This window comes from bacterium (assembly GCA_040753085.1).
In the GTDB taxonomy this organism is placed as follows: domain Bacteria; phylum UBA9089; class JASEGY01; order JASEGY01; family JASEGY01; genus JASEGY01.
The window spans coordinates 1-57,671 of sequence record JBFMHI010000004.1; the positions used below are offsets into that span (position 1 = coordinate 1).

Here is a 57,671-nt window from a genome sequence, read left to right on the forward strand (position 1 = left end):
CTTCGCGCTATCAACCTCAGCGATGATATGGACAAGTATTGGGATTTCCATATCAGAGAGGAACAGAAACGTCTTTACGGGACTTACGAATGGAAAATGGCTGCATGAAAAGTAGCCACACCCTAATTAATCAAGGCTGTTTTGCAGATTCTGGAATTATCAGTCAGTTCTATATCAGTTCTATATCAGTTTATATCAGTCTATATCAGTTGATAGTCGGTAGGAGGGCAAAATGACCACACTTGTTGATAAAGTAGTTGACCAACTAAAGACCTTACCATACGAGATGCAGTGGCGGGTCTTTGAATTCACGCGCGCACTCGTCGTGTCCGTTCCGCACGGCGTTCCTGGTTCACAACTATTGCGGTTTGCAGGCGCGATCCCACTAGATGATTTACAACTGATGCGCCAAGCGATTGAAGAAGGTTGCGAGCGGGTGGACACCAATGAATGGTAAATACCTTCTTGATACCAATATCGTTATTGCCCTGTTCGCAAATGATACCGCGGTTAAAGACAACCTCGCCAAAGCGGATGAAATTTTCGTCCGTGGTTGTTGCGTGTATACCGCTGCAACGGTAGGTTAAAGACAACCTCGCCAAAGCGGATGAAATTTTCGTTCCCAGCGTCGCGATAGGTGAGTTGTGTTTCGGCGCGCGAAAATCAGCGCGGGTAGATGAAAACCTGAAGCGTATTGACGAATTTGTCACCAATAGCGCCGTGCTGGGGTGCGACGCCGAGACTGCACGGCGATACGGGGAAATCAAAAATGCGTTCCGGGTAAAAGGACATCCAATACCAGAAGAGGAATGGCACAATAGCATTACCAAAGACGCCATTGCTGAGGCGATCAAGTTGTCGGGTGAGGCATTTCTCAAACATGCAGATGAGTTTGTGCTGGAGCCAATACCGGCATGAACATTCTGGATGAGAACGTCCTCGAAAGTCGGCGGCAACTGCTAATCAAGTGGCATGTGCCTTTTCGGCAAATCGGCTACGAGGTAGGCAGGAAATTGCGGCGTGCTACGGCGTTTGGCGAAATGCTCTTGCCCTGAGAAGACTTCTGCGAAATGAGCGCATTTGACGAGGTCAACTTGAAGACGATATTGGAGCAAATCCGTGCTCAGGCTATAGAGGAAAACATCCGTATCACTCAGCACGCGCAACAGGAGATGGCGGAGGAGAACATCACGCTTGACGAGATTCTTCAGGTAATTGCCACAGCCCAGATATTGGAAAACTATCCTGAGCACAAAGGAGGACCATGCTGCTTGCTTAATGGCGTTACCGTTCACGGACGTCCTGTGCATATTGTATGTACGACAGCCCAGCCAGTGTTGATTGTGATTACGGTGTATGATCCCAAACCACCGAAATGGGTGACACCCACCCAAAGGAAGCGATAAAATATGAAGTGCAGTATTGTAGGATGTCCTGGTGAGTACGAAGAACGGCAGATCATCCATACCGTGCGATATCATGGACAGGTGATCGTGTTTGATCATGTGCCAGCCGAAGTTTGCTCTGTATGTGGCGACGTGCTTCTAAGACCAGAGACCGTGCGTCGGATCGAGACGTTGTTGCAAGCAGCAATGCAGCCAGCGAGAGCAGTTCCCCTTTACGAGTTTGCTTAAGGGGCACTTCGGCAAACACTCGCCTGCCGACAACGCCTGAACGATTTCTTGTTGGTGCTGGCTGGCAAAGGGCGGTGTTGCGTCAGGCTCTGCGTTCTGCATCATGCCCTTCCTATCCAAGCGTCGTCGGTCAGTCGCAAGTATGGCGTAGCGAGTTGAATATTCTACAAAGCAAGGTACACTGATGATTGAACAAATACGCGCCAGGATTCAGGCAGGACAATTCGAGTTCTCAAAGCACGCCGTTGACCAAAGCGTCCTCCGTCGTAACCGTTCAGGTATAGCTGCACGGATTAGCACGGATAAATAACACAGGACAGAAGGCGGAAGTGTAGGGACAGGGCTTGTCCCTGTCCGTGCTTGTCCATGTCCGTTCCGTAGACGGACAACCACAAGGGTTGTCCCTACAGCCTAAGGACAGACCCGAATCACGGACACGGCTCACGGATTTTCCGTGTTTCATCTGTGTGCATCTGTGGCTGAACGGTTACCCTCCGTCAAATCAGCGTACAGGAATTGCGGGAGGCGATTGCGAATGGCGAGATTATCGAAGACTATCCAGAGGATAAGTATGGTCCAAGTTGCTTACTGCTGAAGCGTTTACGACACGCCTGCGAGATTCGGCAGTCACTTTCGCAGAGATTGTAGAAAGAAGAACGGTATGAGCGTTACGGTTGCTCAAATGAACAGAGAGGAACTGAAAGAAATCATTTTACTGCCTCCCTTTCTGGAAAAAGTTCAAAATCTTCTTATGGATAATCTCATTGGCCGAAACTAAATAGGAGAGACCTGCTTCCGGGCCTTCCAAGAGGGGGAAATCATCCAGACCTTGGCCATAGGCGTCACTAACCATACAGCCGGCTTCTTTGGCGATGAGGTAAGAAGCAGCAATATCATAAGGACACGGACCCAGTATCTTCCCTCCCCCCAGAACCTTGGCGGTCTTGAGGCTCTCCGGGTATTCTCTGAGAAGCCGGCCGCCCACGTCCACATGGGCATCCAATTGTCCCAGCAAGATGCGACTGGTGGTGAAGGAGGAGCTGCTCAGGAGGAAGCAGGCCCCTTTAACGGCGGAGGTATCCACTAATGAACCAATAAATTGAAATAGAGGTAAACTTGGCCGTCCTACCACTTCAAAACTCCATCTTAATCTCTCCATATCCTGATTAGAAGAGAGCACCACCGGGATTTCTTCCTGGTTAGGGAATATCTGGGCAGCGCCTCCGCTCCCCTGCTCCTGTGCTCCCCGGCTCCTTTGTGCCTGACAGTGGAATATCTTTGTGCCTTTACCTCTTTCAGCCCAAAAAAGGCGATCCCCTTTTATCTCCTTCAGACAGCCGTATTTAATATCTTTAAACGCCGGCTTCTCCTTCCGGTAATCAGCCAGGGCCACAGAGACGCAAGCGGCTTCAAAACCTACGGCCGCCGGCCGCGAGCCATCAACCGGGTCAACTACCAGGAGAAAGCGAGGCGCCGGGCCGAATTTTACCAAACCTTTGTCTTCTGAAAAGTAAGCCCAATCAGGGCCTTTATCTTTAACGCACTCATAAAGGATCTCTTCGCCTATCTCATCAATCCGGAAGGTAGGATCGCCGCTGGCCGCCCACCCGGTGATTTCTCTGGCTGAAGCCTGGCCCAGATAAGGACTGACCGCAGACCATATCTTCTCAGTTAGAATTAACACCACATCCTTTTCGTTCATTACCCCACCTCTCCCCCCTACCTTGAGTATAACTTAAAAAATCCCGCTAACTATTCAGCCACTGATTAACACGGATTAGCACGGATAAAATAATTCGACCTGTACGGTTAGGCTGAGCCTTGAAAACCGCTAAAGCGGTTATGATTCTATATGTTGTCTTATTCGCATCACCCTGATAAATCAGGGTGCTAATCTCAGTAGAAATGGGGATATTAATCTCGCTAGAAATGAGGAGATGATGAGAATAGCACCCCGATTTATCGGGGTGAATCGGTAGAGAACAAGTCCACCTCCTAACCGCTTCAGCGGTTTTTTAACCAGACAGGTTGCCTTTTTTGAATCTGTAAACGAGCCGTGCATTTCATAGCCAGAAATATGCCAACTCTGCCGAAAAAAACCGACCTGTACGGTTAGGAATTACAAGCAATTTCCCTCAAACCTGAAAGGTTTGAATTTTACATAACCACAGGTGAACCCTGCGAAAACGAAACATCTACCACAGCTCAACCCTGAAAGGGTTGAATTCTATGTGATGGATAATATTCGACCCTTGCAGGGTCGAGCGTTGCAGGTGTATTTATCTTCCGTAGCTTGCATCTACGGCTATTTAAAATTTGACGCTTTCAGCGTCAGTAGTCTACAACCTTAACCGTACAGGTCGAAAAAAAACTTGAACATCGAGTAACAAACCCCGACCTGGGCCTACCAATTAACCCCGAATGGACACGAATACAGTTCCATTTTGTCTACCTCTTACAGATAATTCTCTTCCAGATATGCCTTCCTCTCTTTAGCCTTATTAATCCACTTACTATTAGGATATTCGTGGATAAGCCTGCCGTAAGCCTCAACCGCTTTTTTGTAATCCCTGGTTTCATAAACCCGGTCGTAAAGTTCCCCCATATTAAAGAGGGCCTGTTCCGCCTCCGGGGTATGGGGATGGTTCGCTACTACCTTATGATATTCGGCTAAGGCCTGTCGATAGTCTTTTAGTTTTCGATAGCTATCAGCCACGCCCATTTGCGCCTCAGGCGCCAGAGAACTGGCCGGATAAAGATCAAGCAAACGGAGGTATTCCAGCCTGGCATTTACGTAATCTTCTTTGGCATAATTAGAGTGGGCGATCAGAAGCTGGGCATCGTCCAGTAGATTACTTTGGGGATAACTGTCCTTAATATCCTCGGCGGTAGTAATGGCCGCATCAAAGGCCTTATTGTCGAATTGACACTGGGCTATTCCAAAGGTGGCCTTATCTAACAGTTTACTTTTGGGATAGTTGCTGATTAACCGCTCATATTCGGTTATGGCTTGATCGCATAACTTCCTTCGATACAGATCCTCAGCCAGATTGAACTGTTCCTGATCCTCCGGCACCTTTAAGCCTTCTTCCACCGGTTCTTCCGGTAACTCTTTTCCCCCTATCGGCCGGGGCTTGAGAGGCAGCTCTTCTTCCTTCAAGGGCTCTCGGACAAGGGGAAGAGGCAGGGCCTCGGTTTCTCCCTTATCCTTTACGGCTGTCTCTTTGACCGCCGTATCAGCCTCTTCAGACACAACTGTCTCTTTAACCGCCGTATCAGGCTTTTCATAACCTGATACCTCTCCCCGCGTTTCACTGCCGACTTCTCCTTTTGTTTCCTCAACTTTTTCCCTGGCAAAGGGTGAAGCTTCCGGTTTCTCGGCTGGTCCCTTCAGTTCCTGGATCTTTTTGGATAGGGCTTCTTCAAAGGCTTCTCTGGCCTTAAGATTGGCCGGATCTTCCTTTAAAATTTGACCAAGGATGACCAGAGCGCGCTCATACTTCCTTTCTCTAAGGTAACTTAACCCCTCCTCCAGCGAGGCCGCTTCTTTAGCCTGGCTATATTGAGCTGAAACAGGCAGAAGGGAAATCACCACCATAATAAATAGTAATCTCTTCATTCTTTCTCCATCCATAATTCTTCATTTTCTACTTCCGGGACAGAGATATTCTTCAGGCTGGGATCAAGCTTGATGGCCTGGATGTAAGCATTAATCGATTCCGTGTCCTTACCCATATCCTCATATACTCTTCCCAATTCCAGGTGAAGATAAGCGTCTTTAGGATCGAGTTTGACTGCCTCCTCCAGGACGCTGACCGCCTCCTCATAATCTCCGGCCAGATAGTAAAGTTCGGCTTTTTTTATGTAATCATCTTTAGTTAATGGAGCTTTCCGGCTCTCTGGCTTAACCCCCGTCTCTTCCTGTGGCCCGCATCCTCTGCAACCCCAGAATCCACCGATCAGGATTAAGCTCAGGACCAGTCCGACTATCCACCACCAGCTATTATTACTACTCATGTCTTGTCTCCTCTTCTATTTTTTTTGTATCTATTCAGCCACGAAGACACTAAGACACATACGTGTCTTCGTGCCTTGGTGGCTGAACGGTTACAAAACTTTTTTGCTCTGTTGCTCTCTACGACACATACATTTTAATAAGTGGCACAATACTTTGTGCCTTCGTGCCTTAGTGGCTGAATAGTTACTATATTTTTTCAAAGCCGGTTATACCCTGCTCCGCTAAACCATTAATCAATTGAGTCGCTATCCAGCCATTAAACAGGCCGGTAATGGTAGAAAGAATAAGTAAAAAAGGCAATTGAATAAAGATACCGATATGTTTGACCAGAATAAGATAAACGAGGCCAATTTGAATCAGACTGTGAGTTATCGCCCCGATCACACTGATCATCATCAAAGAAAGCCCCGGATAAAACCATCTTAAGCTGAACCCCATAATTCCTGCGCTGCCGAGGCCGCCTGATATACTGAGGATAAAAGCAGGTCCCAGTAAGGTGCCGCTTACCAGACCTCCCAGGATACATCGCATAATAGTTACGATCATTCCTCCCCTTAGGCCAAAAACCACCAGGGCTAAGATGGTGACTATATTAGCCAGCCCCAGCCTGATCCAGAGAACAGGGGTAAAGATAAGGGCTTCTATCGTATGAAGAATGACGGCTAAAGAAGTGAGCAGGGCCATTCTGGTTATTTGGTTAGGCTTAAGTCTCATTATATCAATTATCAATTGTAACTATTCAGGTAGATAGGCTGAAGGCTGAAGGTGGAAGGCTTTTAGGGACAGCCTTCAGCCTTCAGCCTTCAGTCTATGCTGAACGGTTACCAAGGGCTAATTATTAGTCATTCTTGACGAAGTTATAACTTTCCCCGCCGGGGTAACGATAATTCCTTCTATTCCTTCAAGCTGCTCGATGAGTTTCATCCCTTCAATGGGGCCGGCAATAAATACAGCCGTAGCCGCTACGTCTGCCTCAATGCAGGTCGGTGCAGTGATAGTGACACTAATACATTCGCCGGCCGGATAACCCGCTCGAGGATCGATTATATGGTGATATCTGGCTCCATCTTTGATAAAGAAACGCTCATAATCTCCTGAAGTAGCTACGGATGAATCCTTCAGTTCCACCACCGTCAAAATCTTATCCTCTCTCGGATGTTGAACGCCTATCCTCCAGGGTTTTCCCTTATGGTTTCGACCTATCGTCCTTATATCTCCGCCGGCATTGACCAATCCGTGGGTAATGCCTTTTTTAACCAGGACATCAATAGCTCGGTCCACCGCGTATCCCTTGGCTACCCCACCTAAATCGAGTTTCATCCCGGGCTCAAGGGCGCATTGCCACCCCTCATCTCCCGCCGCTCGTCTCTCAATGGCCACTCTTTTATAATCCACCAGCGATAGGGCCGACTTAAGCCGGTCTTTAGGCGGAAGTTTATAAGGTGGCGCCTGTTTGAAATCCCATAATTCGGTTACCGGGTCAATGGTTACATCAAACAGTCCATTGGTTAGTTCAGAATACTTGATCGATGTTTTTAGCACCTCCATGAGTTCAGGGCTGATCTCTTGGGGGGTCTCACCCAACCGGGAAGGCTCGCTTTCCGGTCCTTTACCCAGAAGGGTCTCGATTCTTTTCATTTCAGAGAAGGCCGCCTTGATGGCCTCATCCGCTTTCTTTCTATCCTGATCCACTACCTTTATTTCCACTAAGGTATCCATCAGGGAATTGGTCCTGACTATTAGTTCCTTTTGACACCCGGTGATGAAAATAATTCCTATTATGAGGCAATATAGACAGTTTAGCATAGCGTGACCTCCTAGCCACCCTCAAAGAACAACCTAACGGTTGTCGTAGGTGTTCCCTAACTTTCATGGTGCCCTTATAATTCTCGCCGATAACACCAATGTTGCGGGGTAATACTATACTAAGCATAGTTTACGCCTAAGGATAGAAGTTGTCAAGTTATAAATTACTTTTTTGTAAGGCTAATTGTATCTGCTTAGCCACCAGGACACGAAGACACAAAGATTACAGAAAATTTAAGAAGGTGCTTGACAAGTATCCGGGGGTATGTTATACTACTGGTCGATGAAATCAAGGGCGGTTAGCTCAGTTGGGAGAGCGCATGCGTCACATGCATGAGGTCACAGGTTCAAGCCCTGTACCGCCCACCAACTTAACTGATGGCGGATTCTCAGAAAGAGGAAACTCCGCCATCTGAAATCCACCATCCGAAATAAAAAGAGGGGGTAACTATTCAGCCACTGATTGACACGGATTAGCACGGATAAAATAGAATGAGTTTAGTAAGTGTTCAGCCACAAAGACACTAAGACACAAAGATTAAAGAATTATTTCTTAATAGCTCAACAGAGCAGTAGCCCAGTAGTTAAAGACTTTTCTGAAAGTTCCAGAAGTGCTGCTCTATTGCTCTACTGCTTTCTAAGGCACATACTTTTTAATAAGTAGCACATTAAAATTGATTAAAAACCAGACTCCTTTTTACCACGAAGACACAAAGAGACTAAATTCATAAATAATTTCCCCTTCGTGTCTTCATGCCTTGGTGGCTGAAGGGTTACCAAAAAAATCAGTGTTTCATCCGTGTAAATCTGTGGCTGAATAGTTACAAGAGGGGTAAGGAATTGGATGAGCAATTAGGATTATTAGTTAATCTGCAAGCAGTGGATGGTAGTATTCATGAGTTGGAAGCATCCAGGGCCGATCTTGACGCAGGGATTGAAAAATCGCGGGATTGTTTTAACCGTGAATCCGAGGATTTTAACCGGCTAAATCAGGAGCTGGAAGAAAACAGAAAGGAGCTTAGAAGTCAGGAGAGAAAACTTCAACAGACAGAAGATAAGCTGGCTCATTATGAACAAAAGATATATTCTGTCAAGAGCCAAAAGGAGATGGAGGCGGTAGACCACGAAATCAAAGCCGCCCGGGAGGAAAAAGAAAAGCTGGAGGAATCGATCCTGTATTTACTTGAAGCCATTGACGAACTTTTGGTTAAGGTGACGGATGAAGAAGAGAAATTAAATCAGGCTAAGGCTAAGCTGAAGGATGAGGAAGGAAACTATAAAAAGCGTTTAATCCGGTTCAATCAGTCTATACAATCTAATAAAGAAAAACGAGAGGAGATCTTGGGAAGGATTCGTTCGGAGAATCTATCATTATACGAAAAACTTCAAACTAACCGGGGCAATTTAGCGGTAGTCTCTATTCTTGGAAGGGCGTGCGGAGGCTGTTTTATGACCCTTCCTCCTCAGGTGATCAATGAGGTTAAGGCTAATGCCTCCATAATTAGATGTCAAAGTTGCACGCGAATCCTTTATTGGGACGAGAAAAAATAACGACCTGTACGGTTAGGCTGAGCCTTGGAAACCGCTAAAGCGGTTATGATTCTATATGTTGTCTTATTCGCATCACCCTGATAAATCAGGGTGCTAATCTCAGTAGGAATGGGGATATTAATCTCGCTAGAAATGAGGAGATGATGAGAATAGCACGCCGATTTATCGGGGTGAATCGGTAGAGAACAAGTCCACCTCCTAACCGCTTCAGCGGTTTCTTAACCATACAGGTCGAAAAATAGTAAGCATAAGGTAACTACTCAGGTAATCAGCCGATCGGTGACCACTGATTACTCCTCACCGATAACCGATGACATGGTTACCCCGATTTAGTGAGAAGAGTCATTGATTACTGATTACCGATCATCTGATTAAGGGATGCTTAAGTAGATTATTGGTATGGCACACGATAGCAGTCTGATAGATCCAACCGTTTTAGTTATTTACACCGATGGGGCAGCGAAAGGGAATCCTGGGCCGGCCGGCGCCGGAGCGGTCATCTATAATAGAGACGGTATCAGGCTAAAGACCCTTAGTCAACCCCTTGGCCGGACCACAAATAATGTGGCTGAATATCGAGCCTTAATTCTGGCCCTTAAAGAAGCGGAAGAGATAGGTGGTAAACAGATTAGACTTTACAGTGACAGTGAATTGATGGTCAGACAGCTTAAGGGAGAATATAAGGTGAAGAATATGGGATTAAGACCGCTCTATACTCAGGCCGTTAGACAAATAAAAAATTTTGAAGAGGTGAACATTTCTCATCTCCCCAGGGAAGATAACGAAGAGGCTAATGCCCTGGCTGACCAAGCCAGCAAGATGCAGAGTCCAGAACACAGAGCCCAGAATCCAGAAGGCCGTTGATTTCTGTATTCTGGGTTTTTTAACTATGCCGAAGTGGTGGAATTGGCAGACGCGCATGGTTCAGGGCCATGTAGGAGTAATCCTGTGGGGGTTCAAATCCCCCCTTCGGCACCAGTCTAAAGTTCCCATCAGACACCAGGAGTCTGGCCGGCTCCTGGTGTCTTTGTGGTTAATTAGTTGTTAAGCTGTATCCTCATCAATAAATCAGGGCCCTAATCGCCTATCCCAAAACTTTGGCGAGATGAAAGCCGATAAAGGGGGTGGCGACAACTGCCGAGGGATAAAGGACGCCAGTGGTCGCTCCCCAACGGTGGCGGCGCGGATCGGTTTTGGGATAGGCTCTTAGTGAATAAGAGTTGAGAACTGAGGGTGAAGAGCGGAGAGGTTTCTTCTCTCAACTCTCAACTCGGGGTGGGTTATAGTATTACCCTGCCACATTGGCGTTGTCGGCGAGAATTATAGATACACCGCAAAAATAGGAACCACCGATTAGACCGAGGGTATATTTTTAATAATATCGGTGAAATCTGTGGTTTCTTTTGGAGGTGGCTTTGCGGCGCTATGATAACACAAGATATTATAATAGTTGTTGACGACCATGATGATCAGCGGGAATTTCTTTATGATACTTTAACGAATGAAGGATACCATACTATTCCTGTCAAAAGTGGGGCAGAGGCCCTGGAGAAAGTCAAGGAAGTCTCCACCAATGTAGTCATTACTGACCTAAAGATGCCTGGCATGGATGGCCTTCAGTTAATGAATGCCCTAAAAAAGACCTATCCGGCTATTGAGGTAGTTGTCGTTTCCGGGTATGGAACGATAGAGGATGCAGTGGAAGCTATGAAGCAGGGGGCCTTTGAATATATAACCAAACCTATTCGGGTTAATGAGTTGAAGATTATTGTCAAGAAGGTTATGGAACAACAGAAGCTAAAGGAAGAGAATAGAACCCTCAAGAGGAGGCTGGGGAGCAAGGAAGGATTTCACAATATTATTATTGGTCGTGAGAGTAAAATGCAGGATATTTACTCCCTCATTGAGACGGTGGCTGACTCTAATGCTAATATTCTTATTCGTGGGGAGAGTGGGACAGGTAAACGGGTTATTGCTCAAGCTATTCACACCAATTCCTATCGAAAGGATCGACCTTTTGTGGAAGTAAGTTGTGGCGCTCTTCCGGAGACTATTTTGGAATCGGAGCTTTTTGGTCATGTCAAGGGGGCCTTTACCGGGGCCATAAAGGATAAAATCGGCCGATTTGAATTAGCCAATGGGGGGACTATCTTTCTGGATGAGATAGATGCCTTTAGCATGAACCTCCAGGTAAAACTCCTTCGAGTTATTCAGGAGAAAGAATTTGAAAGGGTAGGGGATACCAGAACTATCAAGGTTGACATCCGAATTATTGCCGCTACCAACCGGAATTTGGACGAAGAGATCGCCAAACGGAGGTTCAGAGAGGACCTTTATTATCGCCTGAATGTGGTCAATATTATGCTGCCTCCTTTGAGAGACCGAATAGGCGATATTCCCCTCCTGGTAGAGCACTTTCTGAGCAAATACAGCTACGAAGCCAACAAAGAGGTGTTGGGCATCCACGAAGAAGCGATGAAGATGCTTCTTCGTTATAATTGGCCGGGGAATGTCCGAGAGCTGGAGAATATTATTGAACGGGCGGTTGTTCTGGCTAAAGGTTCTTCCATTACTTTGGAGGATTTACCCAAGCCTTTACAAATAGTCAGGGATAGAAGGACCGGCCTTCAGGTAAAAAATATCCATAGGAGCTTGAGGCAATCTTTAGAAGAACCAGAGCGCCAGATCATTTTGAATGTCCTTAAACGAACTAACTGGAATAGAAAGCGGGCCGCTCAAGTTCTGGGAATTAACCGGAGTACCCTTTATAATAAGATGAGAAAATTTGGATTACATGATGATAATAATGAGGTGAAAGATGATTAAAGAGGCGTTCAATCAGGTTGTTACCGGCCAAGATCTAAGCGAGGAACAAAGTCGGGCGGTTATGGAAGAAATTATGAGTGGCGAGGCCACCCCGGCTCAAATTGCTGCCTTTATTACGGCCTTAAGGATGAAGAAAGAGACGGTGGCTGAAATTACTGGTGGGGCCAGGGTGATGAGGGATAAGGCCGTTAAGATAAAGGTGGAAGGTGATGTGGTGGATACCTGCGGCACTGGGGGGGATGAAGCCGGGACTTTTAATATTTCTACGGTAGCTGCTTTTGTGGCTGCCGGCGCCGGCGTTAAGATTGCCAAACATGGGAATAGGTCGGTTTCTTCTAAATGTGGCAGCGCCGACTTGCTTATGGCCCTGGGGGTCAAGATAAACCTGCCCCCGGAAGGGATAGAAAAGTCGATTCAAGAAGTGGGTTTTGGTTTTCTTTTTGCCCCTGATCTACATGGGGCGATGAAGTATGCTATCGGTCCGCGCCGGGAAATAGGGATTAGAACCGTATTTAATATCCTGGGACCTCTAACCAACCCTGCTGGAGCAAGGTATCAACTCCTGGGAGTCTATGATCCGGATTTAACCGAGATTATGACCCTGGTTTTGAGAAACTTAGGTTCGGAAAGGGTCTTTTGCGTTTATGGTGAAGATGGATTGGATGAAGTCTCTCTTTCTTCTTCAACTAAAGTCACTGAGCTTAAGAGGGGAGAGATCAATACTTACCGAATTAGGCCGGAGGAGTTTGGTTTTAAGAGGGCACCGCTTTCTGCCTTAGCCGGGGGTTCTCCTGAAGAAAATGCCTCGATGGCGATAGACGTGCTTAAAGGAAAGTTCGGCCCCAGGCGGGATATTGTCCTGCTTAATGCCGCTCTGGCCCTGGTAGCGGGCAAGCTGACAGAGACAGTGGAAGAAGGGATAAATCGAGCCGCCATGAGCATTGATTCCGGGGCAGCCCTGGCAAAGCTGGAGGCATTGAAGGAGCTGACCAACTCATTTTAGGTAAGGTTTCGAGTTCCGGGTTCCTTTAAACCCGAAACCCGACGACCCGCCAGCGGCTGCCCCCAACCCGAAACTTGAATAATCGTAAGCGTTCAGCCACTAAACCGCTAAAGCGGTTGCTTGGGTTTATTAGTATTCCCCCATTCACCCTGATAAATCGGGGTGCTATTCTCAGGCTTATTGAGTTTAGCACCCTGATTTATCAAGGTGTTACGGATAGGATAACATCTAGAATCATAACCGCTTTAGCGGTTTCAACCCCTGAACGGTTACGAATAATCGAGGAGGAAACATGAGTCAAGTTTATGGAAACTTTGCTTTTGTATTGCACACCCATTTACCTTACGTTTTGGCCTATGGTAAGTGGCCCTATGGTACTGACTGGCTGAATGAGGCCGTGGCAGAGACCTATATCCCGCTTTTAAATCTTTTAAATAGATTGATTGAGGAGGGTATTTCTCCTAAGTTGACTATCAGTATTACTCCGATTCTGACCGAGCAATTAGCCGATGAGTCCTTTAAGGTCGAATGTGTGAGTTATCTCCAGAATAAGATCGATGATGCCCTGGCCAACCAGGCGGAATTTAATCGGTTCAATAGGCCCCATATGTTAGAGTTGGCTAAATTCTGGCAGGATTATTATACCCGAATTATTATAGATTTTAAAGAAAGATATGGGAGCGATCTAGTGGGGGCCTTCAAGAAACTCCAGGATGAAGGTCATATTGAGATCATAACCTGCGCGGCTACCCATGGGTATCTCCCCCTGTTGAGCCGGGACGTGAGTATTCAGGCCCAGATCAAGCAAGGCGTGGCTACTTATAGCCGTCATTATGACCGCCCTCCCCGGGGAATCTGGCTGCCAGAGTGCGCCCACCGGCCCGGATATGAATGGACCCCCCCAGTGGGCGAGAAAAGAGCGGCCTATTCCCGTAAAGGTATAGAGGAATTCCTTAGTGAAAGTCAGCTTGAATATTTCATTATTGACTCTCATCTATTAGCCGGTGGTAAAGCGATGGGTGTCTATATTGACCGGTTTGAGGTCTTACAAAGACTTTGGTCCCGGTTCGAGAAAGAATATCAAGAGAGGCTGGAAGATCCAGAGAAAAGCCCTTACGAGGTCTACTTAGTCGGCGCCTCTCTCGAGGGTAAGAAGCCGGTGGCTGTCTTTACGCGGGATTCGGCTACCGGTCTTCAGGTCTGGCGGAGAGAACATGGGTATCCTGGAGAGGGGTGGTATCTTGACTTCCACAAAAAGCATTTTCCTGGTGGCCACAGGTATTGGCGGGTGACATCCGCTAAATGCGATCTGGCTGATAAGTGGGAATATAAGCCTGATAAAGCGGCGGAAAGAGTTCCTGAAGATGCAGGCCATTTTAAAGATATGATTAAAAATCGGCTCAGAACTCATTACCAAGCGGCCGGTAAACCAGGCATACTGGTATCTCCTTTTGCTACAGAACTCTTTGGTCATTGGTGGTTTGAAGGATGTGATTGGCTTTATCACGTCTTGAAAGGGGTGGCCCAAGATCCGGAAATAGAGCTTACTACCTGTGGGAGTTATCTTGACCAAAATCCTCCCAGCCGGGTTGTTTCTCTTCATGAAGGCTCCTGGGGTGAAGGCGGTTCCCACCGGATATGGCTAAACGACTGGACAGAGTGGACATGGAAACATATCTATAAAGCTGAGGCAGAGATGCAAGAATTAGCTAAGGAATTTGGCGAACGGGAGGATAGAGAGATGCGGGCTATCCTTAAACAGGCGGCCAGGGAACTCCTCTTACTTCAGTCTTCTGATTGGCAGTTTTTGATCTCCACCTGGGCTGCCCGGGACTATGCTGAAATAAGGCTGGTGGAGCATTACCAGAATTTCAAACGTTTAGCCGTGATGGCCCGCCGTTATGGCCGAGGGGAGTGGATGGATCCGGGGGAGTGGAATTTCCTGGGTTACTGTGAAGAAAAAAACCGGCCATTCTCGGATGTCGAGCCTAAGTGGTGGGCGGGGTAAGTTTCAAGTGGCGGGTGGCGTGTTGCAAGTCTATTAATCCGAAACGTAACCGTTCAGTCCTTTTTTGTCGTAAGGGAAGAGGAGGTAGTAGAGAGAGCGGATAATGTGCTCATGATAATTGCGTTACCAAAAACGCCCACGAAACCGCGGCCAGTCGAGAGTTCTAACGCCACGGATGTATTCAACCGTCGTCAACGATTTAAAGGCGCCAACCACGTCACCCACTGTAGGGGCAACCCTTGTGGTTGCCCCTGTGGTTGCCCTGTCATTTTGGGCAAGGGGTTGGGCACCCACAAGGGGTGCCCCTACGATTAAAATCTGTGTCATCCGTGTGCTATTCTATCATTCTCTTCGTGGCTTAGTGGCTTTGTGGCTGAACGGTTACTCCGAAACTAAAAAGGAGAAGTAACTATTTAGCCACAAAGATACGAAGACATTAAGATTATAGAAGCCAATAGGCAATAGGGCATTCTTCCCTCTTGCCTATTGGCTATTGGTTATTGGCTCTTGCCTATTGCCTTTGTGTCTTAGCGTCTTAGTGTCTTTGTGGCTGAATAATTACAAGGAGAATAGCTATGGCTACGGTGCGAGACATCAAAAATCGAATCAATTCCATCAAAAACATTAGACAAATTACCCGAACCATGATGCTGATATCCGCGGCTAAAATGACTAAGGCACATAATGCGGTCAAGGCTGCCAGGCCTTATGCCTACCATCTTCAGCAAATTATGGCTAATTTGGCCTTGAGGACAGAACGGGATATTCATCCTCTATTAGCGGAAAGAGAGGCGAAAAAGACGGGACTCATTCTCCTTACCTCGGATAGAGGCTTATGCGGTGCCTTCAACTCCAATGTTATCAAAAGGGCAGTTACCTATCTGGAAGAGTCTGCCTGTCCGACCACCATGATAACCATAGGCCGAAGGGGTAATTTGATCTTCTCCAGGAGAAAGGTAGAGGTGCTTAATTTTTATTCTATGCCTGATCCGGTCGGGTTTGAGCTGGCAGATAAAATAGGCGACCGGGTTATTGAGCTTTTTCTGAACCATACCTGGGATAGGGTAGAGGTGATATACAATAAAGCTACTTCTACCTTCAAGCAAGAAGTTACGGTGGAGAGACTGCTGCCTTTAACCCCGGCCAAGAGAGAGACAAGATATCTGACTGATTATCTTTATGAGCCTTCCCCTGGCGCCGTCCTCGAATCTGTTTTGGTCAGGCACATTAAGACCCAAATTTACCGGATGATGTTGGAATCAGTCGCTTCAGAGCATTCTGCCCGCATGGTGACGATGGAGAATGCCACTAAAAACGCTAAAAAGATGATCGATCACCTTATCCTTTCCTTCAACCGGGCCAGACAGGCAGCTATTACCAAAGAGGTAGCCGAGATCGTGGGCGGGATAGAGGCGTTGAAATAGTGACAATACAACAAATTGCTGAGATAATAAAAGACCTGGGATTCCCGATAGTAGTGGCGGGGAGTCTTGTTATATTTTGTCCTGCATAAGGTGGATAAATGAGAGGTAAGCTAAATCATAGGTAACCGTTCAGGGGGTAATGAAAGTTGAGGGGAAATTTTTGTAACTATTCAGCTCTTAAGACACAAAGGCACAAAGGCACAAAGACACAAAGATTACCAATAATAGCACACGGATTACACGGATGAGACGGATTGACACGGATAAAAATTTATTAGAAAAAATCCGTGAGAATCCGCCAAAATCTGTGTCATCCGTGTGCTATTCTATCATTCTCTTCGTGGCTTAGTGGCTTTGTGGCTGAACGGTTACAGAAAAATTTTGACAATACTCTAGCCGGTTGGAGGAGGGACATAATGGTTAAAGATCAAGCCATTGAGTTAATCAAGTTGCTTCCTGACGATTGCACGATAGAAGATATTCAATATCACCTTTATGTTCGTGAAAAAGTTGAGCGTGGAATCGAGGCGATCAATGAAAGGCGAATTGTCTCCCAGGAAGGGGCAGAAAGAAAGGTTCAAGAATATTGTGGATGGCGGATTTCGGATTTAAAATCTTCAGTCCGAAATCCACAATCCGAAATGAAAAGATGGAGGTAAGGAGATGAAAATAGGCAAGATAAAGCAGGTTATGGGGCCGGTAGTAGATGTTGGCTTTGAGACAGAGGATCTTCCGCCAATTTACAATGCCTTAACCATCGACGGCAAGGGGGGAGAGGTGCTTACCTTGGAAGTTGCCCAGCACCTGGGTGATAATACGGTCAGGACTATTTCTATGTCCGCTACGGATGGACTTAAACGGGGCATTGAGGTAAAAGACACGGGCGGGCCGATTACTACGCCGGTGGGTGAGGCCACCTTGGGTCGATTGATCGGGGTTGTTGGAAACCCGATAGATGGCCTGGGGCCTATCGAATCAGATCAGAGAAGACCTATCCACCATGCCTGTCCGACTTTTCCTGAACAGGAGACGGTTAAGGAGATGTTTGAGACCGGACTCAAGTCAGTGGACCTTTTGGCCCCTTTCTCCAAAGGAGGCAAGATCGGGCTTTTCGGAGGCGCCGGGGTAGGCAAGACCGTTCTGGTTATGGAGCTTATTAGAAATATTGCGATAGAACACGGCGGACGCTCGGTCTTCGCCGGCGTAGGGGAGCGAACCAGAGAGGGAAACGACCTCTGGCTGGAGATGAAAGAATCAGGGGTGATAGAAAAGACGGCCCTGGTTTATGGTCAGATGCAGGAGCCGCCAGGGGCAAGATTCAGGGTTGGTCTGACCGGGCTGACTGTGGCTGAATATTTCCGTGAAGAAGAAGGGGCGGATGTGCTTCTCTTTATTGATAATATCTTTAGATTTGTTCAAGCCGGTTCAGAGGTCTCGGCTCTCTTAGGCCGAATGCCCTCGGCCGTTGGTTATCAACCTACCCTGGGGACTGATATGGGCGAGCTTCAGGAACGGATTACTTCCACCAAACGCGGCTCTATTACCTCGGTTCAGGCCATCTATGTTCCGGCTGATGACCTGACTGACCCGGCCCCGGCTACTACCTTTGCCCATCTTGATGCGACTATTGTCCTCTCACGCCAGATTTCAGAACTGGGGATCTATCCGGCCGTTGATCCCTTAGATTCCACCTCCAGAATCCTCGACCCGAGGATTTTAAGCCAGGAACATTACGATGTGGCCAGATCCGTGCAAAGAATACTTCAGAGATACAAAGAGCTTCAAGATATTATTGCCATTTTAGGTATGGAAGAACTATCCGAAGAGGATAAGACCATTGTCTATCGGGCCCGAAAGATTCAGAAATTTCTTTCCCAGCCCTTTTTTGTGGCCGAGATTTTCACGGGCACCCCTGGTAAATATGTTCATAAAGAGGATACTATTCGAAGTTTTAAAGAGATAGTCGAAGGTAAATACGATGGTGTCTCTGAACAGGCCTTTTATATGGTGGGCACCATTGAGGAGGCCTTAGAAAAGGCAGAGAAGATTGAGGCGGAGGTTAAGGGATGAAGGTTAGTGTAACTACTCCGGAGGGTGTAGCGCTGGAAAAGGACCAGGTGGATATGGTGGTGGCTCGGGGAGAAGAGGGAGAGTTAGGTATCCTTCGCCGGCACACCCCGCTTATCTCTAATTTAGTTAAAGGTGAACTTCGGATTAGAAAGGGCCAGGACACGGCATATCTGGATATTGGCGGAGGCCTGATCGAGGTTCTTGAAAATCGAGTGACTATCCTGGCTGATACAGCCGAAGTAATTAACAATTGATAATTGGTAATTACTCAGCCACAAGGATACGAAGGCACGTAACTACTCAAAACTAAGTTAAGCAGTTAGTTGGGAGACAAAGCGAAATTCCCTCTAAAAATTTCCCCTCAACTTTCATTACCCCCTGAACGGTTACTTGAATTAAATGAAGGGTGAATTCCAATGATCGATATTTTGAAGCCAATGATGTGGTTCTTAAATTCCCAAAGCAACTAGTTTCTTCCAGGTACGTCCAAAATTTCCTCGAAAGACTGCGGTTGGAAACCAGAAAAACAGGTTTGGGAATTATCCGAGGAAATAAAAGACGAGTGGTGGCAGAAAAACAAAAAGGAGGCAAAGTGAACCACCTCAAATTCTTTCTTATGGTGATAGTTTTGCTTTCTGTCTCTTGCAGCATGCACCGAAAAGGGGGAATTTCTCCCTCTGACGAAGACCGGGTAAAGGCTTACACTCACTACAGTCAGGGAGTGATCTTTGAACAAAATGGTAAGATAGATGAGGCCATAGCCGAATATACGAAAGCCGTCGGCTTTGATCCGAAATCAGCCGAAATACAAATAGCCATAGCCGAGGCCCTCCTGAAGAAGGGAGACAAAAAAGGGGCGGAAGGGTACGCTAAAGCCACCCTTAAGCTTGACCCTCAAAATGTGCCGGCCCATCTTCTCCTTGGAAAGATATACTTAAATGAGCGAACCATTGACCAGGCCATCCATGAATTGGAGATAGTGACTGATCTGGATCCTGATCATGCGGAAGCTGCCTATTTACTTGCCTCCATTTATACTACTCAAGAAGATTACCCTCGAGCCATTGAGAACTATAAACGGGTAATTCAACTTAGACCTCACTATCTTCCTTCTTACTATGATCTGGCCGATGTATATGTATCCGCCGGCCAGTTGGACGAAGCCATTGCCATTTACGAAGAGATCAGAGAGCAGGCGCCTGATGATGTCAGACCGGTTTTAGGGCTGGGAGCTATCTACGAGTCCCAAGGGCAGACGAAAAAAGCAGAGGAGATATACCAGCGGGCCTTTTCCCTTTTTCCTGACGAAGATACTATCCTCAGAAAAAGTTTGATCAGACTTTATCTGGGGGAAGAGCGGTTGGATGAGGCTATCTTGCAACTTAAAGATATCCTCAAAATTGCCCCGCAGGACGCCGAAAGCCACTTCCTTTTAGGGAGTATCTACGAGGAAAAGGAGGCATATGATTTAGCCATTGCCTCCTTAAAAGAGGCGCTGGCTATAGACCCGCGATATATTGACGCTTACATCCATTTGGGTTATATCTATGGGCTTCAAGATAAGTATGATCAGGTGGTCGAGGCCCTCTCGCCAGCGGCTAGACTCAGGCTCCCAGACCCGAATATCTATCTCCTCCTGGGAATGGCCTATGAGGCCAAGAAAGAATATAACCAGGCCATTGTGTCTTATCAGGGGGCTATTGAGCTTGATCCTGAAAATGAAATGGCCCATTATCAAATGGGAATAGCCTACGAGAGGTCAGGGCGGATAGAGGAAGCCGCCACCCATTTTTATCAGACCATTAAGCTTAACCCCGAGTTGGCTGATGCTTATAATTATATGGGCTATATGTATGCTGATGCCGGGATCAAATTAGACGAGGCAGAGAAACTAATCAGAAAGGCCCTTAAACTGGATCCGGACAATGGGGCTTACGTAGACTCGTTAGGTTGGGTTTACTATCAGCGGGGTGACTACGATAAGGCCCTGACGAAATTGCTCCAGGCGGCTGGACTCCTGGAAGATCCTGTTATTCTGGAACATATAGGGGATGCTTATAAGGCAAAGGGTGATAAGGAAAAGGCCCTCTCTTACTGGGAAAAGTCAAAGGAGGCCGGTAATAAAGATGAAAAGTTTCTGGAGAAGCTGAGGAAAACGAAGGAAGAATGAATCGCGAATCTCGAATTGCGAATTGCGAATCGTGAATTGTGAATTGCGAATCGCGAATCGCGATTGAAAAAAGGATGGATCAAGAAGAGCTTCGAAGACGAACCAAGAGATTTGCCTTACGGATTATAAAATTAGTTACAGTTTTACCAAAAACAAGGGAGGCAGATGTAGTTGGGAGGCAAGTTTTAAAATGTGGGACTTCAGTGGGCGCAAATTATCGTGAGGCTACACGAGCCCGATCAAAGGCAGATTTTATCTCCAAGATAGGAATTGTTGAACAAGAGGCAGATGAAACCTTATACTGGTTGGAATTATTAGCGGAGTCTAATATTATGGATCCAACAAGGTTAGATGCCCTCATTACAGAAGCCAGAGAATTATTAGCAATCTTTGTTTCCTCAGGCAAGACTGCTAAGAAAGAAAGATAGAATCGCGAATCGCGATTAAAAAGTAGATTCGCAATTCGCGATTCGCGATTGAAAGGAGGAGGTAATGACTACTATTGTCGATGTTCACGCCAGGGAGATTCTGGATTCCAGGGGGAATCCCACGGTAGAGGTAGAAGTAGGATTAGAAGATGGAACTATTGGGGTGGCGGCGATTCCTTCCGGGGCTTCAACCGGGGCCTATGAAGCCGTGGAATTGCGGGATAACGATCCTAATCGCTATCTGGGTAAGGGAGTTTTAAAGGCAGTTGAGGCAGTCAATGGTGTTATTGCCGATAAATTGCTTGAGGAAGAAGTGGAGGCTGAGGAACAGGTCTTTATCGATCAACTTCTTTGTGACTTAGACGGCACAGAGAATAAAGAAAGATTGGGGGCAAATGCTATTCTGGGGGTTTCTTTAGCCTGTGCCAAGGCAGCCGCAGAGAGCCTAGGGCTTCCCCTTTACAGATATATTGGGGGAGTAATGGCCAGGGAGCTTCCCTTGCCTTTGATGAATATCCTTAACGGCGGTAAACATGCGGATAATTCCGTTGATATCCAGGAATTTATGATTGCGCCTAAAGGGGCGGCCAGTTTTCGGGAAGCCCTTCGAATCGGTGCGGAGGTGTTCCATCACTTGAAAGGCATTTTAAAGAAAAGAGGGATGTCTACGGCCGTAGGGGATGAAGGTGGGTTTGCCCCGGATTTGAGGTCTAGCGAGGAGGCTTTAGACGTGATCATGAAGGCTATCGTGGCCGCTGGCTACACGCCGGGCGAGGATGTCCTCCTGGCCCTTGACGTGGCGGCGACCGAACTTTTGATGGCTGAAGGATACGAATTTAAGGGTGAAGGCCGGGTCAGAACAACTGAAGAATTAATTGATTACTATACCTATCTCATAGATAAATATCCTATTATGTCTATTGAAGATGGGCTGGCTGAGGATGACTGGGCCGGTTGGAAGGCCTTGACTCAACGTTTAGGAGAGAGGGTCCAATTGGTGGGCGATGATCTCTTTGTGACTAACACTGTCCGGTTAGCCCGGGGGATTGAGGAGAGGGTAGCCAATTCCATTTTGATTAAGGTCAATCAGATCGGCACCTTGACCGAGACCCTGGAAGCCATTGAAATGGCTAAAACTGCCGGTTATTCTTGTATCATCTCCCACCGTTCAGGTGAAACCGAAGATACTACTATTGCTGATATTGCGGTGGCCAGCAACTGTGGGCAAATAAAGACCGGCTCTCTTTCTCGAACAGACCGGATCGCCAAGTATAACAGGCTCTTGAGAATAGAGGAGGAGTTAGGTGAGACGGCCCGGTTTATGGGGGAAGAGATTATGGGAGAAGAGGTAGGTGAGGAGATCATAAGGCGTGGTGGGCAAGAGTAATCAATGGCGGATGGCCGATTTCGGCTGGCGGAATGAAGAATCCGAATTCCAAAGGCCACCATCCGAAATAAAGTAATGTCAAATAGGATATGAAAAGGGGTTAACCATTCACCTCACCACGGAGACACAGAGACACTGAGAAAAATCTAAAGGACAAATCTCAATTATTTACTCTGTAAGTGCTTTTTCTAAAATCATTCTCCGTGTTTCTGTGTCTCTGTGGTGAACGATTACGAATTCCATTAAGTGGAAGGAAGCTCAACGGGAAGTCAGAAGGCTGCAAATGCGTATCGCAAAGGCTGTGATTGCTTGGGAAGGATCACAGTCGGGCTGTCCCACAAGGGCCGCCTTTGAGATGCTTGAGCTGTATGGGGGGAAACCTCGCTGACTGCCTAACCTCTCACTCCAGCCGACTGCGCTCCGCTCGGTCACTTCGCTCCCTCGCTCCACGCAGCGGCTGAGCTCGGTGCCGTTAGCCGCCCCGTCGAGATCGTGCGTCTATGTGAGAAAGACGAAACAGCAAAGGAGACCATAATGGTTATCTCTGAGAGGATTCAAGAGTACGTTCAAAGACTACCAGCCTCCTTTCAAGCAGAGGTGCTTGATTTTGTCGAGTATCTTTTAGCAAAGACGGACCGCGAAATACTCCGTCGAGAAGAAAGGGCCTGGTCAGATTTGTCTCTGCAGTCTGCCATGCGTGGAATGGAAGACGAAGCTACGCCGATGTACACTGCTTCCGACTTGAAGGTAGTCTTCGCATGAAACAAGCAGGACAGATTGGACTGTTCCGTTTTCCCCACACTGACTTGGAAGAAGAGAAATTTCGGCCTGCGCTCCTGCTCGGCCGACTTCCAGGTGAATACGACCACTGACTGATATGCATGATTTCTTCGCAGATACGGCACTATGTCTCTGGGTTTGATAAAATCGTCAAAGAAGATGACCCCGATTTTGCCAACAGTGGTTTGAAAGTATCCAGCGTCATTCGGGTTGGTCGTCTTGCTGTGGTTGAAGGTGAGATTCTTCTTGGAGCGATAGGTCAAGTCGCACCCGAGAGACTTCAGCGCATCAAAGGCCGTTTGGCAGAGTGGCTTGTGCGGTCGTAGTGCCAGAATGGCAATTGAGAAAGGCGGGCTAACCCACGCTTGCAGCCGACGTTGCTCCGCTGCGGTCCGCGGCGCGGGTGAAGCGCAGGCCATTGGGTGGCAGTCTGCAACCCAGTAGTGCACAGGATAGTGGAGCTTGAGACATTTTGAGATTATCGGCGAGATTACCGATATCGAAACAATAGCTGTGGGTAGCAGCATTCGTATATTGCCTTTGCTGCAAGAACAGTATGGTTCTGGTCGTTGGCGGAAGCTAAAAGGGATTGCCACAGTGCACTTGCCCAACGATACGGTACGGCTCGCCGAAATTCACTGGTTTGAGGCTCATGGTATCGGTAAAAGGAAAATGAGAATCAAACGCTTCTTGGATTAGGATGATGATCGAGTCCCCACAACCCCGTCCACAATTTGCCATCTGCATCCATAGCGATGATCCGGATTTGCTCACGCCGCGCATGATCTATGAAGTCTTGCCCGACGAGAGTGCCGCGCGATCACATTATGTGCGAGTGATCGATAACGAGGGCGAAGATTACCTCTATCCGGCGGACTACTTTGTGTTTGTAGATTTTTCGCCCCCGATCCAGGAGATCTTATTGCGCACATCAGTGTAAGGTTGCGTGGGTTTGATCTTGCCAAGATTGAGGATATTGTGAGACATTCCTCTGAACATTACTTCGATACAGCAACCGGTCGCTTGGTCGCGGTTGGACGCCAGGATAAGGTGCTGGTCATGATACCGTATGAGACAGACGAAGATTCAATAACACCCATCACCATCCATGCCACAACACGTCAGCAGATCAATATCGTGGTCGTTATTATGACCACCAAACATATATTATACGAGGGAGGTAAGCTATGAGTATTCGAGTAGCTATTAATGGCTTTGGCCGTATTGGCCGGAGTTGTCTGAAGGCCGGTCTGGATAGATCAGGGATTGAGTGGGTAGCCATCAATGACCTGACTGATCCTAAGACCTTAGCGCATTTATTGAAATACGATTCTGTCCAGGGGGTATTTGATCGGAAGGTCTCGGCCGCTGAAAATGGAATCAGCGTGGATGGTCGGGAGATAAGAGTTATGGCTAAACGAGACCCCTCAGAACTGCCGTGGAAAGAGTTGGGGGTGGATATGGTCATTGAAGCCACCGGCATCTTCAGAAGCAGAGAGAAGGTTGAGCCTCACTTCAAGGCTGGGGCTAAACGGGTTATTATCACGGCGCCGGCCAAAGGAGAAGATATTACCATTGTTCTTGGTGTAAACGAAGCTAATTATGATCCAAAGAAGCATTTTATTATCTCCAATGCCTCCTGCACCACCAACTGTCTGGCGCCGGTGGTTAAAGTGCTCCTGGATAAATTTGGAGTAAAACGGGGTCTTATGACCACCATTCATTCTTATACCAACGACCAGATGGTGCTGGATTTACCCCATAAGGACCTCAGGCGGGCCAGGGCAGCGGCCCTGTCAATGATCCCCACCACCACCGGGGCAGCCAAAGCCGTGACTCTGGTTATACCCGAACTCAAAGGCAAGTTAGACGGTATGGCCATCAGGGTGCCTACCCCTAATGTCTCGGTAGTTGATCTTACGGCGGAGTTAGGGAGGGATGTGACGGTAGAGGAAGTAAACGCTGCCTTTATAGAAGCAGAGGCCGGGCCCCTGGGTCGTTACTTAGAGTATACTGATCAACCCCTGGTTTCCTGCGACTTTAATAAAAATCCGAAATCGGCTGTAGTTGATGGACTTTTAACCTCAGTCATCGAAGGCAATCTAATTAAGGTCCTGGCCTGGTATGACAATGAGTGGGGTTACTCCAATCGAGTGGTGGACCTAATCGAATACATAAGAGATTGCGAATTGTAGAGGGCGGATGGCGGAATGAAAAATCCAGGAAAAAATTAATTCCTGGCAATCGGTGGAATCTGTGTTCATTTTTGGGTGCGGCTTAAATAAATACGAAGACGTAAGATTTTACCCCAAAATGATCGATGGTGAACCGTCCCAAAAATCCGAAATCCGAAATAAGGAGGGAAACGGTGTTTAATAAGCTGACAGTAGAAGATATTGATCTGGCGGGGAAAAAGGTTCTGATGAGGGTAGATTTTAATGTCCCACTCCAGCAAGGTCAGGTAGTGGATGATTACAAAATCAAGGCTGCCCTGCCCACGATAAATTATTGTCTTCAGCAAGGGGCGAGTCTTATCCTTATGTCGCATCTTGGCAGGCCAAAGGGGAGGGAGTGTGACAAATACAGTCTGATGCCGGCCGCCAAGCGATTGGGAGAACTGCTTAATCAAGAAGTACTTATGATTAGTGACTGTGTGGGAGAAGAGGCCAGACGCGAATTGGAGGAAATGGCGCCCGGAGGTGTGGCTTTATTGGAGAACCTGAGATTCTATGAGGAAGAAGAGAAGAATGATCCGGCTTTCTCGCAAGAGTTGGCTGCCCTGGCTGATCTCTATGTCAACGATGCCTTTGGCACGGCTCATCGCGCCCATGCCTCGACGGTTGGGGTGACCAAATATTTTGCCCAGGCGGCCGCCGGCTTCCTGATGAAAAGTGAGTTTGAGCATATGGAAACGGTCAGAACCGACCCTGAAAGGCCCCTGGTGGCTATTATTGGGGGAGCCAAAATCTCAACCAAACTGAAGGAGATTAAAATCCTCCTGACCAAGGTTGATACGCTGCTTTTAGGTGGAGGGATGAGTTTCACCTTTTTAAAGGCCCAAGGGATGCCGGTAGGTAATTCCCTGGTGGAGGAAGACATGATCGAAGAAGCCGGGCTTATTCTGGAACAGGCCAAAGAGAGGGGGGTTCCTCTGGTGTTTCCCTTTGATTCTGTTATTGTTAGAAGTATCGATTCCCCGGCTGAACGGCGAATTGTGCCTGAGGATGGAATCCTTGAGGGCTGGATAGGGGTGGATATTGGTCCGGTCACTATAACCGAATTTGGACAAGTAATCCAGGAGGCCAGAACCATTATCTGGAATGGCCCGGTCGGGATTTTTGAGGTGCCTGAATTTGCCCGGGGAACCGAAGAGATAGCCAGACTGGTAGCCAATTGTTCAGCCAAGAGTATCGTAGGTGGCGGAGAGTCTGCCGCGGCTATTATTAAACTGGGTCTCCAGGATAAGATCAGCCATATCTCTACTGGAGGCGGGGCTTCGCTGGAATTTTTAGAAGGAAAGGAATTGCCGGGCATTACTGCTTTGACGGATAAGTAGTTAGTAGACAGGAGGCATTTAACCTGATCCTGGCCAAGGTCAGGGAGGGTAACTATTCGTTGCTATTTTCTCCAGTGCACAGAGAGGAGGTTGCCGCCATACAATGCGAAGACCTATTATGGCCGCTAATTGGAAGATGAACAAGATCAGGCCTGAGGCCGTGGAATTGGCGGAGGGCTTGGTGAAACAGCTTAAGGATGTCTCAGAGGTGGAGATAGTTCTGTGCCCTCCCTTTACTGCCCTCGGTGAAGTAGCTGACGTTATTGAGGGAAGCCGCCTGGCCCTGGGGGCACAGAATATGTATTATCAACCTGCCGGGGCTTATACCGGCGAGGTGTCCGGAGCGATGTTGGTTGATCTGGGATGTCAATATGTTATTATTGGCCATTCGGAGAGGAGAGAATATTTCCATGAGGATAACGAGCTCATTAATTTAAAGGTGAAAGCCGCCTTGGGGTGCGGCCTTTCTCCCATCCTTTGTGTGGGCGAAAGATTGTTTGAACGCCAAGCCGGAAAAGCCGAAGAGGTGGTTTATGAACACCTTACCGCCGGGCTGAAAGGCATTACCCGCCAAGAGATGCTTAAGGTAGTTATCGCCTACGAGCCGGTCTGGGCGATTGGAACAGGCCAGACGGCCACTCCCAAAGACGCTGAGACGATGCATCTCTTTATTCGAAAGACGTTGACTCAGATGTATGATCAGAAGTTAGCTCAAGCGGTCCGTATTCAGTACGGCGGTAGTGTCAAACCGGAGAACATCGAGGCCTTGATGGCTGAGCCGGATATAGATGGCGCCCTGGTTGGTGGCGCCAGTTTAGAGATAGATTCCTTTAGCCGGATTGTTAGATTCAATGTCCTTGCCTAACAGACCGTTGAGCAGATTCTCGACGCTCATCCCCGGTTGATCCGCCAAATGATTCAGGCAGCGCTGGCGTTTGCTGCCGAGGCTTTGCGATCCGACGGCGCTATTCGCATTCGCCGATGGAGAAGTTCATAATTTGATCGACATTCACGCGCACATCCTCCCTGGCCTTGATGATGGGGTAAGATCCATTGATGAGGCCGTAGAGATAATTAAACAGGCAGAAAGGGGTGGCATAAAAATTATCGTGGCCACCCCTCATCTTATCTGGGGCACAGCTTATGCCCCTAGCCGGGAGACAATAGAAAAAGGGATGAAAGAACTCCAAAGCAGATTATCCCCTGCTTGCAGGCATGTTACTTTCCTGTCCGGAGCCGAACTCTATCTGGACGGCACTCAGGATATCAACCGAATTTTAAAGGAAGACCCGATTACCCTCAATAATCAAAACTACCTTTTGATTGAATTTCCCCTCCACCAGGTTCCCCCTAATACCAGGGAGATTGTAACCGCTTTTCTCAACGAAGGTATTATCCCCATTATTGCCCATCCCGAAAGAAATAAGGATATTCTGGACAAGCCTAATCTGCTCTTTGAATTGATCGAACAAGGGGCTGTTTCTCAATTAGATGGCGGCAGCCTCCTGGGCCACCATGGACGCCGGGCTAAAAAATGGGCGGAGATATTTCTGGTTCATCATCTGGTGCAGGTTATTGCTTCTGACGTCCATTTCTTCCTGCCCGGAGATGTGCCTTATCTTTATCTGGCCTATGAACGAGCGGTTGATCTTATCGGTGAAAGGGCGGCCAAAATCAAGGTTATTACCAACCCCAAGCGGATTATCGAGGGAAAAGAGATCCGCCATCTCCCACCGCCCATCCCTTATGAGGAAGAAGACATATCCGGGATCTGATGAGAAAATAATTGTTGACAGGATTACTCGGCTAAGTTAAACTAAAGGAGAGAGGTAACTATTCAGGTAGATAGGCTGAAGGCGTTTAGGCTGAAGGTGGAAGGCTTTTAGGGACAGCCTTCAGTCTTCAGTCTTCAGCCTATCTACCTGAGTAACTACAGAGAGGTAATCAGTAATATGAACAAAAAGGCGGTAGCTTTATTATCCGGCGGACTTGACTCAACCTTAGCGGTCAAGGTTTTATTAGATCAGGGGATAGAAGTTACCGCTTTAAACTTCCTCAGTCCTTTTTGTCGATGCAATAGTAAAACCGGCTGCCGGCTTGAATCAAGGAAGGTGGCGGAGAAACTTGGCATAGAGCTAAAAGTAACCGGACTGGGCAAAGATTACCTGGAAATAGTCAAAAGCCCTCCGCACGGCTATGGCAAGAACATGAACCCGTGTATTGACTGCCGGATTCTGATGCTTAAGAAGGCCAAAGAATATATGGAAGAAAGCGGGGCTTCTTTCCTTATTACGGGTGAGGTGCTGGGGCAGCGACCTATGTCGCAACATAAACAGGCCATGCGCCTCATTGAGCGGGAAGCAGGGATAGAAGGACTTATCCTGCGGCCATTATCAGCCAAACTTCTTGAGCCTACGACGATGGAAAAGCTGGGCCTGATTGACCGACAGAAGCTATTGGACATTAGCGGCCGATCACGAAAGCCACAGATGCAGCTTGCCATAGATTACGGCCTCAAGGACTACCCCTGTCCGGCAGGCGGCTGCCTGCTAACTGATCCTGGCTTTGCTAAAAGGCTTAAGGATCACCTGAAATATTCGGATGAACTTTCCTTTAATGATGTTGAACTGCTCAAAATAGGCCGCCACTTCAGACCTTCAAACTCAACCAAGATTATTGTGGGTCGAAATAAGGAAGAGAATGATCGACTATTGCAACTGGTCAGGGGAGAAGATGTAATCTTTAAAGTAGCGGATTATGTCGGTCCATTGGTGATTAGCCGGGGCAGGGTCAATGGAGAAATAATTCCGCTGGCGGCTGGAATAACAGTCCGCTACAGTGATGCCCCGGCCGAGATACCGATAACGGTTTCTTATCAGAGGGGTGAAGAGAAATACTCCATAGAAGAGACGGCCATAGAGGATAGTCAGTTGGAAGTCTTGAGGATATAACATCAACTGATTAGATGGGAGGATAATCCTTTAATCTTTGTGTCTTAGTGTCTTTGTGGCTAAATACTTACATCTACGAAACCAATCTGTGAAATCTGTGGTTTCGTTAGGCCCATGAACGGTTACCATATATCTAACCAACGATAATGTCATCTAATGGTCGTTTTGGCACGTGGTGAATACCTTCACTGTCGCGCCAATACTTAATGTCTCCAGTAGGGCCGGCTGTCTCGATTACTACTTCCTCCCTGGGCCGGCCAAGAGCCAGGACAAGAAGTATCTCATAACTGGATGGTATCTCTAAGGTCTTCCGAAGCTCCTGCCTTTGGATTGAACCGATCATACAGCCCCCTAACCCCTTCTCTGTCGCACCCAGGAGAATATTTTGAGCGGCTATTCCATAGTCACAGCTGAAAGACTGACTTATCTCTGTGTCCCCAAGAATGATGATGTAAGCCGATGGTTTTTCTCCATCACACGGACCGGGCCAGTCTTTGAGATAACCGGCCCAGGCCAGGTGGGGAAATATCAAGGCATTTTTTTGAGGATCACAAGAAAGGATATATTTTAGCGGCTGTTTATTGGCCGATGAGGCAGAAAGTCTGGCCAGGTCAACAAGCTCTCTTAGCGTCTCAGGTTCTACGGCCTCCTCCTGATAGAATCGCCGATAGCTCCTATTCTTTAGGATTAAATCCCTTATCATTTCAACCTCCTTATCCCGTCTAATCATATCAGCCGGCTCATCTTTTATTGGTTTTCACATAAGTTTGTGACCGGGTTGAGGATAAAGGGATTATCTCTCCGCTCTCTCCCAATGGTTGAAGACCCACCATGTCCTGGATAGATTACGGTTTCGTCCGGAAAGATAAGAAGGCGATTTTTTATGCTGGAGATGAGTGTTTGGTAAGAACCACCAGGCAGGTCTGTTCGGCCAATTCCAGAGGCAAAGAGGGTATCACCCGTGAAGAGAGATTGATTTACCTTCAGAGTTATCCCCCCTTCAGTATGTCCTGGCGTGTAAATAACCTCTATCTTCAGCTCGCCTAACCAGATAATATCTCCATCTTCCAGTATTCTGTCCGCTGGAGGCGAGACGATTTCCCAGCCAAAGGTAGAGGAAAGATTGAGATAAGGCTCATTCAGCTTAGGGGCATCGGCTCGATGGATAAGGATTTTAGCTCCCGTGGCAGAAGCCACAGCAGAATTGGCCCCAATATGATCACCATGTCCATGGGTGTTAATGATGTAAACCAATTTAGCCTTTGAGTCTTGTTGGGCTTTCAGGATTCTGTCTGCATCATCTCCTGGATCGATCACTACCGCCTGTCCGGTAGCCCTGTCTGCCAGGAGATAGCAGTTAGTCTCCAGGTCACCTACGGTTAAGATCTTAAGTTCCATAACGATTGTTTTACGAAGGGTAATACCCTCTGAAATTTGACGTTAGTAGCAGGCTGGCTTGAACTTCCATAAACAATTTAATATAACATAATTCAGGAGCTAATGTCAAGCAGAAAATTAAATTTTCGCAATACCGCCAAAGCCACCCTGGCAACTTGGCAGAGTAATTTCTGAGCGACTTTTGCGGTATTGTCAAAAAAGTATTGACACGATAAAATAGAAGGTGTAAAATGACAGCCAGCGTTCAGCCATCAGCCTTAAAAGCCTTCCGCCTTCAGTCTATTCACCTAAGAAGACATACATACCTTGGAGTGGTTAAAAGTAGGGGGAAGGCAAGCCAAATTTACATACCTACCTAAAAATATAAGAAATTAAGAAAAGCTTAGGCAAAAACTTTTGAGAGTACGAAGATGCGTGAGGGGAGGAATGACGGAATTTATTCTGCCTGAAGAGATAAAATAGGTGCCTGTAGAAGAGGCTAAGCTCTATGAGCTTATTATTATTGGAGCTGGTCCGGCAGGGATGACGGCGGCGGTAGGAGGCGTCTTTATTGAGATTGGACTTATGCCTAACACTGAATTTGTCGGGGATGTGGTTGAGCTTAATCATGACCGGGAGATAGTGGTAGATTGCGGCTGCAGGACAAGTGTTCCCGGAATATTTGCGGCAGGTGATGTCACCACTGTGCCGGAAAAACAGATTATTGTAGCAGCCGGGGAAGGAGCCAAGGCGATTCTTGGCGCCTATCGCTATCTGCTGAAGAAAACAGAGGACAGATGACAGAGGACAGAAGACAGAGGACAGACGAACAAAAGATTAGTGCCGAGACACATTTTACCGGAATACCGATAAGCGGGGGTATAGTCGTGGCCAGGGTGTGCCTTTTTAATGAAAGGCGGCACAGCAAGTTGCCTCTTTATAAAGTAACCGGCAAGGGACAGAATCGGGAGAAGGCCCGGCTCAAACGGGCTGTTAAAATCGCAGCCGATAGGCTCGAAGCTTTAAAGAAAGATGTGGCCGAGCGTATTGGTTCATCCGAGGCGAAAATCTTTGCTGCCCAGAAAATGATCCTGCTGGACAAGGGTGTTAACCGGGAAATGATGGAGGCCATTGAAAATAAGGATCTTAATGCCGAGACGGCAGTAGCAACCACCTTGGAGGCCTATGAAACGCGATTGCTCAGTGTGGACAACGAATATATCAAAAATGATGCCTCAGATATCGGGGAGATTAAGCGTAGGTTATTAGACGTCTTAAGAAATATGAACCCGTCCTTTCAGTGTGCCGGTCAAGAACACTGTCAGCGCGGCCGGAACCGTATTGTGGTTGCGGAGGAACTCACGCCCAGCCTCACTTTGGAATTGAATACCGGACAAATCAAGGGATTTGTGACAGAGCGCGGAGGCAAGGCTTCTCATGCGGCCATCCTGGCCAGAGCACTAGGCATCCCTGCAGTAAGCGGTCTCAAGAATATCCACAGCCTCCTCGATTGTGGAACCGAAGTCCTGATTAATGGCGAGACAGGAGAAGTTGTTATTTGGCCCGGCGAGGAAACCATCTCTAAAATACCTTCGCTGCAGCGCATCGAAGTCCGGAGGTCACAGATTGTCGAGCCTGTGGCAGGGTTTAAGGTAATGGCTAATATCAGCCTTTCGTCGGATGTGGTTGAGGCAAAGGATATGCAGACCGAGGGAATCGGCTTGTATCGGACGGAGTTTGAATTTATGTCCAGTGAAAAAATCCGGGACGGTTCAAAATAGTCCATTTTCTTGTGAAACCTTGCGACCTGTAGTGAGCTTTTAGCCCCGTAGGGGCGTATTTATAGCAAGATGCCAACCCTTACATCTCAAGCCCCGTAGGGGCGACATATGTAAAAACATATCGCTTCTACGGAGCTTTAACCTTTAACAACATGGTTGTGCCTGGGGAACTATAAATATTCCGCCCCGCTGGGGCTATTGTCGATAATTTTTAGTCGCAAGCTTTCACAGTAAGGTGAACCGTCCCAAAAATCCTAAAAGAAGACGAGCAATTTGAACGCTATACTGCCGTGCTAAAGGCCATGGACGGGAAGCCGGTTAATTTTAGACTTCTGGATATAGGAAGCGATAAGTCTCTCTCTTTTTTGGATATGCCGCGGGAAGAAAATCCATCCCTGGGTTGCCGGGGAGCGCGCTTTCTTTTGGAAAGGCCGGACCTTTTAAAAACTCAGGCGCGGGCTTTGGCCAGGGCCTCTCTCCATGGTCCCGTTAATGTAATGTATCCTATGATTACAGATATTGAACAGTTCCGTAAGCTAAAGAACATGTTTAATGAGGCCATAGCCGATTTAGCCGGGGGAGAGATAAATCACGGCCTTATGTTTGAAGTGGTTTCAGCCGCCTTACAGGCACGGGAAATTTTAAAAATAGCCGATTTTGGGAGCATCGGAAGCAACGATCTTATTCAGTATCTGTTTGCGGTGGATCGTGATAATGAGCGGGTTGCCTATGACTATGACCCTAACAGAGATGTTTTCTGGTCATTGATAGGTGAGATAGCCAGAGCCGCATCTGAAATGGGGAAACCTCTGTCGATCTGCGGAGAATTGGCTGGAGAGCCTAAATACATTCCAAAGCTTATTGAGCTTGGGATGCGAATAGTCAGCGTCAGCCCACGACTTATCCCGAAAGTGCGGATGGCGGCAAAGCAATCGCTTGGGGCAAAGAAGGAGTAATGTAAGGGATGGTTAAGAAGAGATATCTAATTGATTTAGAAGGGATTGATATTAAAGAGATCCCGGAATCGTTTTGGGAAGATATTGCCGATATGGAAATTCAGAAGGACCTGATTAATAAAAAGATATTTCATCCTCAACTGGGTGGCCACCTAAGGCCCTAAGATGATAATAACTCCTCAGGGATATCTTCTCCCCCCGTGGTTAAAGGTCTGAGGGCTGTTTCGTTTATTAGATCGGCAAGGTTCTTATCTCTGCCAGCCCTTTTGGCTATCTTTTTGGTTAGCTCGATTTCAGAGTTAGACATGGTCTTTAGAAGCTCCATAATATCCAACTCATCTTTTTTCCCGCCGGCCCTTAATTTCATGGCAATAAGATACGGTTTGGGTAAAACAGGCACAGGAAGCCCTTCGATGAAATCAGAATGAATTAAACCCTCGGCTTCCCATTTGTATTGGGCAAGAAGAATGTCTATCCGGGGATATTCTTCCTTCCTATCATCCAGAAAGATTACATCGTGCCTTAAAGGATCGGATAAATCCCTGGAGGCCTCAATATATCGAGATTGGAACCGCTCTGAATGATACTGATGGATATATTGATAGAGATGCCTGCCGGGTCTGGGGACAGAGGCTAAGGTATGGAAGCAAAGATCTATATCCGTAGTGGTTCTTTCCACCCCGTGTAAGATAACAGCATATCCACCGATTAAGGATAGATAGCCTTTTATCCCAGAAAAACGGCTGAAACCATCAAAGATCTCTTTGATCTTTTCTAAGGTATCGCTTATAGACTTCATATTCCGAAACCCCTTCCGCCGTGCTCTTGATCTTTAATATATCATTAAATATTTTCTCCATGGTCTTGATCCTCTCAAGAGGAGAAAGGGAGAGGAACTTTTTTCTTCCTTCATCTTTTCGTTGTTCAATTATATTAGCCATTATTCTACCTCAAGATTTCGACCTGTATGGTTAGCTTAACCTTACTCACATCTTTTAAAAACCACGAAGAACACGAAGAACACGAAGGACACCACGAAGATTTTTTTAATCACATTTACCTTACCCTTAATTACTTTCTTCGTGAACTTTGTGCTCTTCGTGGTTTATCTTTGCTTTTCCCTACCTAATCATACAGGTCGCAAGATTTCGGACGGCGGACTCGGGAAAAGCAGCGCCGCTTAATTGGTAGTGAGAGTGGAGAGAAGAGACATCTCCGCTCTCCACTCTCCGCTCTTAGAGCCTATCCTAAAACCAGGGCCACTGATTACGCAGGAGAGGTTTTGGGATAGATACTTAGTATAGCATCAATCGTGGGAATTGTAAAGGATTAATTCAGGCCCAAGTAACTTATAAAGGTCTTGACTTTGAATCAGATTCATGTTATATAATAAAGTTACCTGGTAAGCGTTCAGGTATCATTTAGTCGGGGCTGCCCTTAAAGGTGAAGGAGTAAACTTATGGAATTCTTAGATGTCAAAACAGACTTTGCCTTCAAGAAGATCTTTGGTTCAGAGGCGAGCAAGGATATCTTAATCAGCTTCCTGAATTCTGTCATCGATTTTGAAGGAAATGAACGGATAGTTGACCTGACTATCGTCGATCCCTATCAGATACCATTAATCAAAGGGATGAAGGATACATTCGTCGATGTTAAGGCCAGACTGTCAAATCAGAAAAGGGTCATCATCGAGATGCAGGTTTTAAATGTAGAGGGGTTTGAGAAAAGGATCTTGTACAATGCCGCTAAGGCCTATTCCTCTCAACTAAAGAAAGCAGAGTCATTCACCACCCTTGAGCCTATTATTGCCCTGACCATTACAGACTTCAGGATGTTTGAGGAGATAGATAATATCATTACCTATTTCAACCTGATAGAAAAAGAGACATTAATAAAATACAGTGATGAGATAGAATTGATTTTTATCGAGCTTCCCAAGTTTACAAAAAATGAAGATGAGCTTAGCTCAATAACCGACAAATGGATATACTTTATAAAAAATGCCGGCAGCCTCGAATATACCCCCAAGACATTAATCGAAGAGGTGGAAATAAAAAAGGCCTTTGAGATAGCCAATACCGCCGGTATGAGTGAAGCAGAGTTAGAGGTCCAATTTAAGAGACACGATTTTATCTACCTCCAGAAGAGTTCCATTGAGTTTGCCCTGAAACGGGGTCGGGAAGAAGGCAAAAAGGAAGGCAAGGAAGAGGGCAGAAAGGAAGGCAAAAAGGAAAAGGCAATAGAGGTGGCCAAGTCTCTTTTAGGTCTGGGGGTTGATATGGAAAAAATATCAAAGGCTACCGGATTAACCATAGAAGAGGTTGAAGGGTTGTGAGACCATTTGGCAATGAACACCAATAGAATCCTTCTTTCCCATGGCTCTGGGGGGAAACTTACCCATTCTTTAATTCGCGAGATATTTTTAAAGGAATTTAGAAATGAAATATTGGAGCCGCTAAGTGACAGCGCTGTCTTCAGGGTAAAGGAAGGAAGGTTGGCTTACACTACTGACTCGTATGTAGTCGATCCTATCTTCTTTCCAGGCGGGGACATAGGAAGACTTTCCGTGTGCGGCACCGTAAATGATTTAGCTATGAGTGGGGCAAAGCCGCTCTATCTATCCGCTTCTTTCATTATGGAAGAAGGCCTTCTGGTAGCTGCTCTAATGGCCATCCTGAAGTCAATGAAAGAGGCAGCCAATGAGGCAGGCGTTAAAATTGTCTGTGGAGATACAAAGGTTGTTTCCAAAGGCGCCGCCGATAAGATATTCATTACTACCTCTGGACTTGGTTTGATTCCGGAGGGGGTGGAGATTTCGCCAACTCAAATAAGACCAGGCGACGGTGTGATCCTAAGTGGTCCCATAGGCGACCACGGCATAGCCATATTAAGCCAAAGGGAAGGGCTTGCGTTTAGCTCAAGTATCTCCTCGGATGCGGCCCCCTTAAATCATCTGGTGGCTTCAATATTGGATGAGGCCGGGGACGGGATCCATGCCCTTCGTGATCCGACCAGAGGTGGATTGGCGACAACCTTGAATGAATTTACCCATGAGGCTGATTTTGGAATAAGAATCTATGAGGAGAAGATACCGGTGAGAGATAGTGTTAAAGGGGCATGTGAACTACTTGGTCTTGATTCCCTTTATATGGCCAATGAGGGAAAGTTAGTGGCGGTTACCTCCAGGGATTCTTCTAAAAAGGTTCTTTCCTGCATGAAAAGAAATAGCCTGGGGGTAGATGCTGAGATTATCGGGGAAATTATAAAGGAACCGGCCGGTATTGTCTCTTTAGTCACCCGCCTTGGTGGGACAAGGATATTAGACATGCAGACCGGAGAACAGCTTCCCAGGATATGTTAACGGCCGGCCCGTATCTTCTCCATAATTCGGGGTAAGGTAAGATAGAGATTGGAGATAGTTACTGCCAAAGGCGGCCTAATTGTAACCGTTCAGCCACAGATGCACACAGATGAAACACGGAAAATCCGTGAGCCGTGTCCGTGATTCGGGTCTGTCCTTAGGCTGTAGGGACAACCCTTGTGGTTGTCCGTCTACGGAACGGACATGGACAAGCACGGACAGGGACAAGCCCTGTCCCTACACTTCCGCCTTCTGTCCTGTGTTATTTATCCGTGCTAATTCGTGCATACCTGAACGGTTACGCCTAATTTAAGGAGGAGGCTATGATAAAGTTTGAAGATAAGAATCAACGATTGAAATCGACCACTAAATATCTGATCTCAATTTTTTCTCTGGCTTTATTGATCGGGTTATTGATGGCTATTTTTTTCCCTTGCCCAGAATCAGAATTTGAGGATCAGGCCGAATATAATAATATCGCCTGGAATATCCTTCAAGGGCATGGTTATTCTATAAATAAAGTTGAGCCTTATGATCCTACAGCTCGACGTGGCCCTACCTATCCTTTCTTTCTGGCCGCCATTTATTTATTTTTTGGGCAGAATTATACCGCCGTCTATATAATCCAGGCCATTCTATATGCCTTCACCTGCTTGATAATTTACCTGCTGGGAAGAGAAGCCTTTGATAATAAACGGATTGGCTTGATAGCCGCTTTGGGAGCCGCCCTATATCCTGCCTTTTGGGTATTCATCCGACAACTTATGACCGAACCATTATTTGCCTTTTTATTAGCCATGATTCTTCTCTTATGGATTAGAGCTATTAAAGAAAAATCAGCCCGGTGGTATCCGCTCCTAGGGGTATTAATCGCCATAGGGGCCTTGTGCCGAACTACCCTGGCGGCTTTTCCCCTTTTCATCTTATTAGGTTTACTCCTTCTCTACCAGGATAAAAAGAGGGCTATCATTGATGGAGGAGTAGTTCTCCTGATAACCTTTCTGGTGATTGCTCCTTGGACGGCCAGGAACTATTTTGTCTTACATCGCTTTATTCCTATTACATCTGATATGGGTAGAGCTCTCGTGGCGGCAATAATACCCTACGAGAATCGGAAGCAACAGGAAGCTGTTAGAAAGGAGATTATGCCTAAACTTGAAAAGATGATGAGTGAAGAGAAAAAGTCCTTTGATGAGGCGGCTCAGGCGTTAGCCCGGAGTGAATTCAAAAAGGATCCTTGGAAATACTTTAAGTTCTTACCCCAGAAATTGTTCTTATTTTGGAGGCCGTATAGCTACAGTGAGATGTTTGGCGTGAAGGCTCCAAGTTGGGAATATATGGAGAATAAGTCTTATGGCCCCTTATTCTTAAAGTTTGCCTTATTGACCTTGAATACACTTCCTCTCCTATTGGGGATGGTGGGCCTATTTTTTATTCGAGATAAATGGCGGACGGCTCTACCTCTCCTTTTAATAATTGTTTACTTTACACTTGTTCATACTATGGTTCATGCTGGAACCGGCACTCGTTACCACGTCCCGATAATGTCGGCTGTATTTGTCCTTGCTTCACTTGGAATTGTAAAGGTAATCGGGTTGGTAAAACCCGGTGATCGGTAAGATGCTCGATGCTCGATGCTCGATGCTCGATGTTCGATACTCGATGCTGGATGCTCGATGCTGGATGCTCGATGCTGGATGCTCGATGCTCGATGCTGGATGCTCGATGCTCGATGCTGGAGGCTGGATGCTCGATGCTGGATGCTCGATGCTGGATGCTCGATGCTCGATGCTCGATGCTCGATGCTTGATGCTCGATACTCGATGCTGGATGCTCGATGCTCGATGCTGGATGCTCGATGTTGGGAAAGGATTCAGTATCCAGCATCGAGGATCGAATATCGAGCATCGAGGATGGTCTTGTGGCGGCGGGAGGCCGCGCTATGAGGTCATTGTTCACGTTTCTAACCGCAGCTTTTTTATTTCAAGCAAGTTGTTCACCGGTTAACACGGTAACCATTACCAAAGAAGTAAGCCCTCAAATAGATAGTAAACAGATAAAAAGAACAGCCATTATATCTTTTACGGCTGAAGAAACTAATAAAGACATAGGGGGTGTAATTGAAAATATATTTAGGGGAGAGATAGCCCCTCATACTTCCTTTTACATCTTGAATTCTTATGAGGTTCAAAACTTGAGTGAAGGAGCGGAGGTCAGTGAGACTGTAATCACCAATGAAGCTAAAGCAATTGAATTGGCTGAACGACTTAACATAGATATTCTGCTGTTTTTAAAGATAGATGATTTTGAAGTGGAAGAAAGGCATGATTTTGTCCTCAAGGATCGCTATTTACCTTCAGAACAGAGATATCAATTTTATAGGGTGGATTATCTTGAGCTAAGCAACCAGTTGAAAATGAAGGTCTATTTATTAAGCGGGTCATCAGGGCATATCCTCTGGGAAAAAGAATATACCCAGGTTGAATCTAAACGTACCCTGGCCAGGGATGAATCTCCTCGTGAAGAGTATGATGGTGATCTCTTGAAGGCGTTATTGAAGCCGTCAATAACTGATTTTATGGCCTTAATTAGTTCCAGGAAGCGAGCCTATAAGAGACACCTTGTCTTAGAATAGATGCTCGATGCTCGATGCTCGAGCATCGAGTACAAAGGGGAGAGAGATTGATCTTAGAAGATATTTACCGGGATATTAAAGAAGATCTAATCAAAGTGGAAGAACTTCTCAAGGAGGCGCTTAGTGACGACAACCCTTTCATTCACCACATAAATGACTATCTCCTTACCTTCCAAGGAAAACGTCTGCGACCGGCTATGGTGCTTTTGACGGCTTCGGCCTTTAACTATCAGGGCGAGGAAAAGATTAAACTGGCTACAGCTATTGAACTTATCCATACGGCCACTTTGGTTCATGATGACATTATTGATGAAGCTGATACCAGGCGTTTCAGCCCCACCTTAAATGCCCGTTTCAGTCCTCAAATAGCTGTTCTGGTGGGTGATCTCCTTTATGCCAGGGCGCTGTATATGCTGGCTGGGCAGGTTGATTCTGAAATCACCAGGGTCATGGCGGCCAGCGTTAACCAGGTTGTCACCGGAGAGATAGAACAGATCTCCCATTGCTATAACCAGGCATTGACCCAGACCCAGTACCTGGAGATTATCGCTAAAAAAACCGGTTCCCTTATGGCGGCCTGTTCCCAGACAGCCGCTATGCTGGCGGGAAGGTCCCCCCAGGAAGTAGAAATTCTTAGGGATGGTGGTCTTAAGGTGGGCATTGCCTTTCAGATTGTGGATGATTGCCTTGATCTTACCTCCAGAGAAAGCCGTTTAGGTAAACCGGTTAGAAATGATTACCACCGAGGCAAGCTGACTCTGCCCTTAATTTACGCCCTGTCCAGGGCCAGAGAAGAAGAGAGGAAAACTCCGGATAATATCTTTGAGTGGGCCTCCGAACAGATTGCTGAGCTGTTAGATAGATACGAGGCCATTGATTATTCCTTTCAGGTAGTTAAGAAGTATGTAGATGAGGCCAAAGAGAAGCTGGAAATCATAGAAAAAAAGGAAAGTCGAGAAAGACTAAAGAAATTGTTCGATTACATAGTTGAGAGGGAATATTAACCGTAACCGTTCAGGTATGCACGAATTAGCACGGATAAATAACACAGGACAGAAGGCGGAAGTGTAGGGACAGGGTTTGTCCCTGTTCGTGAGGGACAGGGCTTGTCCCTGTCCGTGCTTGTCCATGTCCGTTCCGTAGACGGACAACCACAAGGGTTGTCCCTACAGCCTAAGGACAGACCCTAATCACGGACACGGCTTACGGATTTTCCGTGTTTCATCTGTGTGCATCTGTGGCTGAACGGTTACAATTAACCCTCTATAGGGGCGGAGGAAGGTTTATGCCCAAATACTTCAACACGGCTGGGCCATGTCGGTCGGAGCTGCATTATATGCTGCCGCCAGAACGGCGACTGGGGAACTTGGACCGTCTGATTGAACGGCAGGAGTATTTTGTTTTGCACGCTCCCCGGCAGACAGGGAAGACGACGGCGGTCCAGGCACTGTGTGAGCGATGTCATCCCACGCCTTCTTACCTACGTGATGGAAGCCAACATTACCCACGAAACAGCCTGGTATGTCCAGGAGGATGGATCATTGGATCTGCCGGCGCTACTCCGGGCCTTCCAGGAGTTCTACCGAGAGCACAACGAGGCCTGGTTGGCGCGATTTGATTTTCAGGAAGCAGGGCCGCACCTTATGCTGATGGCCTTTTTGCAACGGATAGTCAACACCGGCGGGACAGTGTCGCGCCAATTCGCTATTGGTTCAGGCCGGACTGATATAGTCGTGCGTTGGAAGAAGCAGACAGAAATCGTCGAATTGAAGGTGCGACGTGGGGAACAGACAGAAGCCCAGGGGTTGGCTCAGTTGGCCGCCTACCTGGAACGGTTAGGGCTGGAAAAAGGTTATTTGTTTATCTTTGACCGACGAAAGAATGTGGGGTGGGAGGAAAAAATCTACGCGCGGACAGCCAAATATGCGGAAAAACGGATTCAGATATTCGGTGCCTGATAGATAGAATTCCGCCCAGATTTAAAGGAAGAAATGTGACTCGTGCCAGAAGGTATCTTGGTTATCTTAGTTCAACTAAACTGACCCTCGTCCTTCTTTTTGCCCTGGTCTTCTCTTCTATCCTGTCTACCTTAATCAATATTGACATCTATCACTCCTGGTGGTTTAGGGGAATCCTTGGACTCCTGAGTCTTCACCTCGGGGTGTGTTCCCTGAACCGATGGCCTTCTATTACCTCAGCCAGGAAAAGGAAGCTGCCTCTACTTGGTTTCTACCTTACCCACCTGAGCCTTCTTTTTATTCTATTGGGTGGATTGATTGGGGGGCTGACTGGTTTTTCTACTCAGGTAATAGTTAACAAAGGAGAGGTTATTCAGGTAGAAGAAGTGCCTGGTTTATGGGTAAGGTTGAATGACTTCTGGATTGAATATTATCCTGATTCAGCCATGCCTAAGGACTTTAAAAGTGATTTAAGCCTTATTCGGGACGGTCGGGAGGTACTCAGAAAAACTATTGAAGTCAACGACCCCCTTGATTATGAAGGGATTAAGTTCTATCAATCCACCTATGGCCATGGTGAAGTGGATGAGGTAGAGATTGAGATTAAGGGAAAGCCGTTTAATCTTAAGATAGGCGAGGAAGTCACCCTTCCTGATTCCAGGGACAAGATTAGAATGACAAAGTTCGTTCCTGATTTGGTTGTAACGGAAAGCGGACAAGTAATCTCCCGTTCAATGGAACCAAATAACCCGGCGGTGAAGGTAGAATTATCTCGATCAGGCCAAGAACCTTCAAGATTTTGGTTATTCTACCATTTCCCTGACTTCCATCAGGAAGATCACGGTCTGGATATTAAATTAACGGGATTCCATCAAGGTGTCTTTAGTGGACTTCAAGTAGTCAATGACCCAGGTGCGCCCTTTGTCTGGTTTGGGTGTGCCTTACTGATGCTCGGCCTCTGTATTTCTCTTTTCGTTTCCCACCGTCGAATGAAAATAATGCCACAGAGACGCGAAGACACAGATTAAGATTTTAATGAAAGCGATGATCCTGGCGGCTGGCCTGGGGACAAGGCTCAGACCACTTACCCATAGGTGTCCTAAGGTTATGATCCCGGTAGCCAATCGTCCCTTAATAGAACACACCTTGTGTTTCCTTAGGAGATTTGGTATTCGTGAGGCCATCATCAACCTCCACTATCTCCCTGAAATTATCAAAAAAAGGCTGGGAGATGGATATAGACTCGGAATGAAGATAGCCTATTCTTACGAACCAACCATCATGGGAACAGCCGGAGGCTTAAAACAGACCGAATATTTCCTTAAGGGTGAAACTTTTATCCTGATAAATGGAGACACCCTAATAGATTTTGATCTCAAGGCTGCCCTGGCCTATCATAAGGCAAAGCAAGCTTTAGCCACAATGATCCTCACAGACTACCGCCCTGAGTTTGGAGCCGTAGAGGTAGATCAAGAAGGCAGGATTCGAGATATCGTGGGTATTCTAAACCAAAGAGACGAAGTGGGTGCGCCATCCGCCATCCCAATGACCTTTGTTGGCCTCCATATCCTTGAGCCGAAAATATTCGACTACATCCCTCAGGGCAGACCGGCTGAAATAAACCGGGAAATATATCCGGCTATGATCAAAGAAGGAAAGAGGATATATGGCTATCAGATGCAAGGCTACTTTCGGGATTTAGGTGAAGTAAGCTCCTATCTTGAAGCCCATCAGGATATAATGGACGGCAAATTGAAACTCGAAATCGATCTAAGGGAGAAAGGGGACGGGATTTGGATGAAGCCAGGCGGGGCAATAGCCGGCCGGTTTGAAATCACCCCGCCGGTTATGATTGGTAACAACTGCCGCCTCAAAGGGAGGGCTGAGATTGGAGAATACACGGTTATCGGAGATAATTGTATTCTCGAAGCCGGAATAAGTATAAGCCGAAGTGTAGTCTGGGAAGGCAGCAGAGTGAAGGGGAGGATAGAGAAGTCTGTGGTTACTCCGCAGTGATTCAGACCCAAGGATTAAGAATTAGGTTATGAATAGAAATAACGTAAGCGTTCAGCCACTAAGGCACAAAGACACAACCTCGATCCTCGATCCTGGATGCTCGATGCTGGATGCTCGATCCTGGATACTGAATCCTTTACCAGCATCGAGCATCCAGCATCGAGCATCCAGCATCGAGCATCCAGCATCGAGCATCCAGGATCATGTGCTGAACGGTTACGAAATAACAAGCTGTTGTAGAGGGTGCTTGTTTGGCAAGGGAATATTTATGTCGCCAATGATAGATACTGGAGGGACAACCCCCTGTGGTTACCCTTCAGACTCTTTTATGTCACAAGTTGCGTTTTTGCGGAGAGGTAGGGATAATGACCACCATCTCTTTTAGCCTTGCTTTAGGGGCCTATTTTTTAGCCAGCTTTCTTTACGGAGCTGGTATTTTTTTCCAACGGCTGGGACGAATACCTGCCTTGATTACCGGCCTTGGTTTCCTGGCCCACAGCGCCGGCCTCCTGCACCGGACCATAGAGGCTTCTCACGCCCCTTTTGCCAACCTTTATGAATCTATGATCTTCTTTTCCTGGGCCATCGTCCTTACTTCCCTTGTTCTGGAGTTTAGGCTCAAGACACGGATCCTGGGGGTAGTTACCACCCCCCTTGCCTTTCTGGCCATTGCTTCAGCCTCAATGCTGCCTGACCATTATAAAGAGATCACCCCCCTCATACCCGCCCTTCAGAGCTATTGGCTGGAAATCCATGTCATAACCTGCTTCCTGGGCTACGGCGCCTTTGCCGCGGCCTTTGGCATAAGCATCCTTTACCTAGTTAAGAAACATTCTAAAACAAACCAACTATCTCAGGAAGACCGACTGGATGAGCTGAGCTATCAAACTATCGCCATAGGCTTTCCTTTCTTAACCCTGGGAATCATCACCGGGGCTATCTGGGCCAACTATGCCTGGGGCACTTATTGGAGCTGGGACCCCAAGGAGACCTGGTCATTGATCACCTGGCTTATTTATGCGGCTTATCTTCACGTGCGGTTAAGGAGGGACTGGCGGGGAAACAAGGCTGCCTGGCTTTCTATCATAGGTTTTGCCGCCGTAATTTTCACTTACCTGGGGGTTAATCTTATTCTTTCCGGGCTGCATAGTTATACATAGCGGCTCCAGGCGGATTCGAGGAATAAACTCTGCCCTGTGTCCACCTTGGGTTTGCGCAGGGGAGAAATTGTCGACCGGTGTAATCAATATTTATAAACAATTTTAGCTTAAACCTTTAACGTTGCCTCCCTTATCCTTACCCACATCTTTTAAAAACCACGAAGAGCACGAAGGGTACGAAGAATTATAAAAATAAAACAAATATTTTTTTCTTCGTGTCCTTCGTGCTCTTCGTGGTTTATCCTTACTTCTCCCATCCTTTTACCCAATTTGTGGGTAAGGATAAGAGTAACCGTTCAGCCACCAAGGCACGAAGACACGTATGTGTCTTAGAGAGCAGTAGAGCAATAGAGCAGCAGTTCTGGAACTTTCAGAAAAGTCTTTAACTACTGCTCTGCTGCTCTACTGCTCTATTTTTGTGTCTTAGTGTCTTTGTGGCTGAATACTTACGGATAAGATTACCTCCGGGGGGTAAAGCGCGACATGAAACAGAACAAACTTTGAGACTACGAAGTTAGCTAGCACAAGGCGAGATTTTCCTTGACTTGGCCATTTATATGGAATATAATATGAGACTATTGAGATAAACCCCCTTTGAGGGGTTTGCCTTACGGTCGAGGCAGGTAAAAAGGAGATTTGAATGTTTACTATACTAAGATATCTTTTGGTTTGTTTATCGTTACTATTATTACCCCAATTGGCCGGGGCGGCGGCAATGGCTGTCTTGGATTTTGAGGATAAAAGTCCGGTTCCAAGCTTGACCGGCCAGGATGCAGTCAATCAACTCTTTACCGACCTTTTTCCAGCGGCCGGGATAACCTTGATTGACCGGCAGGTAGTCCAGCGGGTGGTGACGGCCCAAACTCAGAAGATTATGGGTGAACTCAGTCCGGAGATAGCCAATATCTTGGGCAAGATCCTGGAGGCAGACATCCTGGTTAAAGGAGATTATGAAGAAATCCGTGGGCCAGGGGGATCGAGTTCCTTCCTGATTAATGCCTCATTTATTGGCGCTGAAAGAGAAAATCTGGCCGGGATGGATAAACGGATTCTGAACCTTTTTGAGGGCGCCTATGCCCTATCCGGCTTGATTGAACGGATAGTCAGCCCCTCAGAGGTAATTATTGACCTGGGGACCTATCACGGCGTAAAGATTGGGTCGCCATTTACTGTCTTGCGGGCAGGAATAGAGATAGCTGAACTTCAGGTATCAAAGACCTACCGCTACCGTTCTGAAGCCATTGTGGTCACCAGGACAGCCGACCGCCTGATTCAAGGGGATCAGATCAGGAAGAGCTTGACTACCTTGGGGGAGCCGGTGGCTCCGCCTCACTCCCTTATTATAACCTCTAATCCCTCGGCAGCCGAGGTTAAACTGGATGCCAGACTGGTGGGACTTAGCCCGCTCATTATTAAAAATCCTGAGATCAAGGCCTACGGACTGGAGCTTATCAAGGAAGGCTACGGCGGGCTTACCGGAAAGATCACCCTGCGGGTTCTACCGTCTGCCTTTTTAACCGTCTCATTGCTTATGGCCAGGATAGAAGAAGGCGCCCAGCCATTGATTGAGCCGGGTTCTCTCCTGGTAACTTCTCTGCCGTCCAATGCCAAGATTTATCTTCAGGGGGAACTAAAGGGCACCACCCCGCTTCTCATTTCCAATCTTGCCCCGGCCTTATATGAACTTTCCCTGACCATGACCGGTTATGAAACAGCCGAAAGGAAAATAATTCTAAAAACCGGAGAAAAGTATGAACTTAATGTCCACCTTAACCCTATCCAGGCTATCCCTACCCTGCCCCCGGTGGCTAAAGAGGGACTCCCCTCACCCCGACTCCTTTCCACCAACAAGCCTTACGTTCAGGAGAAAACCGCCTTGTTTGCCGGTCTCTCTTATCCGGGAGGGGTAATTGTTAACGTTGGTGTTTTGGATAAGTTAGAGTTGCGGGCTGAAGGATTTGGCATAGGGGCCAAATACCGTGTGGCCAGAGGCAATCGACTGGCCTTAGATTTGCTTTATTCTCTCCATAATATCCATCCTGACCGTCGAGAAGAGTTACTCCAGGTGATGGCCTTATTGAACTATGAACTTGACACCCCAGTAGGTCTTTTTGATCTCTCTGGCGGGGCGGGGCTTCTTACCCTGGACAGGGATGAATTTGCAGGCTTCTTTGGTCTGGAAACCTACCTTACTTCTAAAGCCAAGCTGATCCTTGAATATAGCTATCCTGACGGTCCGGGATTTGGCTTGCAGTTTCCCTTGCGTAACAACTTGTGGTTTGATATTGGGGTGGCCCATGAGGAAGAGGAAGGCTGGCATCCGGAGGGGGGGGTATATTACAGTAGTGAATAATGAGATTCAAGGACTTAAGGCCGTAGGGGCACGTTGCCACGTGCCCCTACGGCTTGGAACCCTTGACCCTTATCTGACTCTAAACCGGCCAGGAACTTAGGCCGTGTTGTATTAGTATCTGGGTGGCTGAGTAGTTACAAAGCACTAAACCTTGGAACTCGAAGCCCGAAACTTAACCTGGAGGAACCGATGAAAATTGCCATAGTAGTGGCCTTGTTTTTAGGAGTGGCCTATTTACCTTCAATCCTGTTCCCTGACTTACAGAAGGAAAAAACACCGGCGACGGTCGAAGAGACTAAAAGAGATACAGACCACCCTATAGTCACGGAAATTGAGGAGACCGGAGAGGCAATAGAATCTGAGACGGAAGCCTTGATTACTGAGGCGGAATTGGAAGAGCCAAGACAATTAGAGCCATCAATAGAGCCTCAGCCACTGGTCGTAGAGTCAGAGATGAGGGAACTAAAAAGAACGGCGGCGCCTGTTTTTAAGCCCGAAACCAAGGCGGCTGTGACTGAAGAGGTTGAAGCAGAACTTCCACCTGAGAAGGAGCTAAAAAGAGCGCCTGTGCCTGTTTTTAAGCCTGAAACCGAGGCGGCTGTGACTGAAGAGGTTGAAGCAGAACTTCAACCTGAGAAGGAGCTAAAAAGAGCGCCTGTGCCTGTTTTTAAGCCTGAAACCGAGGCGGCTGTGACTGAGGAGGTTGAAGCAGAACTTCCATCTGAGAAGGAGCTAAAAAGAGAACCGGCGCCTGTTCTTGAGCCTCAAGAAATAGAGGCTACTGAGACCGAAGAGCTTAAAGTAGAACTTCAAGCTAAGAGGAAGATACCTGAAGAGGCAGAGGATACCAGAGCGATCTCTTTACCTACGGAGGCTATTGAGGTAGAGCTTATCCCTTCTCCGTCTCCCCCAAAGGCCCTTCCCCCTAAAAAAGAACCCGCCGTCGAAGAAAAAGAAAGAGTAATTGAGGTCTCCCCCTTGCCTGGACCTACCCTGCCGGAAGTTGTCCCCGAGAGACGACTGGTGCTGGTCCTGTTCAGCCTGCCGGGCGATCCGGCCAATCTTGTCTTAAAACAATTAGGGCAGGGCTTGCGGGAGACTAATTTATTCAAGGTCGTTTCGCTTAATTTGCCACTTTTAGAAGAGAGCCTGATAGAGACCACCCGAAATATAGCTCATCTGGAGGGGGTTTCTATGAAAGAGGCCGTTGACATCTGGGGAGCAAACGTGGCTATCACTGGCAAGGTCGTAAGTAACACTTACTTCTCCTCGATGGTATTAAATGTTAAGCTCCTTAGACTCCCGGATGGCAAAGAACTATTGAGCAGAACGATCTTGACTTCCAGAGACAGGGTGGAATCAGAGATCGAAGCCCTGATAGAGGAGATAAAGGATCAATTTCCTATTCAACAGGGCCGGGTAATCCAGGTTGAAGGGGATTACATCATCCTCGATTTAGGTTATCTCCACGGCTTAAAGGAAGGGATGGAACTATTAGTCTACCGGGTAGGGGGACTGCTCAAGGAATCAGCCCAAGGTTCTGCTTCGAGCGGTGAGATAATGGGAGCCAGAACAGAAGATGTAGCTATTATTCGGGTAGACAAGGTTACTGACAAAAGCGCCCGGGCCAGCCTTCTGGAACTCTTTCCTGTCCAGGAAATTAAGGTTGGGGATCGGGTAATAAGCAGGTAAGGGATTTCAGATGGTAAGATGCTTTAACATGCGAACCACTCCTTTTGTTTGGCTATTTGGTCTACTTTTCATAATAACTGGCTGTGCTTATAGATATAGAGGAATAAGATTAGATGAGGCCGTAATTCCTAATTATGTCCCAGTTCTTTCTATGGGTCGATTAGGCAATGGCCAGGCCGAATTTGACCACCCTAATGGATTGGCCATTGATAACAAGGGGAATCTTTATGTCACTGATATGGGTAATCATCGGGTGCAGGTCTTTGATCAGGCCGGTCGATTTAAGAATCTCTTTTATCGGGAAGGGGTGGGCGTAAGTTCTTTTAAGAGTCCGGCGGGGATCGCTGTTTTTAATCGTCGCCTTTATGTGGTGGATCGGGAAACAAATATATTAAGCGAATTTACTCTTGAGGGGGGTTTTCTGACGGCCAGGCCCCACTTTGAGTGGGTAAAAGAGAAAGGCGGAGAGACGGGCCAGGAGCATTTTATCGGCCTTAATAGCGTAACCGTGGATAAAGATGGCACCCTTTATGGTCTTGAAGGTGACCGGGCTATTACCTGTGATGGAAGACATATTTATTTAGCCAATATAGACCGGGTTCAGAAGCTGACCATTCCTGAACGGAAGGTCATTCTGGAATTCGGTCAATGGGGCAAGGCCCTGGGAGAATTTAGACTTCCCCAGGGGATTGCGGTTGGACCTGAAGGAAAGATCTTTGTGGCCGATACCCTTAATAATCGCATTCAGATCTTTGATCGACATGGAAATTTCCTGGGTGTCATTGGCCAGTATGGCAAGGGAGCCGGAGAATTCTATCATCCCACCGGGGTTGGGGTAAATGATCAAGAAGAGGTCTGGGTAGCCGATTATGACAATCACCGTATCCAGAAGTTTATCCCCCGATTTAAGGTGGAAGTCCCGGCCGGCCTTGAGGGGCAAGACTCTGCTTATATCTACCATGAAGGCCGTCGGCTTCTGACCCTTAATCGTTATCATCAGGCCATTGCTTATTTCTCTCTGCTGGTTGAAGGAAGGGACGAATTGGCTGATAATGCCCAATTTTATATAGGCCAAGCCTGGCAGGGCCTCAAGGAATACGAAGAGGCATTTTTAGCTTACGACCGCCTCATCCGAAACTACCCGGCTTCAGATAAGATAGCGGCGGCTTTACTCAGAAAAGGGGATATGGCCAGAGAGCTTGGCTTCCTCTCAGAGGCGAAGGAGGCTTATGAGCAGATTTTAACCCGGTTCCCCGGTGAGTATTTGCTCAGGGAGAGGGCTAAGCAGAGGCTTAAATTGCTGGGGGGAAGGCAATAGCCAAAAGGCAAAAGGCAATAGCCAATAGGCAACAGCCAATAGGCAATAGGCAACAGCCAATAGGCAAAAGCCAATAGCCAATAGGCAACAGCCAATAGGCAATAGTCTCTTTAGTCCCTTTGGTCCCTTTGGTCCCTTTAGTCCCTTTGGCTTTGGTGCTGACTAGTTACAGAAAGGAGTTAGAGATGGAACTAAAAGGCAAAATAGTGGTAGCTCAGGGTGGCGGGCCTACCGCTGTGATCAACCAGAGCTTAGTGGGTGTGGTTCTTGAAGCCCGGAAGTTTCCCCAGGTAACCAAGATTTATGGGGCAGAACACGGTGTCCGGGGCATTGTTAATGAAGATTTCCTGGATTTAACCCAGGAGACAGGCCATAACCTGGAGCAGGTCGCCAGAACACCTGCCTCAGCCTTGCTGTCTACGCGGGATAAACCTGATGAGAAATATTGTGCGGAAATCTTCGAGGTCTTAAAAGCCCACGAGGTGCGGTATTTCTTTTATATTGGCGGCAATGATTCATCCGATACCGTCAGGATTGTCAATGAAGAAGCCAAAAAGGCCGACTATGAATTCAGGGCCATCCACATCCCCAAGACCATTGATAATGATCTGGTTTTGAATGACCATACGCCCGGCTATCCTTCTGCGGCCAGATTTGTGGCCGAGGCGTTTATCGGCGCTAACCTTGACAACCGGGCATTACCCGGCGTTTATATCGCCGTAGTTATGGGCCGGCATGCGGGGTTCTTAACGGCCGCCTCAGCCATGGCTCAAAAATTTCCGGATGATGGACCGCATCTGATTTATTTACCCGAGGTTTCTTTTAATCTCGATAAATTCACCAGGGATGTCTCAGCGGTCTATGATAAGTACGGTCGATGTGTCATTGCTGTCTCAGAAGGCATACAGGACGAAGATAAGGTGCCGATTGCCGCTAAGCTTCAAGCCGTGGTGGAAAAAGATGACCACGGCAATGTCCAGTTATCAGGCAGCGGGGCCCTGGGAGACCTGTTAAGCGAGCATATTAAAAATACCACTAATATTAAAAGAATCCGCTCCGACACCTTTGGCTATCTGCAAAGGTCCTTTATGGCTTGTGTCAGTGAGGTGGACAGGCAGGAAGCCAGGGAAGTCGGCGAAAAGGCCGTTCAATATGCCTTATGGTATGATAAAGGCGGCTCAGTAACCATTCAGCGCACCGGTTCTTACGCCGTGGAATACGGATTTGTCCCTGTCTCGGAAATAGGCGGCAAGACGAGACATATGCCGGATGAGTTTATCGATAGCCAGAGAAGTCATATCACAGAGGCCTTCAGAAATTACTTAAGGCCTTTGCTGGGGGCTGATTTTCCCCAGGCCTATAGAATTCGGGCTCCCCGGGTGGAGAAGATATTAAATAAGCGGTAAGGTTTATTGTAACCGTTCACGGAGGTTAATCAAATGATGACGACCCTTGAAAAAGTCAGACGGCTGGAACAATATATTGCTGTTGATAACTCGGCAGTTAACCCTGTACTGGATATGACCATTGATAAACTATTGGCACGTGAAATCGAACGGATGAGCGAACTTAAGGCACGCTTGGCAAAGCAGCTTTCAGAGTTTGAGGAACGCTATGCATTAAAGTCAGCAGATTTTTATAGACGTTATGAAAACGGCGAAATGGGTGATGCAATGGACTTTATTGAGTGGTCGTCTACTGTGGAAATGTTGGCAGCCACTGAAAGACGGCTATCATTGCTGGAGAGGTCATCTGTCTCGTGAATCCAATCATTAGGCAACATTTTGACAGAGTTGAGGCTCGGCTTATCCAAAGTCCGGTCGTCGTTTCCTATCAGATATTAAGGCGAGAAATTACCACTTCTGATGGCAAATTGCGAATCAAGGTGGCGCTAAGCGAGGGGGTAACGTCGAATTATTCGAGTATGTGGCTGAGTTAGGCGGGCGTATGCACTTGAAGAAATACAGTTTCCACTGGCAAGATGCTCAAGGAAAGTTGCAACGGCGTTGGGATAATGCACCGCACCATCCCAATTTGCCTAAGGCACCCCATCATATTCACAGCGAAGACAACTCGGTAAGGATAATAAGGTTGTTTTCGATTGCAAAAATATGATTACCGATATTGAAGGGCTTAAGGCTTTAGCCCGGGAATACTGGGGGTCTCAGGCGCTTTTTGTCTCCCTTCGATTAGGCCTCTTTGAAGCCCTGGCCGAAAAGGCTTCTCCACCTTCAGAGATAGCTAAAAGGCTGCAACTTAATAAGGAGGCCTTGAAGCAAATTCTTAACGCCCTGGTCGCTCTGGGATTGGTAGCTAAGGCCAATGAAAATTACACCCTCACCCCTTTAAGCCAACGCTGTCTGGTAAAAGAAGGTGATGCCTACCTGGGCCATTACATCCGGCATAACGAACACCTCCTTACTTACTGGCTCCACCTGGATGAGGCCGTCAGAACCGGCAAACCACCGGCTTTTAGAATGACGGCTGATCAGTCGGATAATCCACAGAGACGGAGGATTTTTATCGAGGCGATGGAGGACCTGGGCCGCCTCTCAGCCCCTGAAATTTATCACGCCCTGGATTTAACGCCTGCCTTGAATCTCCTCGATGTGGGTTCCGGACCAGCTACCCTGCCCCGATACTTTCTGAAACAAAATCCTGGCCTGAGGGTGACCATCATTGACCTGCCCCAAGTCATAGAAATAGCTAAGGAGAAGATCGCTCAGGATAAGCTGACCGGTCAAATAGCTATTCTGGCAGGGGATCTGAGGGAAATAGATTGGGGAAGCAGTGAGTTCGAGATCGTCCTTTTCTCCAACATTATTCACATGTACGACTCGGAGACTAACCGCCAACTGGTCAAAAAGGCCGCCCGTGCCCTGAAAGAAGGGGGAAGATTGGTCATCCACGATTATGTCCTGAGGCAAGAGGGAACAATGCCCTTAGAGGGAGCCCTCTTTTCTCTGAATATGCTTATCGGCACGGCTGGCGGGAAAAGCTACCAGGAGGATGAGATTACCGCCTGGCTATCTGAAGCCGGCTTTAGCTCCCCTGAACGGATAGATTTAACTACCTCACACTCCCTTACGATTGGGGAAAAGTCTTCAGGAGTAGGGGAGTCTTATTAAGATTAGGTAACTGTTCAGCCACTGATTAACACGGATTAGCACAGATAAATAACAGAGGACAGAAGGCTGAGTTGTAGGGACAAGGCTTGTCCCTGTCCGTTCCGTAGGCGGACAATTGTCCCTACAACCTTAGTTGCAGGAAAATACGCCGTAGCGGGATTTTTCCGTGTTTCATCTGTGTGCATCCGTGGCTGAACGCTTACAAGATTAGAACAGAGAAAGGAAGTCTCTATTGAAAAGGAGAAGCTTCAAGAGCAGACGGCTTAGGATATAGTCTGGGTAGGAGGTGATAATTATGCCAGAGACTGCAACGATTTCTTCTCCACAACTAAAGCCTAAAGTGAGTCTGGAGGAATTCCGCAACCTGCCTGAAGGTCCGCCTGATTACGAATTTGAAGAAGGAGAGGTGATTCCATTGGCCCGGCCACACGGACGCCATCAGTTGCTGTTAATTCGATTAGGCGCTGCTCTGGATGGCTATGTAACTCAGCGAAAGGCGGGTCGAATCTGGCCGGAAATTGATGTAGAATTGACCGAACAGAGGAGTTATGTCCCGGATTTGGTTTATTTGGCTCAGGAACATCTGGATCGGATGGGTAATGACGGTAAAATTCACGGCGCGCCTGATCTGGTCGTGGAAATAGGTTCACCAGGCACAGTCAGCCGTGACCGGGTGACAAAATTTAATACCTATCTTGAGGCTGGCGTTTCCTGGTACTGGATCATTGATCCTGAAGAATTGACCATTGAAGAATATAACCGGCATGAGGATGGCTACTACTGGCGGACAAAGAGCATTGATGCGGATGACATCTTCCGGCCGGATTTGTTTCCGGGCCTGGAATTAAATCTACAGAAAATGATGGAAGGATAGATGGAACGCTGGATAGCCGGATTTATTGACCGTCTTGCCCTTGAAGAGGGCCTGGCTGAGGCCACCTGTGAGGCCTACGAGCAGGATCTGCGCCAATTCAGGGCCTATTTGAAAGAAAAAGAGATTAACTCCTGGCCAGATGTCAGCCGGGATGAGATTGTCTCCTTTCTCCTTCACTTAAAAGAGATCGGCCTTTCCCCTACTTCGCTGGCCCGAAAACAGATCGCCCTCAAGCGATTTTTTCGCTACCTATCTCAAGAGAAGGTAGTAGCCATAGACCCCACTATTAACCTGGCCGCCCCCAAGACAGGAAAAAGTTTGCCCAAGGTCTTGACTTACGAAGAGGTCGAAAGACTCCTGGCTCAACCTGATCTAAACTCGGAGATTGGAAGACGGGACAAGGCCATGCTGGAGTTTCTCTATGCTACCGGAGTGAGGGTCTCTGAGTTAATCTCTGTGGCTCCCTCGGATATTAACTTAGAGGTCGGCTTTGTCAGGGTGATGGGCAAGGGGAGTAAAGAAAGGATTATCCCCCTGGGTAGAACCGCTTCCAAGGCGGTGAAAGATTATTTAGAGGAGGTTAGAGGCAGATTGGCTAAAAAGAATAAAAGTGGTAAGATAAGTCCCTTTCTTTTCTTAAATTGGAGGGGCAGGTCGCTTACCAGACAGGGCTTTTGGAAGATCATCAAACATTATGCCCGTTCGGCCGGAATCAAAACCCCTCTTACCCCGCATACCTTACGGCATTCCTTTGCCACTCATTTACTGGCTAATAAAGCCGATCTGAGGTCTATTCAGGAGATGCTCGGTCACGCCGATATATCTACTACTCAGATTTATACCCATCTGGATCAAACCCGGCTGAAAGATATCCATGCCCAATACCATCCCCGGGGGTAAAAAATGACGGAAATCATTGTTACCCACGTAAATGCTGATTTTGACGCCCTGGCTTCGATGGCTGCCGCCCAACTCCTTTATCCCGAAGCCAAATTGGTTATTCCCGGCTCATGTGAAAAAAATGTCCGGGAATATCTGGAAAACATTGACCACGAACTCTCCCTTTACTCTATTCGCCAGATAGATCCAAAGAAAATAAAAAGGCTAATCATTGTGGATACCCACAGCAGCGGTCGGGTAGAGGAGTTTGAAACCCTCATTGAGTCGCAGCCGGTGATTCACATCTATGACCATCACCCTGGCCAGGATATGGAGATTACCCCTGAGGTATCCGTGATTAAAGAGCAGGGGGCAACTATAACTATTCTCCTTGATCTTATCAGAGAGAAACGGCTTACTATTACGCCGGTTCTGGCTACCCTTTTTCTCCTAGGCATCTACGAGGAAACCGGCGCCTTCACTTTCCCGACCACCACAGAATTTGATCTTTCTACGGCGGCTTACCTTTTTAGTCAGCAGGCAGATTTAAAGACCGTCAACCGGTTTTCAGCCCAAACCCTGAATAACGACCAGCTCGATCTCCTGGCCGATCTGATTAAGTCAAGGCGAATCCACTTTCTTCCCAACGGTCGGGAAATTATGCTCCTCAAATCTTCTCTGGATAAATATATCAGTGACTTAGCCGTGGTGATCCACAAAATCATGGACCTGGCGAGGCCTCAAGCGATGCTGGCCATGGTTTGGATGAAAGACAGGGTCTATGTTATTGGCCGAAGCCGGATACCGGAGATAAATGTGAGCCGGATCCTTTTACCTTTAGGGGGTGGAGGGCACAGCAGCGCGGCTTCGGCCACCATTAAAGAGATAGACCTTAAAGAAGTCGAAAATAAAATTATTGACTGCTTAGACAACCGCACCAGTCAATCTTACCTCAATATTAAAGACTTAATGGAGGAAAGACTTCCTTACGCTATCCAGGAATTGATCAAAAAGATCGCTGAGGCGGCTGATCAGGCCAGTTATCCATGTTTTATTGTGGGTGGGCTGGTCAGAGATATACTTTTGGGCAAGATAAGTTTCGACTTAGATGTAGTGGTGGAAGGTGACGGAATTGACTTTTCCAGGCTTCTGGTGAAAAAAAGCGGCGGAGAGGTAAAGAGATTCGCCAAGTTCAAGACAGCCGTGGTCAGCTTTCCCAACGGCTTTAAGTTAGACGTAGCCACGGCCAGAACAGAACATTACGCCTATCCTGGGGCCTTACCTAAAGTAAAACCAAGCTCTATCCGGGAGGACCTCTTTCGTCGGGATTTTACTATCAATGCCCTGGCTATCCAGATCAATGCCGCCCATTACGGTGATCTAATCGATTTCTTTGGAGGCCGCAATGATTTAGCCGCCCGTCTTATCAGAGTCCTCCATCCGGACAGCTTTCGTGATGATCCCACCCGGATATTTCGGGCGGTAAGATTTGAAAACCGGCTTGGGTTTATCACAGAAGCCGGGACAGAAGGTCTTATGAAGGAAGCCGTAGCTGATGGTATGCTGGAGCAAATAACCAATCAAAGGATCAGGGAGGAACTGATTCAAATCCTGTCCGAGGATCAGCCATATTCCGCCCTGAAGAAATTACAAGACCGGGGGATACTGGCCAGGCTTCACCCGGCCTTGTCTCTCCCTGACAACCTTGTTTCTCTTTTTAAGCAGATTCACGATATCCTCTTCCATTTCCGTTTAATCATCGGCGAAAAAGAAATAGAAACATGGCTGATCTATTTCCTGGCAATGACAGAGGACCTGGATTATCCGCATATTGAAAGACTCGTATCCGATCTTAAGTTTACCAGGAGACAGAAGAATAAGATCCTGACCGCCAGGAAGCGAAGTCAGCGAATCATTGACCTGCTTACCGTTTCCCCCCAAAGTCTTACGCCAGCTTTTATCTATCGTGAACTGCAATTAGTTTCCACTGAAACCCTTATTTTAGTTATGGCCAGGATTAGCCTCCTGCCGGATAAAAATCTAAGTGAAGAGGCCAAAAGAAGGGTGGCTACTTATCTGGTTCACCTCAATCGAATGAAGGTTATGATTACTGGAGAGGATCTGAAGGGGATGGGTATACCGCCGGGGCCTGAATATACCCGCATTAAGGAAGCCGTCTTCTCTGCCCGCCTGGACGGCCACGTCTTAACCAAAGCCGACGAACTTGATTACGTTCAAACCCACTTTGGACAACTGAGAAGTCAGAAGTCGGAGGCCAGATGTCAGAAGCCGAAAGACAGAAGTTAGAAAGTTCTTCTGCCAAAAAATGGCTGGACATCTGGAGGTTGATGTGGTATACTTTTCACGAGATAGAGATTTGAGATAGAGAAGGCGTTGCACCTGACCAAAACCGCAAGCGGTTTTGGCAGGTGAACTTTGTTGTTCTACTCTTCGCTTTGCTGCGGGGAGAACAAGGCACGGGAGACAGATGCCCCTTCAGGGCGACCACTCAGTGCCGCATTAGCGTGCTTCTTAGCGAGCAAGGCAAGAATACATTACGCATGTAAGTGA

At 47.3% G+C, this 57,671-nt stretch carries 60 protein-coding genes, 2 tRNA genes and 1 pseudogene; 53 read left to right on the forward strand and 10 right to left on the reverse strand.

Annotated elements, in window-relative coordinates:
- The first annotated feature begins 232 nt into the window (after window positions 1-232).
- From AB1797_01005 to AB1797_01035, 7 genes and pseudogenes are all read left to right on the forward strand, one after another.
- The gene (locus tag AB1797_01005; protein ID MEW5766191.1) at window positions 233-457 is read left to right on the forward strand and encodes a hypothetical protein; all 225 of its coding nucleotides are present in this window, start codon (window positions 233-235) and stop codon (window positions 455-457) included.
- Window positions 447-587, forward strand: a complete 141-nt coding sequence (locus AB1797_01010; protein ID MEW5766192.1) for a hypothetical protein — start codon at window positions 447-449, stop codon at window positions 585-587. The genes AB1797_01005 and AB1797_01010 overlap by 11 nt, the downstream gene beginning before the upstream one ends.
- 55 nt (window positions 588-642) lie before the next feature.
- Window positions 643-918 carry a hypothetical protein gene (locus tag AB1797_01015; GenBank protein MEW5766193.1) on the forward strand — a complete coding sequence of 92 codons (276 nt, stop codon included), beginning with the start codon at window positions 643-645 and terminating at the stop codon, window positions 916-918.
- Between the two features lie 176 nt (window positions 919-1,094).
- Window positions 1,095-1,406: a DUF4258 domain-containing protein gene (locus AB1797_01020; protein MEW5766194.1), complete on the forward strand. Its 312-nt coding sequence runs from the start codon at window positions 1,095-1,097 to the stop codon at window positions 1,404-1,406.
- A gap of 3 nt (window positions 1,407-1,409) precedes the next feature.
- Entirely contained in the window at window positions 1,410-1,634 is a 225-nt protein-coding gene (locus AB1797_01025) for a type II toxin-antitoxin system MqsA family antitoxin (GenBank protein ID MEW5766195.1), read from the forward strand.
- Between the two features lie 184 nt (window positions 1,635-1,818).
- Window positions 1,819-1,944, forward strand: coding sequence for a hypothetical protein (locus tag AB1797_01030; protein MEW5766196.1), 126 nt, complete (start codon window positions 1,819-1,821; stop codon window positions 1,942-1,944).
- Window positions 1,945-2,126: 182 nt separating this feature from the next.
- A pseudogene (locus tag AB1797_01035) lies at window positions 2,127-2,228 on the forward strand (DUF4258 domain-containing protein).
- 118 nt (window positions 2,229-2,346) lie between these two features.
- Here the strand turns inward: AB1797_01035 and AB1797_01040 are convergent.
- The 5 genes from AB1797_01040 to AB1797_01060 all read right to left on the reverse strand — a co-directional run bounded on the left by AB1797_01040 (window position 2,347) and on the right by AB1797_01060 (window position 7,458).
- Window positions 2,347-3,336: an inositol monophosphatase family protein gene (locus tag AB1797_01040; protein MEW5766197.1), complete on the reverse strand. Its 990-nt coding sequence runs from the start codon at window positions 3,334-3,336 to the stop codon at window positions 2,347-2,349.
- Window positions 3,337-4,089: 753 nt separating this feature from the next.
- Window positions 4,090-5,253, reverse strand: coding sequence for a tetratricopeptide repeat protein (locus AB1797_01045; GenBank protein ID MEW5766198.1), 1,164 nt, complete (start codon window positions 5,251-5,253; stop codon window positions 4,090-4,092).
- Window positions 5,250-5,651 (reverse strand): tetratricopeptide repeat protein, encoded by a 402-nt coding sequence (locus AB1797_01050; protein ID MEW5766199.1) that lies wholly within the window; start codon window positions 5,649-5,651, stop codon window positions 5,250-5,252. The genes AB1797_01045 and AB1797_01050 overlap by 4 nt, the downstream gene beginning before the upstream one ends.
- Window positions 5,652-5,838: 187 nt before the next feature.
- Entirely contained in the window at window positions 5,839-6,366 is a 528-nt protein-coding gene (locus AB1797_01055) for a Gx transporter family protein (GenBank protein MEW5766200.1), read from the reverse strand.
- Between the two features lie 117 nt (window positions 6,367-6,483).
- Window positions 6,484-7,458 carry an FAD:protein FMN transferase gene (locus AB1797_01060; protein MEW5766201.1) on the reverse strand — a complete coding sequence of 325 codons (975 nt, stop codon included), beginning with the start codon at window positions 7,456-7,458 and terminating at the stop codon, window positions 6,484-6,486.
- 293 nt (window positions 7,459-7,751) lie between these two features.
- Between AB1797_01060 and AB1797_01065 the strand changes: the two genes are divergently transcribed.
- From AB1797_01065 to AB1797_01170, 22 genes are all read left to right on the forward strand, one after another.
- Window positions 7,752-7,827, forward strand: a tRNA-Val gene (locus tag AB1797_01065).
- A 471-nt stretch (window positions 7,828-8,298) separates the two neighbouring features.
- On the forward strand, window positions 8,299-9,009 hold the full coding sequence (locus tag AB1797_01070; GenBank protein MEW5766202.1) for a C4-type zinc ribbon domain-containing protein: 711 nt from the start codon (window positions 8,299-8,301) through the stop codon (window positions 9,007-9,009).
- 399 nt (window positions 9,010-9,408) lie between these two features.
- Window positions 9,409-9,873 carry a ribonuclease HI family protein gene (locus tag AB1797_01075; protein ID MEW5766203.1) on the forward strand — a complete coding sequence of 155 codons (465 nt, stop codon included), beginning with the start codon at window positions 9,409-9,411 and terminating at the stop codon, window positions 9,871-9,873.
- 27 nt (window positions 9,874-9,900) lie between these two features.
- Window positions 9,901-9,987 (forward strand) — tRNA-Leu (locus tag AB1797_01080).
- A 447-nt stretch (window positions 9,988-10,434) separates the two neighbouring features.
- Window positions 10,435-11,835 (forward strand): sigma-54 dependent transcriptional regulator, encoded by a 1,401-nt coding sequence (locus AB1797_01085; GenBank protein MEW5766204.1) that lies wholly within the window; start codon window positions 10,435-10,437, stop codon window positions 11,833-11,835.
- Window positions 11,828-12,838, forward strand: coding sequence for an anthranilate phosphoribosyltransferase (gene trpD, locus AB1797_01090; protein ID MEW5766205.1), 1,011 nt, complete (start codon window positions 11,828-11,830; stop codon window positions 12,836-12,838). Before AB1797_01085 ends, trpD begins: the two co-directional genes overlap by 8 nt.
- 292 nt (window positions 12,839-13,130) lie before the next feature.
- Entirely contained in the window at window positions 13,131-14,846 is a 1,716-nt protein-coding gene (locus AB1797_01095; GenBank protein MEW5766206.1) for a 1,4-alpha-glucan branching protein domain-containing protein, read from the forward strand.
- A 575-nt stretch (window positions 14,847-15,421) separates the two neighbouring features.
- The gene (gene atpG / locus AB1797_01100; GenBank protein ID MEW5766207.1) at window positions 15,422-16,270 is read left to right on the forward strand and encodes an ATP synthase F1 subunit gamma; all 849 of its coding nucleotides are present in this window, start codon (window positions 15,422-15,424) and stop codon (window positions 16,268-16,270) included.
- Between the two features lie 416 nt (window positions 16,271-16,686).
- On the forward strand, window positions 16,687-16,929 hold the full coding sequence (locus tag AB1797_01105) for a hypothetical protein (protein ID MEW5766208.1): 243 nt from the start codon (window positions 16,687-16,689) through the stop codon (window positions 16,927-16,929).
- A 4-nt stretch (window positions 16,930-16,933) separates the two neighbouring features.
- Complete coding sequence (gene atpD, locus AB1797_01110) at window positions 16,934-18,340, forward strand: F0F1 ATP synthase subunit beta (GenBank protein ID MEW5766209.1); 1,407 nt, start codon at window positions 16,934-16,936, stop codon at window positions 18,338-18,340.
- Window positions 18,337-18,594: an ATP synthase F1 subunit epsilon gene (atpC, locus tag AB1797_01115; protein ID MEW5766210.1), complete on the forward strand. Its 258-nt coding sequence runs from the start codon at window positions 18,337-18,339 to the stop codon at window positions 18,592-18,594. Before atpD ends, atpC begins: the two co-directional genes overlap by 4 nt.
- A gap of 338 nt (window positions 18,595-18,932) precedes the next feature.
- Window positions 18,933-20,510: a tetratricopeptide repeat protein gene (locus AB1797_01120; protein ID MEW5766211.1), complete on the forward strand. Its 1,578-nt coding sequence runs from the start codon at window positions 18,933-18,935 to the stop codon at window positions 20,508-20,510.
- A 74-nt stretch (window positions 20,511-20,584) separates the two neighbouring features.
- Window positions 20,585-20,938 carry a four helix bundle protein gene (locus tag AB1797_01125; GenBank protein MEW5766212.1) on the forward strand — a complete coding sequence of 118 codons (354 nt, stop codon included), beginning with the start codon at window positions 20,585-20,587 and terminating at the stop codon, window positions 20,936-20,938.
- A 64-nt stretch (window positions 20,939-21,002) separates the two neighbouring features.
- Window positions 21,003-22,325: a phosphopyruvate hydratase gene (gene eno, locus AB1797_01130; GenBank protein ID MEW5766213.1), complete on the forward strand. Its 1,323-nt coding sequence runs from the start codon at window positions 21,003-21,005 to the stop codon at window positions 22,323-22,325.
- Between the two features lie 534 nt (window positions 22,326-22,859).
- The gene (locus AB1797_01135; protein ID MEW5766214.1) at window positions 22,860-23,087 is read left to right on the forward strand and encodes a DUF2281 domain-containing protein; all 228 of its coding nucleotides are present in this window, start codon (window positions 22,860-22,862) and stop codon (window positions 23,085-23,087) included.
- A 480-nt stretch (window positions 23,088-23,567) separates the two neighbouring features.
- Window positions 23,568-23,804, forward strand: coding sequence for a hypothetical protein (locus AB1797_01140; GenBank protein ID MEW5766215.1), 237 nt, complete (start codon window positions 23,568-23,570; stop codon window positions 23,802-23,804).
- 1 nt (window position 23,805) lies between these two features.
- Window positions 23,806-24,045: a hypothetical protein gene (locus AB1797_01145; GenBank protein ID MEW5766216.1), complete on the forward strand. Its 240-nt coding sequence runs from the start codon at window positions 23,806-23,808 to the stop codon at window positions 24,043-24,045.
- 247 nt (window positions 24,046-24,292) lie between these two features.
- Window positions 24,293-25,300, forward strand: a complete 1,008-nt coding sequence (gene gap, locus AB1797_01150; GenBank protein ID MEW5766217.1) for a type I glyceraldehyde-3-phosphate dehydrogenase — start codon at window positions 24,293-24,295, stop codon at window positions 25,298-25,300.
- Between the two features lie 125 nt (window positions 25,301-25,425).
- Complete coding sequence (locus tag AB1797_01155) at window positions 25,426-26,661, forward strand: phosphoglycerate kinase (protein MEW5766218.1); 1,236 nt, start codon at window positions 25,426-25,428, stop codon at window positions 26,659-26,661.
- 103 nt (window positions 26,662-26,764) lie between these two features.
- Complete coding sequence (gene tpiA, locus AB1797_01160) at window positions 26,765-27,526, forward strand: triose-phosphate isomerase (GenBank protein ID MEW5766219.1); 762 nt, start codon at window positions 26,765-26,767, stop codon at window positions 27,524-27,526.
- A gap of 133 nt (window positions 27,527-27,659) precedes the next feature.
- A complete protein-coding gene (locus AB1797_01165) occupies window positions 27,660-28,436 on the forward strand; it encodes a CpsB/CapC family capsule biosynthesis tyrosine phosphatase (GenBank protein ID MEW5766220.1) in 777 nt (258 codons plus the stop codon).
- 177 nt (window positions 28,437-28,613) lie between these two features.
- Window positions 28,614-29,612, forward strand: coding sequence for a hypothetical protein (locus AB1797_01170; GenBank protein ID MEW5766221.1), 999 nt, complete (start codon window positions 28,614-28,616; stop codon window positions 29,610-29,612).
- A gap of 133 nt (window positions 29,613-29,745) precedes the next feature.
- Here the strand turns inward: AB1797_01170 and AB1797_01175 are convergent, their stop codons facing one another.
- Both AB1797_01175 and AB1797_01180 read right to left on the reverse strand, forming a co-directional pair.
- Window positions 29,746-30,315: a nitroreductase family protein gene (locus AB1797_01175; GenBank protein ID MEW5766222.1), complete on the reverse strand. Its 570-nt coding sequence runs from the start codon at window positions 30,313-30,315 to the stop codon at window positions 29,746-29,748.
- Window positions 30,316-30,359: 44 nt separating this feature from the next.
- Entirely contained in the window at window positions 30,360-31,010 is a 651-nt protein-coding gene (locus AB1797_01180; GenBank protein MEW5766223.1) for an MBL fold metallo-hydrolase, read from the reverse strand.
- Window positions 31,011-31,472: 462 nt separating this feature from the next.
- Between AB1797_01180 and AB1797_01185 the strand changes: the two genes are divergently transcribed.
- The 4 genes from AB1797_01185 to AB1797_01200 all read left to right on the forward strand — a co-directional run bounded on the left by AB1797_01185 (window position 31,473) and on the right by AB1797_01200 (window position 33,890).
- The gene (locus tag AB1797_01185) at window positions 31,473-31,790 is read left to right on the forward strand and encodes an FAD-dependent oxidoreductase (GenBank protein MEW5766224.1); all 318 of its coding nucleotides are present in this window, start codon (window positions 31,473-31,475) and stop codon (window positions 31,788-31,790) included.
- Window positions 31,787-32,770: a phosphoenolpyruvate-utilizing N-terminal domain-containing protein gene (locus AB1797_01190; protein MEW5766225.1), complete on the forward strand. Its 984-nt coding sequence runs from the start codon at window positions 31,787-31,789 to the stop codon at window positions 32,768-32,770. Before AB1797_01185 ends, AB1797_01190 begins: the two co-directional genes overlap by 4 nt.
- A 251-nt stretch (window positions 32,771-33,021) precedes the next feature.
- Window positions 33,022-33,726, forward strand: a complete 705-nt coding sequence (locus tag AB1797_01195) for a putative PEP-binding protein (protein ID MEW5766226.1) — start codon at window positions 33,022-33,024, stop codon at window positions 33,724-33,726.
- A gap of 8 nt (window positions 33,727-33,734) precedes the next feature.
- On the forward strand, window positions 33,735-33,890 hold the full coding sequence (locus AB1797_01200; GenBank protein MEW5766227.1) for a hypothetical protein: 156 nt from the start codon (window positions 33,735-33,737) through the stop codon (window positions 33,888-33,890).
- Here the strand turns inward: AB1797_01200 and AB1797_01205 are convergent.
- Together AB1797_01205 and AB1797_01210 are read right to left on the reverse strand one after the other, a co-directional pair.
- Window positions 33,887-34,525, reverse strand: a complete 639-nt coding sequence (locus tag AB1797_01205; GenBank protein MEW5766228.1) for a hypothetical protein — start codon at window positions 34,523-34,525, stop codon at window positions 33,887-33,889. The genes AB1797_01200 and AB1797_01205 overlap by 4 nt on opposite strands.
- Window positions 34,479-34,667 carry a hypothetical protein gene (locus tag AB1797_01210; protein MEW5766229.1) on the reverse strand — a complete coding sequence of 63 codons (189 nt, stop codon included), beginning with the start codon at window positions 34,665-34,667 and terminating at the stop codon, window positions 34,479-34,481. The genes AB1797_01205 and AB1797_01210 overlap by 47 nt, the downstream gene beginning before the upstream one ends.
- A 518-nt stretch (window positions 34,668-35,185) precedes the next feature.
- Between AB1797_01210 and AB1797_01215 the strand changes: the two genes are divergently transcribed.
- The 9 genes from AB1797_01215 to AB1797_01255 all read left to right on the forward strand — a co-directional run bounded on the left by AB1797_01215 (window position 35,186) and on the right by AB1797_01255 (window position 43,696).
- Window positions 35,186-36,061 (forward strand): Rpn family recombination-promoting nuclease/putative transposase, encoded by an 876-nt coding sequence (locus AB1797_01215; GenBank protein ID MEW5766230.1) that lies wholly within the window; start codon window positions 35,186-35,188, stop codon window positions 36,059-36,061.
- Window positions 36,062-36,073: 12 nt separating this feature from the next.
- Window positions 36,074-37,087, forward strand: coding sequence for a hydrogenase expression/formation protein HypE (gene hypE / locus AB1797_01220; protein ID MEW5766231.1), 1,014 nt, complete (start codon window positions 36,074-36,076; stop codon window positions 37,085-37,087).
- Between the two features lie 323 nt (window positions 37,088-37,410).
- Window positions 37,411-38,706 (forward strand): glycosyltransferase family 39 protein, encoded by a 1,296-nt coding sequence (locus tag AB1797_01225; protein ID MEW5766232.1) that lies wholly within the window; start codon window positions 37,411-37,413, stop codon window positions 38,704-38,706.
- A 15-nt stretch (window positions 38,707-38,721) separates the two neighbouring features.
- Entirely contained in the window at window positions 38,722-39,033 is a 312-nt protein-coding gene (locus AB1797_01230) for an AraC family transcriptional regulator (GenBank protein MEW5766233.1), read from the forward strand.
- Complete coding sequence (locus AB1797_01235; GenBank protein ID MEW5766234.1) at window positions 38,925-39,722, forward strand: hypothetical protein; 798 nt, start codon at window positions 38,925-38,927, stop codon at window positions 39,720-39,722. The genes AB1797_01230 and AB1797_01235 overlap by 109 nt, the downstream gene beginning before the upstream one ends.
- Window positions 39,723-39,736: 14 nt before the next feature.
- Window positions 39,737-40,726 carry a polyprenyl synthetase family protein gene (locus AB1797_01240; GenBank protein MEW5766235.1) on the forward strand — a complete coding sequence of 330 codons (990 nt, stop codon included), beginning with the start codon at window positions 39,737-39,739 and terminating at the stop codon, window positions 40,724-40,726.
- A 447-nt stretch (window positions 40,727-41,173) separates the two neighbouring features.
- Window positions 41,174-41,680 (forward strand): hypothetical protein, encoded by a 507-nt coding sequence (locus AB1797_01245; GenBank protein ID MEW5766236.1) that lies wholly within the window; start codon window positions 41,174-41,176, stop codon window positions 41,678-41,680.
- 35 nt (window positions 41,681-41,715) lie between these two features.
- Window positions 41,716-42,708 carry a cytochrome c biogenesis protein ResB gene (locus tag AB1797_01250; GenBank protein ID MEW5766237.1) on the forward strand — a complete coding sequence of 331 codons (993 nt, stop codon included), beginning with the start codon at window positions 41,716-41,718 and terminating at the stop codon, window positions 42,706-42,708.
- 7 nt (window positions 42,709-42,715) lie between these two features.
- On the forward strand, window positions 42,716-43,696 hold the full coding sequence (locus AB1797_01255; GenBank protein MEW5766238.1) for an NDP-sugar synthase: 981 nt from the start codon (window positions 42,716-42,718) through the stop codon (window positions 43,694-43,696).
- Window positions 43,697-43,722: 26 nt separating this feature from the next.
- Here AB1797_01255 and AB1797_01260 read toward each other — a convergent pair whose 3' ends face one another.
- A complete protein-coding gene (locus tag AB1797_01260) occupies window positions 43,723-43,926 on the reverse strand; it encodes a hypothetical protein (GenBank protein ID MEW5766239.1) in 204 nt (67 codons plus the stop codon).
- A gap of 108 nt (window positions 43,927-44,034) precedes the next feature.
- Here AB1797_01260 and ccsB point away from each other — a divergent pair, with 108 nt between their 5' ends.
- From ccsB to AB1797_01315, 11 genes are all read left to right on the forward strand, one after another.
- Window positions 44,035-44,856, forward strand: coding sequence for a c-type cytochrome biogenesis protein CcsB (ccsB, locus tag AB1797_01265; GenBank protein MEW5766240.1), 822 nt, complete (start codon window positions 44,035-44,037; stop codon window positions 44,854-44,856).
- Between the two features lie 640 nt (window positions 44,857-45,496).
- Window positions 45,497-47,209 (forward strand): PEGA domain-containing protein, encoded by a 1,713-nt coding sequence (locus AB1797_01270; GenBank protein MEW5766241.1) that lies wholly within the window; start codon window positions 45,497-45,499, stop codon window positions 47,207-47,209.
- A gap of 189 nt (window positions 47,210-47,398) precedes the next feature.
- Complete coding sequence (locus tag AB1797_01275) at window positions 47,399-48,901, forward strand: hypothetical protein (GenBank protein MEW5766242.1); 1,503 nt, start codon at window positions 47,399-47,401, stop codon at window positions 48,899-48,901.
- A gap of 151 nt (window positions 48,902-49,052) precedes the next feature.
- Window positions 49,053-50,219, forward strand: a complete 1,167-nt coding sequence (locus AB1797_01280) for a 6-bladed beta-propeller (GenBank protein MEW5766243.1) — start codon at window positions 49,053-49,055, stop codon at window positions 50,217-50,219.
- Between the two features lie 185 nt (window positions 50,220-50,404).
- On the forward strand, window positions 50,405-51,625 hold the full coding sequence (locus tag AB1797_01285; GenBank protein ID MEW5766244.1) for a 6-phosphofructokinase: 1,221 nt from the start codon (window positions 50,405-50,407) through the stop codon (window positions 51,623-51,625).
- A 33-nt stretch (window positions 51,626-51,658) separates the two neighbouring features.
- The gene (locus AB1797_01290) at window positions 51,659-51,982 is read left to right on the forward strand and encodes a hypothetical protein (GenBank protein MEW5766245.1); all 324 of its coding nucleotides are present in this window, start codon (window positions 51,659-51,661) and stop codon (window positions 51,980-51,982) included.
- Window positions 51,983-52,091: 109 nt separating this feature from the next.
- Window positions 52,092-52,334, forward strand: a complete 243-nt coding sequence (locus AB1797_01295) for a DUF6516 family protein (protein ID MEW5766246.1) — start codon at window positions 52,092-52,094, stop codon at window positions 52,332-52,334.
- The gene (locus AB1797_01300) at window positions 52,331-53,347 is read left to right on the forward strand and encodes a methyltransferase (GenBank protein ID MEW5766247.1); all 1,017 of its coding nucleotides are present in this window, start codon (window positions 52,331-52,333) and stop codon (window positions 53,345-53,347) included. Before AB1797_01295 ends, AB1797_01300 begins: the two co-directional genes overlap by 4 nt.
- A 295-nt stretch (window positions 53,348-53,642) precedes the next feature.
- A complete protein-coding gene (locus AB1797_01305) occupies window positions 53,643-54,221 on the forward strand; it encodes a Uma2 family endonuclease (protein ID MEW5766248.1) in 579 nt (192 codons plus the stop codon).
- Window positions 54,222-55,121 (forward strand): site-specific tyrosine recombinase XerD, encoded by a 900-nt coding sequence (gene xerD, locus AB1797_01310; protein ID MEW5766249.1) that lies wholly within the window; start codon window positions 54,222-54,224, stop codon window positions 55,119-55,121.
- Between the two features lie 3 nt (window positions 55,122-55,124).
- The gene (locus AB1797_01315) at window positions 55,125-57,407 is read left to right on the forward strand and encodes a DHH family phosphoesterase (GenBank protein MEW5766250.1); all 2,283 of its coding nucleotides are present in this window, start codon (window positions 55,125-55,127) and stop codon (window positions 57,405-57,407) included.
- Window positions 57,408-57,671: the final 264 nt, after the last annotated feature.

Bases quoted from the DNA above. Each gene is read 5' to 3' on its own strand.
- AB1797_01210 (MEW5766229.1), bottom strand. From the start codon at position 34,667: ATGGCTAATATAATTGAACAACGAAAAGATGAAGGAAGAAAAAAGTTC.
- AB1797_01300 (MEW5766247.1), top strand. From the start codon at position 52,331: ATGATTACCGATATTGAAGGGCTTAAGGCTTTAGCCCGGGAATACTGG.
- AB1797_01240 (MEW5766235.1), top strand. From the start codon at position 39,737: ATGCTCGAGCATCGAGTACAAAGGGGAGAGAGATTGATCTTAGAAGAT.
- atpG (MEW5766207.1), top strand. From the start codon at position 15,422: ATGGCTACGGTGCGAGACATCAAAAATCGAATCAATTCCATCAAAAAC.
- AB1797_01180 (MEW5766223.1), bottom strand. From the start codon at position 31,010: ATGGAACTTAAGATCTTAACCGTAGGTGACCTGGAGACTAACTGCTAT.
- AB1797_01280 (MEW5766243.1), top strand. From the start codon at position 49,053: ATGGGTCGATTAGGCAATGGCCAGGCCGAATTTGACCACCCTAATGGA.
- AB1797_01255 (MEW5766238.1), top strand. From the start codon at position 42,716: ATGAAAGCGATGATCCTGGCGGCTGGCCTGGGGACAAGGCTCAGACCA.
- AB1797_01190 (MEW5766225.1), top strand. From the start codon at position 31,787: ATGACAGAGGACAGAAGACAGAGGACAGACGAACAAAAGATTAGTGCC.
- AB1797_01075 (MEW5766203.1), top strand. From the start codon at position 9,409: ATGGCACACGATAGCAGTCTGATAGATCCAACCGTTTTAGTTATTTAC.
- AB1797_01010 (MEW5766192.1), top strand. From the start codon at position 447: ATGAATGGTAAATACCTTCTTGATACCAATATCGTTATTGCCCTGTTC.
- AB1797_01215 (MEW5766230.1), top strand. From the start codon at position 35,186: ATGGAATTCTTAGATGTCAAAACAGACTTTGCCTTCAAGAAGATCTTT.
- eno (MEW5766213.1), top strand. From the start codon at position 21,003: ATGACTACTATTGTCGATGTTCACGCCAGGGAGATTCTGGATTCCAGG.
- AB1797_01125 (MEW5766212.1), top strand. From the start codon at position 20,585: ATGGATCAAGAAGAGCTTCGAAGACGAACCAAGAGATTTGCCTTACGG.
- AB1797_01085 (MEW5766204.1), top strand. From the start codon at position 10,435: ATGATAACACAAGATATTATAATAGTTGTTGACGACCATGATGATCAG.
- tpiA (MEW5766219.1), top strand. From the start codon at position 26,765: ATGCGAAGACCTATTATGGCCGCTAATTGGAAGATGAACAAGATCAGG.
- AB1797_01230 (MEW5766233.1), top strand. From the start codon at position 38,722: ATGCTCGATGCTCGATGTTCGATACTCGATGCTGGATGCTCGATGCTG.
- AB1797_01270 (MEW5766241.1), top strand. From the start codon at position 45,497: ATGTTTACTATACTAAGATATCTTTTGGTTTGTTTATCGTTACTATTA.
- AB1797_01305 (MEW5766248.1), top strand. From the start codon at position 53,643: ATGCCAGAGACTGCAACGATTTCTTCTCCACAACTAAAGCCTAAAGTG.
- AB1797_01205 (MEW5766228.1), bottom strand. From the start codon at position 34,525: ATGAAGTCTATAAGCGATACCTTAGAAAAGATCAAAGAGATCTTTGAT.
- AB1797_01175 (MEW5766222.1), bottom strand. From the start codon at position 30,315: ATGATAAGGGATTTAATCCTAAAGAATAGGAGCTATCGGCGATTCTAT.
- hypE (MEW5766231.1), top strand. From the start codon at position 36,074: ATGAACACCAATAGAATCCTTCTTTCCCATGGCTCTGGGGGGAAACTT.
- atpC (MEW5766210.1), top strand. From the start codon at position 18,337: ATGAAGGTTAGTGTAACTACTCCGGAGGGTGTAGCGCTGGAAAAGGAC.
- AB1797_01095 (MEW5766206.1), top strand. From the start codon at position 13,131: ATGAGTCAAGTTTATGGAAACTTTGCTTTTGTATTGCACACCCATTTA.
- AB1797_01045 (MEW5766198.1), bottom strand. From the start codon at position 5,253: ATGAAGAGATTACTATTTATTATGGTGGTGATTTCCCTTCTGCCTGTT.
- AB1797_01030 (MEW5766196.1), top strand. From the start codon at position 1,819: ATGATTGAACAAATACGCGCCAGGATTCAGGCAGGACAATTCGAGTTC.
- AB1797_01290 (MEW5766245.1), top strand. From the start codon at position 51,659: ATGATGACGACCCTTGAAAAAGTCAGACGGCTGGAACAATATATTGCT.
- AB1797_01055 (MEW5766200.1), bottom strand. From the start codon at position 6,366: ATGAGACTTAAGCCTAACCAAATAACCAGAATGGCCCTGCTCACTTCT.
- AB1797_01170 (MEW5766221.1), top strand. From the start codon at position 28,614: ATGAACAAAAAGGCGGTAGCTTTATTATCCGGCGGACTTGACTCAACC.
- AB1797_01060 (MEW5766201.1), bottom strand. From the start codon at position 7,458: ATGCTAAACTGTCTATATTGCCTCATAATAGGAATTATTTTCATCACC.
- AB1797_01040 (MEW5766197.1), bottom strand. From the start codon at position 3,336: ATGAACGAAAAGGATGTGGTGTTAATTCTAACTGAGAAGATATGGTCT.
- AB1797_01145 (MEW5766216.1), top strand. From the start codon at position 23,806: ATGATGATCGAGTCCCCACAACCCCGTCCACAATTTGCCATCTGCATC.
- AB1797_01005 (MEW5766191.1), top strand. From the start codon at position 233: ATGACCACACTTGTTGATAAAGTAGTTGACCAACTAAAGACCTTACCA.
- AB1797_01275 (MEW5766242.1), top strand. From the start codon at position 47,399: ATGAAAATTGCCATAGTAGTGGCCTTGTTTTTAGGAGTGGCCTATTTA.
- AB1797_01135 (MEW5766214.1), top strand. From the start codon at position 22,860: ATGGTTATCTCTGAGAGGATTCAAGAGTACGTTCAAAGACTACCAGCC.
- AB1797_01155 (MEW5766218.1), top strand. From the start codon at position 25,426: ATGGTGAACCGTCCCAAAAATCCGAAATCCGAAATAAGGAGGGAAACG.
- AB1797_01315 (MEW5766250.1), top strand. From the start codon at position 55,125: ATGACGGAAATCATTGTTACCCACGTAAATGCTGATTTTGACGCCCTG.
- AB1797_01025 (MEW5766195.1), top strand. From the start codon at position 1,410: ATGAAGTGCAGTATTGTAGGATGTCCTGGTGAGTACGAAGAACGGCAG.
- AB1797_01050 (MEW5766199.1), bottom strand. From the start codon at position 5,651: ATGAGTAGTAATAATAGCTGGTGGTGGATAGTCGGACTGGTCCTGAGC.
- gap (MEW5766217.1), top strand. From the start codon at position 24,293: ATGAGTATTCGAGTAGCTATTAATGGCTTTGGCCGTATTGGCCGGAGT.
- xerD (MEW5766249.1), top strand. From the start codon at position 54,222: ATGGAACGCTGGATAGCCGGATTTATTGACCGTCTTGCCCTTGAAGAG.
- trpD (MEW5766205.1), top strand. From the start codon at position 11,828: ATGATTAAAGAGGCGTTCAATCAGGTTGTTACCGGCCAAGATCTAAGC.
- AB1797_01285 (MEW5766244.1), top strand. From the start codon at position 50,405: ATGGAACTAAAAGGCAAAATAGTGGTAGCTCAGGGTGGCGGGCCTACC.
- AB1797_01200 (MEW5766227.1), top strand. From the start codon at position 33,735: ATGGTTAAGAAGAGATATCTAATTGATTTAGAAGGGATTGATATTAAA.
- AB1797_01225 (MEW5766232.1), top strand. From the start codon at position 37,411: ATGATAAAGTTTGAAGATAAGAATCAACGATTGAAATCGACCACTAAA.
- AB1797_01105 (MEW5766208.1), top strand. From the start codon at position 16,687: ATGGTTAAAGATCAAGCCATTGAGTTAATCAAGTTGCTTCCTGACGAT.
- AB1797_01235 (MEW5766234.1), top strand. From the start codon at position 38,925: ATGCTCGATGCTGGATGCTCGATGTTGGGAAAGGATTCAGTATCCAGC.
- atpD (MEW5766209.1), top strand. From the start codon at position 16,934: ATGAAAATAGGCAAGATAAAGCAGGTTATGGGGCCGGTAGTAGATGTT.